The sequence below is a fragment of the Vibrio sp. OY15 genome, from assembly GCF_000742455.1.
In the GTDB taxonomy this organism is placed as follows: domain Bacteria; phylum Pseudomonadota; class Gammaproteobacteria; order Enterobacterales; family Vibrionaceae; genus Vibrio; species Vibrio alginolyticus.
In genome coordinates this window covers 55809-113123 of the sequence record NZ_JPIL01000022.1, presented here as the reverse complement: position 1 = coordinate 113123, position 57315 = coordinate 55809, and the positions used below count along the sequence as shown (strand labels likewise).

Genomic DNA, 57315 nt, shown 5'->3' with positions numbered 1-57315 from the left:
AAGCTGCACCGACAATATGTCTTCAAGCTGTTTAAGTTGCCGACTTACATGCGCATTCGAACAATTCAGGCGCTTTGCTGCGCCAGCAATACTTCGTTCCTCACACAAAGCTACGTAAAGTGGTACGTAGCTGAGCCATTTTATTTTCATACAGTAATTCTGAATCTCTAAAATCAAACTATTGGAAATAATAGAAAGCCTCTAAACTCTGTACAACCTAAATTTGAAAGGATAAGTTATGAGTGTTTTCGACACGTGGTTAAAAGGTCAAGTCATTAAAGATCACATCACTAATCCCAATATCATCGTTGGCGATTACAGCTATTACTCGGGCTTCTATCATCAAAAAAGCTTCGAAGAGCAAGCAGTACGCTACTTGTTGGGTGACCCCGTCACACTTCAAGAATGGCAAAGTAGAGAACCCGATAGCATCGACAAATTAATCATTGGCAAGTTTTGTTCCATCGCTTCTGGAGCCACCTTTATGATGGCAGGAAACCAAGGTCATCGCATTGACTGGATTTCGACCTTCCCCTTCTCTCCTGAAGAATTTGGAGAAGGCGTACAAGACGGTTTCGAGCGTGCCGGAGACACAGTGGTGGGAAATGATGTTTGGATTGGCAGTGAGGCGATGATCATGCCCGGAGTAAACATCGGCGATGGAGCCGTCATCGGAGCACGCGCCGTAGTGACGAAAGACGTGCAACCTTATTCTGTGGTGGTTGGAAACAACCAAGTCGTACGTCAACGATTCAGCGATAAAGAGATTGAAACTCTACTCAATATCCAATGGTGGAACTGGCCAATAGAACACATTAAACAAGCAATGAAAGTAATGTGTAGCAGCCAAGTGGGTGCGCTTGCGGACTACTATCAAGAGCACATTGTCGATTTGTAGATAAGAAAGCCCACACATCTTGTTGCGACGTGTGGGCTCAGTGAGTAAGAAAGCTTAAACCGCAGCGACGTCCTCTTCTTCCAAGTTCGCCGAGACTTTAATTTCGTATTGATTGAAACGGAACGAACAACCGCCATGAGTGCGCTTTGTCGTTACTTGTTCGTCGCCAAACTGCACCGTCACGCGAGTGAAGACACGCTCTTTGGCTTCGACAATATTTTCTTCTAACGCGACTTCAAAGTCGTGTTCCGTTTGTTCTAGCTTTTGCTTTATCGCTTCAAGCTGCTCGTTGTTTTGTGTTTTCATCACGTCAATCTGAGCTTGTTCTTCGTCGGTACGTTCGGCTTTAGCACGTTTCTTAAATTCGAGCTCTTTACGAATCACATCCATCGTGCCTTCTTGAGCGCGTTTGTATTGTTCTTTAAGCTCTGCTAATCGTTCCTTAAATGCAGAATAGCGTGCGAACGCTTCTACCTTAGTGGCGGTGTCGCCTTCTACGCCCAATTGTAAGCACACCACTTTGCCACCGACTTTTGCATCTCCGCCGCTGAGCGTGCCGTTCCTACCGTTCGCGTCTAGCACCGTCAGATTGCGCCCACAAACAATATCGTTATTCATGCTGTGCACCGCCAACTCAATATCTTCGCCGGCTTGCAAATCACAATATTGGGCGTAGCTGGCACGAATCGAACCTTTGGCTTTGACGTGACAACTCTTTGGCTGGCCATCACTCACGGTGTGGCCAATGATCCCTTTACCAACTTGAATGTCGTCTTGCGCTTGTACTTCAGCCGATTCAATGAAGCCGCCTACAGTAATAGAGCCCGTCGCTTTAACAATCATTCCGGATTCGATGTTGCCACCGATAATCACATTCCCTTTGAATTTCACGTGGCCTGTATTCACGCCAACGCTATTGAGGCAGAGTGCGTTATCAACTTCAATGGTTTTGTCTTTAATCAGAGGCGTACCGGATACCGATGCAATCAATAGGTTTGGGTCTTGCTTGCTTATCTCAGTGCCTTTGCCCGGCTTCATTGGGCTGTCTTTTCCGGCTTGCGGAGGAATCACTCGCCCTTGAACAGTAAAGCCAGGCGTGCCTTTGGTCGCAGGCGTGCGGCGCATCACCTCATCGCCTACGTCAACCGCGATAGTTTCACCGAGGTTACGTAAATCAATTTTGTCGCTAGCAGATTGGCCGTCTTTGGGTTTGAGGATGCGTTTGGTGATGTCTTTAACAAGAGGAGTAAAAAGAGCGTCTTTGCCTTTGATAGGTTGCTTACCAACCGCTACAGGTTGAGAAAAAGTTTCGCCGGGTTTGAGCTGAGTGCTGACAACCAACACTTTCTTCAAAGCCAGTTTGTTGATGCCTTTCGAAACTCGCGCTTGAGCAAGGGCTTGAACAATCTCGGGGCCACGTAAACCTCGGCCTCCGTACGCGCCGACAACGTTCATGCTGGCGAGCATGTCATTATTCGACAATTCGACCTCAACTTGTGCGTTGCGTTTTTCTGCAATGACGATGCCTTCGTAAGCTTCAGCTTTACGTTCTTTGGCGCAGTTAATGAACCTAACGACTTCCCCCTCTACAACAAACATCTTTTCGGCGTTCATTACGACGAGCTGCTCGTTTAATTCATTTTGATTTAGCTCACCACCGAGATCCACTTCACCCGGAAGACGGGCTATCACCTTGGTCTTATCTTCAGATAACTCAAGACACAGCTTCCACATACCCTTACCACTTTGCTTCCCATCAACACTCTCAGTCTAACCAAATCCGTTTTCTGAACAAACCTCGCATTTCTTATTATAGGGCTCACGTCACTAAAGAAAGTAATCCATCAATAACGGTTAAACAGGATATTAAGAGAAAACTCGATTTAGCCTAAAGCTCAATCAAAATACACGCCGAAACAAAAAGGAGCTGGATTTACAGTGTAAAATCAGCTCCCAATAATTTCATTTACAGTGTAAATTTCCCTTTATTGTTTACAGTGTAAATCGCTCCAAATGTGTCTTACTTCGTCCCTTAACTGCTGCTCAACTTGCCTTCTTCCAGGTAAACCAAATTGCTGAGCACATTCAGTCCAACTACGGTTAAGAAAAAGCTTACTGATCATCAAGTCGGAAGCGGAGTTCAAACCTAAGTTAAGTAACCACTGCTGAAGCCACACAGACACAGACTCATAACTGTTACCACCATCAGCATAACATTCAATTAGTAATAACTTAGCGGGATGAAGTGGACTCATTCCCAAAGGTTGCGGCAATAGAGCTCGAAAAATAGGGGCTTCTAATTTTGGATAGACGTCAGCCACATTGTTAGACAACATTTCTTCAAATAGCGCCTGAGATTGGTCGACCCAAACCGTCTGTTGGGAATCACAAGGTTTGACCATCAAGACTGAATAACAACCGCTAGCAGCATCGCGCATTGACCCTAAGCGAATTGTACGGAAGTTCGATTGTCGCCAGAAATAGAGCAACTCTTCCGTCGCACCAAAACTCGTGCATAAGTAGGCAATGTGTTTAGCAGCCATTTGCTCAAGTTGCTGCAGAATTTTTTGACCAATGCCTTTGCCTTGCAATGCTGGATGAACCGCAATTCTCATGACTCGCAGCGTCGATAGATTCGCGACATTCGGAAATCCTAGGTGGTTTGCAATCGTAATTGGGGCTAAGTGTCCTTTAGGACGACGCTTACCAAACTGGATTTCTTCAACCAATTCATCGTCAAGGCCCCCCTCTTCGACCGCTAATATCACCCCCACAACCGCATTATCTTGCTTAGCAAAATAGAGCTGACTGTTGTCGTCTTGCAAAAGGTGAATCAAATCATTCGGCGAGGTCTGATAATGAGCATTCACCAAAAGAGCGAAGCACTCACGCAGCAAACTAGGCTGCGATATCAAATTGTTCTTATCGGCTTTAGAAAGGGAAATTGAGTCGACCTGTTTAAGTTGATGGTGCGTTAACTCCGCATCCAACAAAAACGCGTCATAGAGCCATGATTCAAGCGCATCATTCATGCTCCAGCGGATGGGCTGTGTCATGTGCCATGTTTTCATTCCCGAACGCTGTTTCTGAAGCCAATCAACAAATTTAATCGTAAAGCCCCGGCCACAACCTTCATAACCATGAACAGTCGTAGAAAAAACGAGTCTATGATAATGTTCGGTAATGCTTTTGAGCATAGGAACTGGAATTGCAGCCGCTTCATCGACAAGTAACAAATCACATTCAGGTCTGCTCGATAGAAGTTCGTCAGGAGCAATGAATTGAATGGCTCCCTGCCCTGATTCTAATCTGTCCTTCCTAATACGCTGCGCATTAGGAAGTAGCCGCAAAGCATGTTGGTAAACAGGCTCAACGGCTTTTATAGATGGTGCCGTAATTAAGATTCTAAGTGGCTTCTGCTGTAATAAGCTCGCACACGCAATGCCGAGGGCACTTGTTTTTCCGCGCCCACGATCAGCGGTCAAAATTAATGGTCGCTTTCGATGTCCTGTCACCACCTTTTCAATTAGAGAAATGGCATGTTCTTGTTCCCTGTAGTGGCTTTCTTTTTCTGCTTGCTTGATGTCTGGAGCCGTTGGCGATGGTTTGTCTTGCTCAATAACAACGAGCTTCTCCCATTGTTTGTGCATCCATTGCTGAGAAAAATTCGCAGTTTGTCGCGGCTCAGTAATGACAATAAGAAAACCGCCGCCAACCAATGAGCCAAGCGCAGCGGTAAAACTATTTGCGTCAAAGCCATTTCGAGCATCAAACAATAGAACGTCACACTCTCTGCCTAGCAACATGTGCCCTTGTTTAGACGAAACACTGGATACGTTTTTCAAACCAAAATCACCAACAGAAAACCAACGTTGATGGCGCTGCGTTTTATGGAACTCTGACATCAACGCATTTTGCCAAGAAGCCTCGCCTTGAATGACTACACCAATCCTTTGGAAAGATCGGTGAGCTTGATGTTGAAGTGATGAAAGGAAATCAGATTGTGTCTGCATTTTGTCTATCCAACGTTGAACTGACACAATGGTATCACATCTTTAATTTGACGCTTCTCAGATATAAAAAAACCGCCCGGAGGCGGTTGATTCAATCATCATTTGTTATTGCAGTTTGGTTTGTACAAACGCAAGAATCTCTTCCATTAAGCTGTCGTCAACTTTCTTCAAGTTCAACGCCAGGCTGCTACCTTTTCGGCTATAGCTTGCTCGACCTTTTACTAAGTCGACTTTTTCCGTCTTCTTGCCAGGTTTTGCTGGTGCAAGTTCAGTAATCCAATTTTCGATGCTTTCCGTGACTTCTTTTGTCAGACGAGCAACGCCTTGAGCTGTGCTTCGCTGCCATAAAAACCCTTCGCTAGAGCGACATTTATCTAACAGCTCTTGCTGCTGCTCTGGCGTCAGCGTTGAAAACTGTTTGTGCAGTTTCACGATTGTTGGACGACCGAGATCGCCAACATTCGGATACGCTTGAAGCAGTTCTAACGGTAATGCTGCGGCTTTTAAAGCGCCACTTACCAACGCTTCACTGCACTGGAACATTTTTGCCAATGCTTTCTGATCTTCAGCTTCACCACTATCAAGCTTAGCCTGCATCTCTTTCCCTTTTTCATATAAAGAGAGCGGCTTGTGAGCATTTGCCACATCAGACAAAAACTTAGCATGGTCAGTATTGATGTTGTCAGCAACATAAACCAAAAAATCTTGTTCAGCGAGGATACAAGACATGCGACGACGGCTACCATCTAAAACTTCGATCTTGCCATCTTCAGTTCTACGACCTACAGCTGGATATTGTTGGCCACGCTCTTTGAGTGTGACTAAAACATCAGATAAAGCATGTTCATTTAAGAACGATTGCTCACGAGCGTTATCAACAAATACTGTTGTTTCTGTCGCAACTTTATTTGCAGGAATACGCACAAGTTCAAACTGAACAATATTTTCACCTGCAACTGCTAGTTCAATCGTTTGAGCTTTCTCTTTTGCCGCAGTTTGCGCCTCTTGCGGAGTCACAACACGACGCTTATTCGTTTTGCCAAATAATTTCGCGTTTAATTCAGACGTTTTCAAAGCCATTTACTTATTACCCCTGATTCAATGACGGCCAATTAGAGTGCAGGACACGCTCTAATTCCAGTGCGCTTTTATGAACAGCGTCCTGCGCGGTAGCTAGTGTCTTCTTACCGCCTTCAAAATCGCTTACTGTCAGATCAAATACTGTGCTGTAGGTATCGGCACAGGTTTCAAACGCACGGCTACGAGGAATAGTAGCCATCATAACTTGGTCACCTAGAAGATAGTTCATTTCAGTTAAAACAGAAACTTGCTTCTTATTGTCGTCCTCAAACATGGTTGGCATCAAGCGAACAAACTCAAGACCATTCCAGTCCTCCGGGAACATTTCATATACCGTAGGCAAATGCTGGAAGAAGTTTACTGTTGAAGCCCAGTCCAGACGCTTAGCCGCACAAGGAATTAGCAAGGCATTTGATGCATACATTGCATTCCATACTAATGGGTCAACGTGTGGACCGGTATCAATCATAATGATATCGAAGTCATCAGCAATTTTATCAATCAGTTGCTCTTTCAGCAGACGGACGATATCGAGTGATGGGTCTTCAGATAGCGTTTGCCATGCTTCCGCATTAAACATCGCGTCTTCTGGAAACGCTGAAATCGACTTTAAGTTCGGATATTGCGTTGGCAGCAATACGTTTTTACGTAAAAATTCACTGTCAATTTCCACACCATCAGGCACGTTACCCAACATAATGTCTACCGCAGAATAGATATTATCATGCTCTGCCATGCTGATTTGCGGGTTGAGGAATAAACGTAGCGAGCCTTGTGGGTCTAAGTCGATTAAACAAATACGGTATCGTTTATCCAAATTTAGCGCTAAACATGCCGCTAAATGAACCGCGGTCATTGATTTACCTGTACCGCCCTTTTGGTTCTGCACATTAATAATCCAAGGTTTGTTACCTGAATTCTTTTTACGCTCATGAAATTTAGGCACTTCAGCCGCATCCATGAGCATGTGTGCTTCTTCTAACGTAATTGAATAATGATTCGCGTTGTTTTTGGTAAATTGATGCCCAGCGGCTTCCATTTTACCAATCGCGTCGTCGAGCTTACGGCGAGTTAGACCAGAACGGGTTTCCATCATCGCTTTCGACATTGGTGGGAAGTAGTTATCGCTTCGCTCTTCTAAAACAATTTCAATACGGTCAGCTTGAACCTGCTGAGTCAGCTCCGCTAACTCAAGAAGGTTTTCAATCGTTTTTTCTCTTTTCATGCCAAATTCCGTTGGAAGGATTTATAATTGCAATTGTACAGCAGTAAAGACCAAAAACAACAAAAAGGTGCACGAACATTTTGAATAACCATCACATAAAAAAACACCCAAATCGACGCTTTTATGATTTATGGTCAAAAAGATAACTATTTTTAATCAAATAATCTTCTCATAAGTGGACACCTAAACTTAAAAATAAAAAGTGTTACAGTGTCACTCATTTACAATGTAAATCAATTTTCTACCGGAACGATTATAATCTTAAGCTAAATTACGGATTATGTTAGACCAACCTAATTTAAACGAAAAATAGTAAGTAATATCGGAACAATAAAGAGCTGAACACCTTGATCATGTCTCCGAGCAAAATAGGGCAGTTCCAGCGAAACATCTATGGAAGTATGATCAAGGTATACTTATGATCATGCTTCCGTGTTAATAAACAAATCCGAAAGCATGATCATGGAAAAATTGAGCAGAGTACGGTGTAAACAAGCAAATAAAATAAGATCCATTAATCGGAAATATGATCAAGCCTTAGAATCTGTCGGAAGCATGAGTTTTCTTCTCTGATTTACGGTTGAGTGCAGATAGAATGGGGGATTGAGCAGAAATTGACGGTATAGAAGCCGGAACAATGAAATTGCTCAAGTTGCTATGATAAATCACGCTCTCATGATCATGCTTCCTGTAAATAAGCAGAGACTAGGATTTACTTCTAAATATGAGCGACTTGAATGTATTTTAATCAGATGAGTGATATCTCATCAATATGGGCGCCAGAACGATAGATATATTGGCTCTTGATCATCGATCCGAGTATAAATAACATCACCAATGCACAATATAATCATCGTGAAGATCATTATTAAATACTGCATCTGTGGATAACCTGTAAAAACATCATGATCATCGTTTCAAGACTCTTTTGATCATCTTTTCATAACCTTAATGATCATACTTACGAATAAATATGATCATGCTTTCAGGTTATTGTTGATCATACTTTCAGACTTCTTATGATCATAGTTCCGAAATACATGGAAATAATAGTCTTATAGAACAAAAGCTTAGCGAGAAATTTCAAGCCAGATCATTAGATCATATAATCAATTAAGATCAGATTAATCAAAAAGATCAGTTATTTAAAAAACAATCTTTTTTCTTTATTTATGATCTGTTTTTCTTTATTCTTCGGAACCATAGCACAACTACGGCTAGTGTGATCTGGATCTAAAATGACGGCTGATGAAAAAATTCTGATTAAAGCACCGAGAAGCCACAAAGATGGCCATCTTTTTGAGGTACATGAATCCTCTGCGGATTGGGTAGAGCAGTACCAACATTTCAAAGGGGTGACCAAAAGCATCTTAGAGTTGCTTAATCTGATCTCATTACGAGGCTTCAGCAGCAAGGATGGTTTGGTTTCAACCACAGAGATTGTGGAAGCAACAGATGGGCAACTCACACGTGCAGCTCTGCAACAACGTTTGCGCGCGGCAGTAAATATTGGTTTATTTACTCAAACTCCAGTGCGTTTTGAAGAGGGACTTGCTGGTAAAACGATGCTACATAAATTTGTGAATCCCAATCAGCTTATATCTGTGTTGGGAGCAACAAGTCTTGTTACCGACAAAGTTCGCCAGAACGAGAAACAAAAACGTTCGAAAGCATTGGCTCAGACTCAAGTAAACAAACGTTTGTTGAATGAGCACGGGTTAAACACACCTCCCACGATGAAAGATGAAGCCGATCAATTTGTTGTATCTCCAACAAATTGGGCTGGGATAATTGACCAAGCACTTGCGCCACCAAGAACTCGAAAAAGTTATCAGAAATCCATGGTGTCGATCTCTGGCACTAAAGCCGTTATTGAGACGCGATCATCCAAAAATATCATGACTGTGGATGATCTCATGACCCTGTTCGCTCTCTTCACGTTAACGGTTCAGTATCATGAGCATCACAAAGATCAGTATCAGCTTGATGCTGCTCACGTACCAAACAAAACGCCGCTATACATCACTGATATTTTGTCGCTCAGAGGCAAAAAAGACAGTGGCCCAGCTCGTGATTCCATTCGCGATAGCATTGATCGCATTGAATTCACTGATTTTCAGCTCCATGAACTTACTGGACGTTGGCTAAGTGAAAACATGCCAGAGGGCTTCAAAAGTGATCGTTTTCGTTTTCTTGCTCGAACCATCACGGCCTCTGAAGAGGCACCTGTGGAGGGAAGCGATGGTGAAATTCGTATCAAGCCAAACTTATATATTTTAGTTTGGGAACCTTCGTTTTATGAAGAGCTGTTAACGCGCGATTATTTCTTCTTGTTTCCGCCAGAGATCTTGAAACAACATACTTTAGTGTTTCAACTGTACTCTTTCTTCCGTAGTCGCATGGTTCGTCGTCACGCGGATTGCATGCTACTGAGTGAATTAAACCAGAAACTTGCACGCAACATTGAATGGCGACGTTTCTCCATGGATTTGATCCGAGAACTAAAGCGTTTGTCTGATGGAAAAGGGAATGATGATCTATTCGTCGTTAATTTGTGGGGTTATCACCTGACGATCGAAACCATGATCGAAAATGACAAAGTGATGGACTACCAGATCGACATCAAATGTGATGTAGAAGAGGTCTTACGTTATTCGCGAGCGCGAACGACCAACGCAGGAAAGCGTAACATGGCGCCTACGCTGCCAAATCCACTTCGTAATGAGATGGTAACCCGACAACAGCTTGAGGAGCTCTCAGGTATCATAGACGGCGAATTTGAGCCCATTCAACGCAAAGCACCGTCTCCAAGAGGAAATTTAGGGCGACGCGTGAAGCAAAGAAAACATTTGGTAGAGATCAATGCTGATGAGATCACCATTACTCTATCTAAATATACCTCACCAGAGGCTCTAGAACGCAGTATAACGGCTTTGTCTGCGATGACAGGGCACTCCTATGCCTCAATCAAAGAAGAGTGCTCAGATTACATAGAGAAGCTCGATTGGCTAAGGGTAGGGGATGAGCCGATTCCTTATGAGACATTAAGTAAAACCGTCGAGCTGTTTAACACCCAGAACGATGTTAAGCATCTTACCATCGAGCGCTTGATTGCGGGGTTAGCGGTGCGTCGGAAAGTTTGTCGTCAAATCTTCGATGGTCACATGGATGAAATGGTATTTCGTGCCTTGGATGAAATGGCGATTTAAAAGTGTCGCTTGATGTGTATCAAGCTATAGGTGTGATGTATCGGTTTGAAATGTAACAATGTCTTTCGATGATAAAAAACAGACTTAACTCTTACAAACCACTGACATTAGAAGCCAAGCCTAATACTACTATTTATCCCGAATAGACAACCTTTTGTCCTTTCTGATGATTAATAGATTGGCTCATATTGTTACATTCATTCTGAATAGACTTCGCGAGTTTCTCCTCAGGAAACTCGCTTTTTTTTACCTAAAATTCCGCTAATTAAGCCTTGATCATTTTTCCGGACTAATGAGGCAAACCTTGATCATGCTTCTTAGGTTCATTCCAATGTAATGAACGCATCAACGCAACATGTGATTCGATTAAGCTATGGGCTTGTTCCTGCCACTTGTTTTGATCACACTGCTGATTACAAAACTCTAACGCCACAACGGTGAGATGCTGAAGTCGTCTCAAACACCAATCTTTGATCAGAATATCAGTCGAGACTTGGCATGCTGCTTGTTCAAGCTTTGCACTCGTATAAAGCAAAGTTTGATATGCTTTCTGAGGGTCTTGGTACCTTGCATGTTGAAACACGCGTAAACATCCATCCAACCAGCAAGCAATCGCTTTACTTTGAAGATCACTCAATTCGGGTCCAAACACGTCATCAGGCACCTGATATAAGATCGTTTCCAATTTTTCTACTTGATCATGTTTCCGCTGTTCGTACCACATGGCGATTTGATCTTGCCAAGTACTCAAATCCATTACGCTGCCTCAGTCCATTGTTTTACATAGTGATTTGGTCCTATTTGATCAAATTCGTCGACAATTATGCTGCTACGTTGACGAATTTCATCGGCATCTATCGAATAGTTTGGTTCATTTTTCACTAAGTTACCAAAAGGTAAGTCAGGATCAGGAACGGCAGAAATCAACAGCTTAGTATAAGGATGCTGCGGATTCTTAAGTATTGAATGAGTGTCGCCCCATTCAACGATTTGCCCTTTGTACATTACTGCGGTTTCTTCCGCGATGTAGTGCGCAGTCGCCAGATCATGAGTGATGTATAAAAAACCAATTCCCAGTTCTTGCTTCATTCGTTGCATTAAATTCAACACTCCCAAGCGAATAGAAACATCCAGCATAGACGTAGGCTCATCCGCAAGAATGATTTGCGAACCTACCGCTAAAGCCCTTGCTAAGTTTACTCGCTGACGTTGCCCACCACTGAGTTCGTGAGGGAACTTATTCAGTGTCTCTTCAGGTAGTTCCACCAGCTTTAGGAGCTTTTCCAAGCGGGCTGGGATGTCGCGCTCGTTTTTGACTTGTTTATGAATTTTTAAAGGACGTGTTAGGTGATGGCGAATGGTATGAGTTGGATTGAGAGAGCCAAACGGATCTTGAAACACCATTTGTACTTTACTGCGATATTCTTGTAGAGCCGATCGTGACGTGATCTCATTTATGTCAGTGCCATTGAAAAGGATCTCGCCTTGCGTTGCTGGATAGACTTTGGTTATTAAGCGAGCGCAAGTACTCTTACCGCAGCCTGATTCTCCAACCAAAGCCAAGGTTTTTCCTGCGTACAGATCAAAAGTCACTCCTTGAAGCGCACGAAAGGTTTCCTCTTTCGCTAAACCACCGCCTACTTTGAATTCTTTAATCACATTTTTCATTTGGATGATAGGCTGGCTCATGGTTACGCTCCTTGTAACTCTGGTTGTTTGTGGACGTCATGGATGTTTGGGAAAGAAGCCCAAAGCTTTTGCGTGTAGGGGTGTTGAGGATGATTGCGTATATCGTATGCTCGATTGACTTCGACGATTTCTCCGTGACGCATGATTGCAATTCGATCACATAGTTGGCTCATGAGTGCCAGGTCATGAGTGATAAAGAGGACTGAAAAACCGAACTCATCTCTAAGCTGATAAATTTGCTGTAAAATTTCTCTCTGTACCACTACATCTAATGCTGTTGTGGGTTCATCCATAATGATCAGTTTTGGATTTAGAGACAAAGCAATGGCTATCACCAACCGCTGACGCATTCCTCCTGAAAATTGATGAGGATATTCTGCTAAGCGTTCTCGAGGAATATTGACCAAGTCCAACAACTTTTCTGCTCTATCTTTTGCTTGAGCGTTAGTGAGGCCTTGATGGTGTCGTAACACATCTGCAAATTGCTCTTGTATCGTTAAGACAGGGTTGAGTGAGTTCATCGCGCTCTGGAACACCATGGCGATTTCACTCCACCTTAGAGCGGTCAGTTCAGAGTCTGAGATACTAAGGATATCTTTGCCATCAAACCATATTTTACCGCCAGAAATGAACGCTGGCGGCTTATGAAGACGATTTATTGAGAATGCGATTGTGCTTTTACCACATCCAGATTCACCGGCAAGACCAAATACTTCGCCTTTGCCGATATCAAAGCTGACGGACTTTACCGCATTAAAATCACCATTATCAGTGATGTAATCGACGCACAAATCTCGGATCTGGATGACCGGGTCATTGTGGTATGCATGACTTAAGTTAATACCATCCATATAAACACCTTACCAATCTAAAAGATAATTATTATCATTATCAGGTGTGGCGGTTTTTAGAAAGTATCAAACTATGAATCAGTGAAGTGACTCGAAAGTTAGGTGAAACAGGAAGTGGTGTAATGCGTCGTTGATAAAACTAAAGAAGAGCAGAATTGAGAGCTAGATCAGCACACTTTTCGTAGGGGGAATTACTCAAATTTAATCGTAAATTTGTCCCTTGGCAAAACTTAAATGATGAATCTATTAAGGAGTTAGCGAAAGGGCGGGAGGGGTCACATTTCCCTACAGTTTTTCTTACCACCTTGTTCCGGTTTTGCTATAGATTACGCATCGAAAACATGGTGTGTTCGGAGGAAATATGTCCATTAATTCTATCGACCATGACGAGATGACCAACATCGCTCACAAATGGGAATTACCTGATGAGGAAACCGTTGTGAAGCCAGAGAAAACAGTGAAATCAGCAGAAGCCAGAAGACGCATTGAAGCGTTACGTGAGATCCGTGAAAGTGGGTTGACCATTGAAGAAGCAAGGGAGCTTGGCTTGATACACTGATCGCCTCAGGTTGGTTTAGCAACCCATAGGGTAGTCGACGGACTGCCCTTTTTATTTTTTCACTCTATTACTCTCTTATTCAAACCCTCCATTTATCTGTCTTGCGCCTCAAAAGCACGAGTTTCACACTCCCGTCCCGAAGAAGTTTCACACTCCCGTCCCGAAGAAGTTTGACAATCTGACCTTGTGTTACTAGATATATCAGTAGCGATATGCTTTTTGTTGATTATCGCAACCACAAAGCAAGGAGCGCAAGTATGGTTGATCAAATCCTTTTTTATGAGCCCGATGAGCCCCACGGTTTTCTCTCAAATTTTTGCCATGCCCCAGTCAATATCTCCTCCCAAACTTGGCCCACCAGCGAACATTATTACCAAGCCCAAAAGTTTCTCGATGCTCAGTTGCAAAGTAAAATTCAGCACGCAAGCACCCCTGATGAAGCGTTTGCTTTAAGCCGTAAATACGAACACTTTGTCAGAAGCGATTGGGACGATATAAAGTTGGCTGTTATGGCTTTCATCGTTAGGGAAAAGTTTCTACAAAATCCACCATTAGCGCAGCAATTAATGAGAACGGGTAACGCTTGCCTAACAGAGCATTCTCATAAAGATGCCTTTTGGGGAGACGGGGGAGATGGTAAAGGAGAAAATCATCTAGGAGAGATTCTGATGAATGTGCGGGCAGAGCTGAGACATGTTGAGCCTTACAATCTCGTGAAGTTTATCGATAAAGCCAAACTGCCCACCCAGTGGGGCACATTTATGATGTACGGCTTTATTGAAGCCGCGACAAATAAAGAGCATCTTGCTCTGGTCTATGGCGAGCCAACAAAAAGTGCAGCACCACTTATTCGGTTGCATTCGGAGTGTCTTACCGGAGATGCTCTATTTAGCACGCGTTGTGACTGTGGTTTTCAGCTTAATAGAGCGCTACAAAACATCGTCAAAGAGGGATGTGGTGTGCTGCTTTATTTACGTCAAGAAGGGCGTGGAATCGGCTTGATTAATAAAATTCGTGCCTATCACTTACAAGATGATGGCGCAGATACCGTGGAAGCAAATGAGCGTTTAGGTTTTGCCGCTGATATGCGTGATTACGCGTTCTGTAAAGGAATGCTAGAGCATTTGGGGATTGACGCTGTGCGTCTAATGACGAATAACCCACGCAAGCTCGCCGCCTTAAAAGCGGTTGATATTAACGTCATTGAACGAGTGCCATTACAAGAAGGGAATAACCCAAGTAATCAACATTACCTGAAAACCAAGGCGAGTAAATTGGGGCACATGTTTGATCCTAAGTTTGTTAACCACATTAAGTAAGTGCTACAGATTTCCCAGAAACAAAAACGCCAACGTATCATCGTTGGCGTTTTTGTTAATGAGTTGATTCATTGATACTTTTGAATGATTTCATCAATTTCCCCTGAGGCTTTTAATTCAACGAGTCGTGTATTGATGTAATTTTGAGTTTCTGGTTGCATTTGAGGTGAAAAAGCTAGGTAGATTGAGTAGTCAGGAATAACCGAGCTGAAAGGCTGTATCTGAAAATTCTCTAACTGCAAATTGAGTCGCTTTAAGTTGTAAAGGACTCGGGATTCCATCTCGACAAAAGCTGTATCTCCAGGGGTTCGGCTTATCACTCGGTATGCGGCGTTGTAGTCTTTCACGCGCATTTCATTGACACTGCCATTTTCAAAGAACGGTGTTAAATTTGGATAATCAAACCCCAGCAGTAATACAATAGAACGACCATGCATGGTATCCATATTTTTGAATTCTAAAGGCTTCTCGCTACTCGACACCAGTACATGTTTTACAGTGTAAATGGGCTCCTCAGATAAATTTTCCGATTGCACCTTGCCCCAGTTCGGGCTGCCATAAGTTAACCAGTTTGGCTCAGCGCCTTCTTCCAATATGGAAATCATACGTTTAAATGGATAAGTATGATAATTCACTTGGTAATCCGACTCCGCGAAGATAGCGCTGACGATATCGGTCACAATTCCGGAGTGCATTTGTCCCTGTTGTTCAATTTGAAATGGTCGAGCTTGTTCAGCAATGACGTAATAGTTCACTTGATTTGCGGTCACATGAGAACTTACAACAATTAAGCTAAAAGCCAATCTAAGTAGAAGTCTTTTCATCGTATCCTCGATTATTATTTGTGCGTAGCTATATTTAGAGTAGCGCAAGTTTATCGGAGCGGTTTCATATGGATGAAAAAGAGCGATCTCAACGTCGTTTTAGTATCGGCAACCAACTTATGTTGGCGGTATTAACGTTGAGTTTAATCTTTACGGTCATCATTTCTACAGTGAGCTTATATCGAGTTTTTCACGAAGATTTAGCCCATTTAGATGTTGAATTAAAGCAGGTTGAGTCTAGCTATTTATCGAGCTTTTCTGCGAGTTTGTGGGTAGAGGATAGGGAGCTGTTGCTGACACAAGCTCAAGGTGCAATGCGTATGCCCTCGGTGGACTACTTGCGTATTGCTAGTGAAGACGAAGTTATCATTGAATTAGGTTCGGCGCTTTCTGAGGATGTTGTCGAGAGAAGCTGGCCGATGCAGTATCGGGTCGGCGATAAAACGTATGATCTCGCGATATTAACGGTTCAATCGGATCTTAGCGCGATATATGAAGATCTTTGGCAGCAGTTCTTTTTTCTACTTACGACAGAAGCGATCAAAATTCTTGTCCTCATCATTGGTGTTCTTTGGGTGGCGTTTCGCTTGTTGGTCAATCCGTTACAATTGCTGTCTGGTGCGGTGAGCGATTTTCGTGGCGGTACAGTGCCGAGTAAAGTGACTCTCCCTAAACGATGGTGCTTTGATGAAGTGAGTGTTTTGGCAGAGAAATACAACCGAAGTGTTGAGAAAGTGAAAGAGCACCAGACTGAGTTAGAGGCTGAACGCGATAGGGCAGAAGTCGCTAATCGTAAAAAAAGTGAGTTTCTCGCCACTATGAGTCATGAGATCCGCACACCGATGAATGGCATTATTGGTGTGTCGTCGTTGCTCAATGACACCGACCTCGATCCCCAGCAAAAAGAGTTTGTAGAGATCATTGACAGTTCTTCTCACTCACTAATGACGATCATCGACGACATTTTGGACTTCTCTAAAGTTGAAGCTGGCAAAGTAGAGCTGGAATACACGAGCTATGATCTTCGCGAGCTACTTGACGATGTCATCAGTTTACATAGTGTCAAAGCCAAGCAGAAAAACTTACAGCTGCTCAGCGATATTGATCCTCACTTGCCAATGGAAGTGCAAGGTGATGCCACACGATTGAAACAAGTTCTGAACAATTTGTTGAGCAACGCGATTAAATTTACCGAGCGCGGCCATGTGAAGCTTCTTGTAGCGTTATCTCGACTTGATGGAGAGACCGCTCATATCCGGTTTCGAGTTGTGGATTCTGGTATTGGTATTGCGAAAGAGCACCAACAAGCAATCTTCGAACGCTTCCAACAAGCTGATGGTAGTACCACCAGAAAGTATGGTGGGACAGGGCTTGGTTTGGCGATAGCTGCACAGTTGGTTAACTTGATGGGAGGGGAAATACAACTAACAAGTGAGCTTGGGCTGGGAAGCTGTTTTGAATTTTCGATTCCTGTTGCTGTAATAAATGCGCAACCGACCTATACCGACCAACTTAATGTATTAGATTTCCGGAAAGCGGAAGACAACGAAATCAGCCCTCAAGATAATGATAAACCTTGGGTATTGGTTGTTGAAGATACCATCGTCAATCAGAAGGTAGTTCGCATCATGTTAGAAAAACTGGGTGTGCGAGTGAGTGTCGCCAACCATGGCGAAGAAGCATTGCAGCTGTGTGATCAGCAGCCTTTCGATTTGATTTTTATGGACTGCCAAATGCCTGTGATGGATGGGTTTATTGCTACGGAGCGAATTCGAAAAATGGGAGAGTGGGGGAAACACGTTCCAATTATTGCGCTAAGTGCCAATGTCATTAAAGAGGATCAGCAACATTGCTTCGATGTCGGGATGAACGAGTTCGTGGCTAAACCCGTTACCAAGACTCGATTACAACAAATATTCGAACAGCATTTACCAAAAGCACTGAAAATCAGCGCTGTGCCTAAATAGTTAACTTGAAATCGATCAAGTTAAGTGCGTTTCTATTCTGTAATTGTAACTCTGTGTGATATAGTGCCCGGCTAGTATTTAAAGTACCTTGAGGCTGTGAATGTCGTTTAATCTATCCCTATTGCCGCCTGACGAAAAAAACAAAATCGAACTGGATAAGCAGGCGTCGTTTTTGGTTTGGAAGCTCAGAGAGGCCAAATCTGGTCCTGAAGCAATAGAAGAACAGTTGTCCAAGATTAACGATGCTGATGAAAAGGCGTTTTTCCAGCAATCGGTCGAAAAGTACAAACGAGTAATGGGTGTCGCTTAACGCGAACCGTGGCAATGGTTCAATCCAATGCGACGAATGAGGTAACCTCCCTATTCCTTTGCTAAGCGAAATTGAAAAGGTTTCGCTTTTTGCTAAAATCCTTCGCATTAAATTTGAATTTAGAGAGACATCCCGATGGGAAGAAGTTTTGAAGTGCGCAAAGCCTCTATGGCGAAAACTGCAGGCGCGAAAATTAAAGTTTATTCCAAATACGGTAAAGAAATTTACATGTGCGCGAAAAACGGTGGTGGTGATCCAGACATGAACTTGTCTTTGAAACACCTGATCGCAAAAGCGAAAAAAGACCAAGTTCCTGCGCACGTTATCGATAAAGCGATCGACAAAGCGAACGGTGGCGGTGGTGAAGACTACACTCCAGCACGTTACGAAGGCTTCGGCCCTGGCGGTACTAGCGTTATCGTTGACTGTCTAACAGACAACGGCAACCGTACTTTCCAAGATGTACGCCAATGCTTTGTGAAAGTCGGTGCGAAAATTGGTGTTGAGGGCTCGGTTTCTCACATGTTCGATCACCAAGCGGTATTCCAGTTCAAAGGCGACGATGATGAAATCATCCTAGAAACGCTAATGATGGAAGACGTAGACGTTACTGACGTTGAGCTAGAAGACGGTGTTATCACTGTATTCGCACCTCACACAGAATTCTTCAAAACAAAAACTGCGCTTAACGGTGCATTCCCAGATCTAACGATCGATGTTGAAGAAATCACATTCGTTCCGCAAACTCATACGCCTGTATCGGGTGAAGATGCTGAGAAGTTCCAGAAATTCCTAGATCTTCTAGATGACTGTGATGATGTTCAGCAGGTTTACCACAACGCAGAGCTGTAATTAATTCGCTCATATCGTTGTAAAAAGGCTTCTTTAGGGAAGCCTTTTTTGATCGCTTTTTCTCAAGCAACGCTATGCGTTACGATATTTGGAATAACACAGCGACATGATTACACCAAAACAGATACCTTGAGTTAGCATCGCCGTGCCGCCATAGCTAAAGAAGGGAAGTGGGCTACCCATTACTGGCAACAAGCCACTCACCATGCCCGTATTGATAAAAGCATACAGAAAAAAGCTCATCGCTAATGCGCCACTTACCAGCCGACTAAAAAAGTGGTCAGACTGACATGCAAGCAACATAACGCGTGCAGTAATAAACAAGTACAATGCGAGTAAGACTAAACTGCCAACAAAGCCCCACTCTTCTGCATAGGTCGAAAAAATAAAGTCCGTATGACTTTCTGGAATAAAGCCAAGTGTTCCCTGCGTTGCATTCATCCAACCTTTGCCTTTCATACCGCCTGAGCCAATCGCAATCAAAGATTGGATGATTTGGTAACCCGAACCCAGTGGATCGGACTCAGGGTGCAAGAACTGTGTTACACGGCTCTTTTGATAGGTTTCCATAACGAAGAACCATAAAATAGGTGCTAACGTTAAAATGCTCGCAATAAACCCGCAGATTATTTTCCAGCTCATGCCAGCCAAAAACAAAACGAACAATGCATAAATGATGGTAAAAACTGCACCGTCTAAATCCGGTTGTAGCGCGATTAACCCGGCAGGAATCATTGTAATAAGTAAGCAAAACGCAATTTTCCGAATGTTTGGTCGACCTCCTTCAATATGAAGCATCCAGGCGATCATGATTGGAATGGAAAGTTTGATTAGTTCGGACGGTTGAAAGCGGAAGAAGCCGATATCGAGCCAACGTTTAGAGCCATTGGTGCTATCACCAAATAAAGCGACAGCAAGTAGCTGAGCAACCGCAATAATGTAGAGATATGGAGCTGAGCGCTGATAGCTGGACGCTGGAATCGAGGACATGACCAAGATGCAAACTAATGTCAGTCCGCAGCGCGCCAAATGTTTGAAGAGCATCGCCTCATTAAAGCTACTGGCACTCCAGAGAGTGAGCGAACTTAACAGCATGATCGGAATGATCGCCATGAGCAGTGGTAAATCAACTCTTGGGAAATAACGCTTATTCATTTTCAACGACCTAATAACGCACCTATTTTGAGTGCGAAAACAACTAAAACTCGAAGAGTTCAAACTATTCCGATGCTAAGAATCTCGATTTCGAAACAACAGACACCATGCAAAGGTGTGTAAGAAAGGAGAGTGCGCACTGTCTGTTATGGGTAGTTGTGGGATGGATAAATACACTAGCCTCAGATTTTAAGCCAGTGTTTTTATTGTGACTGCCGTAAAAATGTAGCGTTACGAATGAACGGAATTGTATTTTCTGTTTAAGTGAATGTCATTCATCCTCTCTCAATACCATTCACTCCGCATAATTGCCATTGGTCGCATGCAAAAGCAGCGTGCGATCTTCTCCCTTAATCTGAAACCATCAAATCACGTTCAACTAAGGACAGTACATGATGGTTTCTCAATCTCGCTTAATCAAAGCTCTTAAACTGGCAAGTACCTTTATCGCCACATTTGCACTTAGCAGCAATCTGGCTCTGGCTAACCCAAGCGAGCGCACACTCAGTCAATTCAACCAAGCGGCGCAGGGTGACTCTGGCTTAGTTGATACTGTTTATGGCGAACTATCCAAACAACTCGAAGAGCAGGGCGCAACGCCGGTGACCTTGGTTTACTTGGGCAGTGCTGAGACGTTGCAAGGTCGTGAGGCGTTTATGCCTTGGAACAAGATGAAGTTCACCGAGCGCGGTCTTGCTACTATCCAAAAAGGTTTGGATCTAATGGCGAATCAGCCAGTACCACTGCAAGAGCAACAACGCTTACAAGGTTTGCCGGAATACCAACTAGCCACCGCTATGGCAGCTACCACATTTACTTCTCTACCTGACATGTTCAATCACTTTGAGCGTGGCTACGAGCTGTACCTTTCTCTGCTCGATGAACCGAGTTTTAGCCAGCAACCTTTCGCCGCAACGTCTTGGATTTATCGCTACGCCATTGAAGCGGCACTGCGCGCTGAAGATGTTCAACAAGCCAAAACATGGTTAGCACAAATGGAGCAGTTGGGTGACAGCAATTTAGAAACGCAAACCGCGAAAGCGCTGCTAGCGAAATATTAGAGAGGCGTCATGATCGTTTTTAATCAACTTAGCCGCGATTACGCCCTTGGCAGCCAAACGGTGCGTGCATTGCGAGATGTGTCTGGTGAAGTGTTTGCCGGCGAAATGGTGGCATTGTGTGGACCGTCGGGCTCAGGCAAAAGCACCTTACTTAACGTGCTTGGCATGCTGGATACTCAATACCAAGGTCAGGTGACATTTGCAGGCAGCCCATACCCAACCGGACAAATGCATGCGGCGAAAATGCGCCGAGAAAAGCTTGGTTTTGTGTTCCAAAAATTCAATCTTGTCCCCGTGATGACGGCGCTAGAGAACGTGGCTTATCCGCTGCATCTCAACGGCTTTTCAAAAGCAGAACAAACCGAGCTCGCCACACAAATGCTAGAACACGTTGGGTTGGGTGAGTTTATTCATCACATGCCCGATAACTTGTCGGGCGGTCAGCAGCAGCGTGTGGCAATTGCTCGTGCGTTAGTGCACAAACCAGCGTTGGTGATTGCTGATGAGCCAACCGCAAGTCTTGATAGCCAAACTGCCAACAAGGTCATCGACATTATGAAAGGGCTCGGACACGAGCTAGGCACCACTTTTGTCGTCGCTACACACGACCCTCGTATGGCATCCCGCTGCGATCGCACCATTGAATTGGTGGACGGCAAAATTACCCAAACGCACGCAAGTGTGGAGGAGGTTTCATGGGCAAGCTAATTCCAGTTTCAGTTCGCCTTGCTTGGTTGAACCTGCAACGCAATCGCCGTCGCAGTTTATTGTCGATGTTGATCATTGCCATTGCCGTGTTTGCCTTAACCAGTGCGGGCGGTTTTGGTCTATACACCTACGACAGTTTGAAAGAATCGACAGCGCGTGACACGGGGCATCTGACGTTAACCACACCGGGTTACTTCGCCAAAGAAGAAGAGATGCCACTGAGTAACGGTTTAACTCATGCAGACGACATTACCAAGCAATTGATTGGGTTGAATGAAGTGCGAGGTGTGCAACCACGAGTTGAGTTCAGTGGTTTGATTTCCAACGGTAACAAATCATCGATCTTTATCGGCATTGGCGTGAACGAACGTGAATTCGATATGAAAGGACCGTTTTTGGATGTGCGCGAAGGGCAAACGCTGTCCGACATTCATGCATCGCGTTATGACCCTACAGAGCCAGAAGTGATGCTTGGCGTTGATTTGGCGAACAACCTAAGTGTGCACGTTGGCGATTGGATTACCTTGCTGGCGACCACTACCGACGGCGCATTGAACGCGTATGACTTCAAAGTTCGTGGTATCTATTCAACTGGCGTGCCTGAGCTTGATAAACGCCAACTGTACGTGCATATCAACAGCGCGCAATCGCTGCTCGGTTCAGACAAAGTCAGTGCGTTATCTGTCTTCCTGTTCGACACCAGTTTAACTAACCAAGTCGAGCAACAAGTGGCTTCGGTTCTGAGTAAGCAAAAACAGAACTTTGGTGATCAAGATATTGAGATTACGCCTTGGCAAGAGCGCGCGTTCTTCTATCTCAAAGTGAAAGATTTGTACGATCGTATCTTCGGCATCATGGGTGCAGTAATGGCGCTGGTGGTCTTTGTTGCGCTGTTCAACACCATGACTATGTCGGTGACTGAGCGCACCCGTGAAATCGGCACCTTATCGGCTCTTGGTAGCTACCCTCGCGAAATTATTGCTGGGTTCTTGCGCGAAGCAGGGTTACTTGCGGTGATTGGTAGCTTAATCGGCGCTTTGTTTACGGCGCTAGTCACCGTCTTACTGATGGTCGTAGATGTGCAAATGCCGCCACCGCCAGGACGCACAGAAGGTTACCCATTAACGATTTACTTCTCTTGGGAGCTGGTAGCTATAGCAGGATTTGCAGTATTGATGATTTGTTTGGTTGCGGCGTTTTTCTCGGCACGCAAAGGGGTGAACAAGCCAATTACGGAGGCACTGATTTATGTTTAATTTCAAATCACTATTACCAATTGCATTGCTGATGGTAACTGGCGTTGCAAGCATCAATACCAGTGCGAATGAAACAGCGTTAGATGCACAGCAAGTCGCGCAATTGATTGAAAAAGCCGACAGCTACCGCTTGCAAGATGATTCCTCCAAAGTGGTGTCATTGGTGCGCTTATATCAAGACCAAGAACTAGATAAAACCCGCCTTTACCACGTGTACACGCGCCCAAATCGTGAATCGCTGGTGGTGTTCAAATCGGCAGTCGAAGCCGGGCAAAAGATGTTGATGATGGGCGACAACTATTGGCTACAAATGCCAAAGAGCCGCCGTCCGATTCGCATTACGCCAATGCAGAAGCTGCTTGGTGAAGCGTCTATCGGCGACATCTCAACTTTGACGTGGAGCCAAGATTATCAAGGTGAATGGAAAGCGACAGAAACTGTCTCGGTAAACGGGGAAAGTGTCGCGGCTTATCACCTTGCGTTAACCGCGAAAACCAAAGGGGCGAGCTATCAGAAGATCGACTTGTGGTTGTCTGAGCAAGATGCGTTTCCAATCAAAGCTGATCTTTACTTGCGCTCTGGCAAACTCGCCAAGCAAGCGCAATACGGACGTGCAACTGACAACGGTGAAGACTACGTCAGTGAGATGACCTTGCTTGATAGCATTCAGCCGAGCAAAAAGACCGTTATCGAGTACCAAGAAATCGTGCCTTGGCAGTTGGACAACAAGTTCTACAACCCAAGCTATTTGCCGAAAGCCAATACGACTCAGCTTTAGCCTGAACTCCGTAAAGAGAACCATGAAAACGAGCAAGGAAGACACATGAAATTGCGCCAGCCTAACCTTAACAAAAGCACCAGTCTATTGATTGCTGCGTCGTTGTATGTGGGCGCGGCAGCCCCAGTTTTTGCCAATGACGAACTGAGTTTTGAGTGGGATTGGGCTGTCAGTTACGAAACTGTCAAGCAGCGTGACAGCGCATTTATGCAGGCGCAGGGCAGTTCTCGTGATTCACTTAATGCACTGTTGGATGTGCAAGTGAACTATCAAAACTTCAGTGGCTTGTTCGCTCTGTACAGCCAAGGTTTGTACCTCAATCAACAAGGTGAGAGTGACTGGTGGAGTGAAGCTGATAGCCAGTTGCTGATTCGTGAGCTGGCTTGGGTAGGGGAGTGGCAAGTCGGTGACACCACTCTTGATGTGAGTTTGGGTAAGTTACGCGTGGATTGGGGCGTGGGTTATGGCTACCGACCATTGGATCTGTTTAAGCCTTATCGACAAAATCCTGTTGGCTTAGTAGCAGAAGAGGGTGCGGGTGTGTTTTCACTCTCACACTACGATATGGCAGGCGAGTGGACGGTGATTGCAACGGATTCAAGCTGGGGGCAACAAGACCAAAGTGCACTTGATCAAGCCGCAGAGCAACAAGGTATTGGTATTCGTCGATACGCGCTGGTGGGTGACACTGAGTATCAACTTATTGGTTATTACGATGATGTGCGCCGAGGTTTACTCGGAGCCAGTGCCATTGCTGTGTGGGATGAATCCATCGCCATGCACGGTTCTATGCTGTGGCAAAAGCAAAGTGTCGGCTATCAGTTTCAGCAAGATGACCTTTACCAACCCGTTTCGGTTGAGGACCAGGGCAGCGCATTCCAAGCCTTAATTGGGTTGAATTGGGCAAACCAAGCCGGACACAACGTGATTGCTGAATATTGGTACGACAGCCGTGCATGGTCGAAAAGCGAATGGCAACAAGCAATAGAGCGTGGTGAATTACTCTCTCAGATCCCTGATCCTAACAACTCTTTGTTGGCTAGCAGCGCTCTACTTGCGACAAGCTACGCCCAAGGGTTTCAGCACGCCAATATCGTTCAGCATAACGTAATGCTGCACTGGAGTTGGGATGTGGAAGCGTGGGCTGCATGGAATGGTAAAGCGGATATGGGCTGGCTAAGTGATGTAACCCCTACGTTGGATGTGATGCTGTCGCCACAAGATGGTGGTGTGATTGTCACGCAATGGCTTAATTACCAATGGATTGATACCGGCGATCAAAGTGTAGAAGTGGAAGTTGCCGCACGCTTTTTAACCGGAGACGACCAATCTGCTTACGCACAAATCAATGATAAGCATATGATTGTATTTAACATCAAAGGGAAATTCTAAATGTGTTCAGCAAAATCAGTGGTGAAAAGTGGATGGCCGCGTAGCTTATTAGTGACCACGGCATTTTGTCTCTTTATCGCAGCAATGACGCTCTCGGTTTGGGGCGGTCCATTCTACATTCATGTGGCGGTTAGCTTTGGATTTGGCTATTCGGCTATCTTCTTCTCATGGCTTGTCGACCGCCTGTTTCCAACCATTCCTCGTTTGGCGGAAGTGGCTATCTCGCTGACGGCTTGCCTATTGTTTGGTGTGGTGAACGCTCAGCTTTGGCTTGGGGAATACTTCGGTATCTCAAGTATGCTGTCAGTTGGTCTCATGGGGTTGTTATTCAGTGCCATGTGCTTTTTCTATTTCTACTCACGCGAGCAACATGCTATCGCTCAAAGAGAGTTAGAGGCCATCAAACGCGAGAAAGCAGAGCAAGACCGTGCGCTGCTGCTGAGTCAACTTAAGCAGATGCAAAGCCAGATTGAACCGCATTTCCTATTTAATACCTTGGCAAATATCAGCGCGCTTATGTCGCAAGATGTCGATAAAGCTAAGCTGATGCTAGAACAGTTAACCGCGCTACTGCGTGCAACGCTCAAAAGCTCACGCGAAGAACGCACCACCATAGACGATGAAACTGCGTTACTTGAGGCTTACTTAGGCATCCAACAAACCCGTTTAGGTGATCGACTGAGTTATAAGATTGAGGTGGAAGAGGGGTTAGCCAGAACCGAATTACCGCCGATGATGCTCCAACCTTTAATCGAAAACGCCATCATCCATGGTATTGAACCGAAGCGAGAGGGTGGCGAAGTCAGCTTGCTCATCAAGCGCGAACAACAGAACTTGAGGATTGAAGTCAGAGACACGGGTGTTGGCTTGAATCACGTTAGTGGGCACATGGGCTCTGGAGTGGGTCTAAGTAATCTCAAGCAGCGAGTTGAAGCTTTGTTCGCAGGGCAAGGAGAGGTTTCTATCAGTGAGTCTGCTCAGGGTGGCGTTTGTGTTCGCCTGAGTTGGCCAATGGAATCGTAATCAAGGAAGAAAGGAATGAATACAGGGTTTACTGCCATTATTGCTGATGATGAACCGCTATTGAGGCGTCATCTTGATAAAAGCCTAGCTGAAGTGTGGCCAGAGCTAGAGGTGATAGCCAAAGTCGCCGATGGTGAACAAGCGTTGCAAGCCATTGAGCAAAGCCAACCTGACATTGCGTTTCTTGATATTCGTATGCCAGTTTTGGATGGCATGACATTAGCGCAAAAACTCAATCAACTCGCCAACCCGCCTTTGATTGTGTTTGTTACTGCGTACGATGATTACGCCATAAAAGCCTTTGAACAAAATGCCGCCGATTATTTGCTCAAGCCTATCTCGGATGAGCGTCTCCTGACGACGTGTGAAAGAGTGAAAACACGCCTTGCTAAGCGAGAGCAAGAGAGCAGTAATGTGCAGATGAGCAGCCTGTTAGAGCAACTGCAGCAATTATCCGCGCCACAAACGCCGCAATATCTTCAGTGGATTAAGGCGACGCAAGGGGAAGATATTCATCTGATTGCTACGTCTGATGTGTTGTATTTCAAAGCGGAAGAAAAATACGTTTCTGTGTATGCCCAACAAGGACAAGGCAAAGTGCAGGAGTATTTGATTCGTACATCGTTGAAAGAGTTGATAGGGCAGCTTAACCCAGAACAGTTCTGGCAAGTGCACCGTTCAAGCGTGGTACAAGTGTGCAAAATTAGCAAAGTAAACAAAGACTTTGCTGGCAGAATGTTTGTTCACGTTGGAGAAAGTAAGCTCCCTGTGAGCCGTGCATCTCAAAGTTTGTTCAAAGGGATGTAATCGCTAGAACTGCTCACTCTTTACACTGTAAACTCGCTGCTCATTTGTTTCAGCAACAAAAACAAAAAGCGCCTAAGTCATCTGACATTAGGCGCTTTCTTCGTTTTATAGCGACGATTTCTCCGAATAGATGAATGGGCTTATTCGCTGATCGTCACTTTCTCGATAATGATTGGATCGCATGGCACATCATCGTGACCAAGCTTAGAGGTCGTTTTTACTTTCGCGATGCGATTTACGACATCCATACCCGCGGTCACTTTACCAAACACTGCGTAGCCCCAACCTAGATTGGTAGTTGCGGTGTGGTCTAGGAAATCATTGTCTTCCAAGTTAATGAAGAACTGTGCCGTTGCAGAGTGCGGTGCATCGGTACGCGCCATTGCGATAGTGCCAACAAGGTTCTTTAGACCACGGTTTGCTTCGTTCGCGATCGGGGCACGTGTTGGCTTTTCTGCCATGTCTTCGGTATGACCGCCACCTTGGATCATAAAGCCGTCGATAACGCGGTGGAAAATGGTGCCGTTGTAGAAGCCATCTTCACAGTATTTTTTGAAGTTCTTTGAGCTAACTGGCGCTCGTTCTAGGTTCAGTTCAATCTCGATGTCACCGAAATTGGTGGTCATAATAATCATCTGGTTTTGCCCTTATGGGTGCTAAGTTGGCGGCATTATAGCTAAGTCGTATGAGGATAGCAGAAATAAAAACAGCGACGTTTTGGCGCCGCTGTTTGCATGGTGAATGGGTGAGGAAAGCGTTAAACCGTAAAGCGACCGACCAAGTCGTACAGCTCGTTAGCTTTGTGGTTAAGGTTGCCACTGCCTGCACGGTTTTGGTTGGCAAGGTGTGCCGATTGGCTGCTTTGTTGAGAGATCACTTCAATACGTTGTGAAATCTCTTGCCCAACTTGGCTTTGCTCTTCGGTTGCCGTTGCGATCAAGGTGTTCATGTCCATGATGTTAGCAATTGCGGCTTGGATTTCTTGCAGTGCGGCAGAGGCAGCTCGTGCTTCCTCAACGGTTGCTTCACCACGCGCTTGGCTTGAACCCATGGCTTTCACTGCTGCATCCGAGCCAGACTTCAACTGCTCAATCATTTGGTGAATTTCGCCTGTGCTGTCTTGAGTGCGACTCGCCAGTTTACGAACTTCATCGGCAACGACTGCGAAGCCGCGACCTTGTTCGCCTGCACGGGCTGCTTCAATGGCTGCGTTTAGTGCCAATAGGTTGGTTTGCTCGGCGATGTCTTGAATCACTTCTAGCGAAGAAGAAATGTTTTGTACATCGCTCTCTAAACGAGAAATCACCGTGCAGGCTTCCGACACCTCTAGCGCGAGCGCTTCAACAGAGTTTGCTGCGGAATCAACAATGTGTTTCGCTTGCTGTGAATTTTCGTCGGCGTCCTTGGCGGATTGCGCCGCTTGGTTAGCGTTGCTGGATATCTCGTGCGCCGTTGCTGTCATCTCGGTCATTGCTGCGGCGACTTGTTCGGTTTCTTCACGTTGACCTGAAGCCAATTCATCCACTTGCGATGCTCGCTGTGACATGTCGTTGGTTTCTGAAACCACTTCTTGCCCTACGTGGCTAACGCTCTTGATGATGCCTTGCAGGCTTTCAACAAAGATATTGAAGTTACGGCTCAACTGAGTGAATTCCGGTACGCTCGATTCTTCCATGCGTGCGGTTAAGTCTGCATCGCCTTGCGCGAAAGAGTGAATTGAAGCATCAAACTGCTCAATAGGCTTCATGATGCTGCGGTTAACAAACACCGCGAAGACCGCAACGATAGCTGCAATCGAAACACAGAACAGAGCAATTGCCGTCAGAGTGGTGTTGAGGGCCTGATGCGCGGCTTCTTCCATGTTTGCCACAATCGCGTCGATATCGTCAGTGTAGAAGCCCGTACCTAACATCAAGTCCCATTCAGGAATAAAGACTGAGTAGCTCAATTTCGGTAGCGCTTCGTTCTGACCGAGTTTCGGGAAGTAATAAGTCGTGAACTCACCTGTTTTGGAATTTTTGATCAAATCCTGAATCAGGTAATTGCCTTTCTTGTCCTGCAAGTTATAGAAGTTTTCTCCGATGCCTTTGGTGTTTTTACCCACCACGACACGCACGCCTTTTGAATCGTAACCGAAGATGTAGCCGGATTGACCGAACTCCAACTGTTTCAAGATAGGCAGTGCTTCTTCAAGTGGGGCATTTTGAGCGAGTAGTGGCTCGACGGCGGAGCGCGCCATTTGGACGTAGTTTTTGAGCTCGGCTTTTTTCATCTCCATCATTTGACTTCGAGTCTGCTCAATCTCGTGTTCGTTGTAGGCTGTGGTTTGTAGGTAGGTGAACCACATCATGCCTATTGCCATGGTTAGAATTGGAATTATTGAAAGGATATATAGTCGTTTTCTGATCGTCAGATTCATAGAGACGTCCTTCTCTCGGCGCAGCGTTACAAGTGACAAGCCGAATAAGCTTGCCTGATAAAATTATTAATACTTATTGTTGTAATGCTTAGAGATTAACCGAGTTAATCAATCAGAAGTACTGGAAGTTTATAAATTTAGACTAAGGTCGTAGCATTTTTAAGCAGGATCACAATTAACGTGAACACGAACCGTTATTGCAGCGAGAAGTGCCCGTTAACCAGTAGGAGACGCGGTAGCGGTTTTTGGCAAATTTGAGGTAAAGCCAATCCGCAACAGGTTTGACAGCGCGCCAACGTAGCGGTGCATACAACCAACCGCGACCGACCAGCTGCCATGCACGATGAGTCACGTCCAACCCAAGCAGCAGCTCACCCTTATCGTTGAGGGCGTGCAAAATGGTGTTGGCTTGCTCCGGATCGATCTGCGGATAAGCGGCGAACGCCTCGCTGTAGATATCGACGGTTTTAATCTGCTGCTTGGAATCGCGTTGTTTTAGCGCCTTCATCTCTTTGGCGCACAAGGGACAAGTGCCATCGTAAAATACGGTCAGTTTGGTCATGATTGAGCTCATTATTGGCGGTTCTTATCCCTTTTACGCGATTATTTTTCTTTTAGTTCATTGTCTTGCAAGTAATGCAGCCAATTATCACGGATGTTGCCGTAATTGAATTGGCAGAACTCTTTACGATCGCGTAAGTAATCTTTTTCTACTTCATCTAACAAGGCTTTGTATTGCTCTGGATCGCTGCCGTAGACCAGACACAGGGTAGAGAAGTAACGCTGTAGATCGAAACTGTGCTCGTCAATGTACTCGCCAAAATCGTAGTAGTCCGGTCTGTCGTCGGATTCGAATGCGAACATGTCTGCAGCACTGATCGCCACATCGGCACCGTCATCGACGTAATCAATCAACAAAATGGTCGCGAAGTTGTCGACCGCATCTTCCTCTTTACCCAGTACCGGAATGTTTTGATCGGCAATGTAAGCGTGTCCAGCTTCATGAAGTAAAGTGTGCAATAACGTATCTAGCGCCCCTGTTTTTGGGGATTTTCCGAAGCGTTCTTCATACTGATTATTGGAGAAGTAATTGAGCGACTCCAAATAAAAAGTGTAAGGAACGTATATTGTGTGTGTATCAGGATCATACATTGGACCATCTTCTCCGCCGTAAACCAGCGTGAGAGCTTTATCAAATGGAAAGTAGGCCTGAGACAGCTCAACAAAGATGGTGTTTACATCGCTGCTTTGAATCGATTGTTGGGCGATTTTTTCATGAGTTGTCTCTATGGGAGAATATTGAATACGAATGTTTTCAGCTGCTGTAGCTGATGAGACGATGCTGAGTAATAGCGCAGCGCAAAGCGAATGAATGTTCATGTGGGACTCTTGTTATTGAATAACTTGTATAAAAAATTATACATGTTTTTGTCTGATGCATAGTTGGGGGTGTACTCATTAGCCAAAGTCGGGACGTCGGTCTCGAAAAGCAATCATGATAACATCGCATATTTCGGCTGCTTGGTTCTCTAGGGCGTTTATCAAGACCTCTTGGATAAGAACGGCGGTGAAGTTATTAGCTATGCATCGTATTCTAAGAAGCTTACTGAGTAACTGCGCTTCGATTTTTATCTGTGAAAATGATAATAGGCAGTTAATCATTGCAAGGTTTAACTATGGGGTTGGTGAATGTCACTGAATTGAAGAAAATTATCAGCGATATGTTATAATCCTGCTCCGTTGTGACGAAAACGTTTGTTGCAGCCTGAGAGTTTCCTTGGATTCGGCTCGTTTATACACCATGAGCCAGAGTTGAAAAGCTACGACAGGAACAGGCAAACCCAATTGTTTTGAACGCGCTCTCGGCGTTTAGCGGTTACAACGGGAAGGAACTTTGTTTGATAGTAATTGACACATTCTGTTTAAGTAAGGGAGCCCGAAGTGGTTCAGAAAGTGTCACCCAGAATTTACTCACAACACGACAGCCCAAGCGATAACGCACAGGTATTGCGAGGGGCCATTTGAAGGAGCTGTATCAGCTCCTTTCACATTTAAGGGCTTGCTAACAGCGTAAAAACTGACACATCGCTTAAGGAGCGCCCCTTAAACTAGCCTAAGGCGCATCTACACCAACTTTTTGAGTATTTTCGAAACAATAAAGCGAGAAAATTTGCTATTGAACGAAGGTTAAACTAACACTCATTCATTACGGAGAATGAAGAGAACAATAATAAGAGGCGATATGAATCATTTAATATCTGTAGGTGCACTGGAGTCCTTCTTGGTCGCAATCAGTGTGCTTTTCCTGGGGCATTTTATTAATGCTAAGCTACCGATTTTAAAGAAATTCAACATACCTGAGCCGATTGTAGGTGGTCTTATTGTAGCCTGCATGATTACTGCTCTTCATTTCAACGGCATCGATTTAGAGTTCGACTTGCCATTACAAAATACGTTTATGTTAATGTTTTTTGCGACAGTTGGTTTGGCCGCAAATTACACTCAGTTGATGAAAGGAGGTGCGAAGGTTTTTATCTTCTTAGCTGTCGCATCGTTTTACATCATCATACAAAACGGCGTTGGCGTTTCACTTGCGGCGGCGCTCGGTTTAGATCCTTTGATGGGGTTAATTGCTGGCTCGATTACTCTGTCAGGTGGTCATGGTACAGGTGCTGCGTGGTCACAAACCTTTCAAGACGTGTATGGATTGGATAACGTCTTAGAAATTGCAATGGCATCAGCGACTTTTGGTTTGATCATCGGCGGTATCATTGGTAGCCCTGTAGCGCAGCGTCTGGTGGAAAAGAACAGCATAGAGTCTGAGTATGGTCGTGGTGGTCGAGATGCCAAAACTCACGAGAAATTCCCGGAGTTGGTGACTTACAATGAATACGAAGAAGATAAAGTAACGGCGAAAAAAGTGGTGGAGAAACTCTTCTTCCTACTGATCTGTGTTACTGGGGCCAAGTATGTCGAGCAATGGGTAAGCACGTATGAAATCTCATGGCTGATGATTCCAGACTTCGTATATGCGCTATTCATTGGTGTGATCATTACGAATTTCTTGGAAGTGACCAAGATTCGTAAGTTAGATGCCGAAACGGTCGATATGTTAGGTACGGTATCGCTATCTCTGTTCCTAGCGATGGCTCTGATGAGCTTGAAGTTATGGAATATCTTTGATCTAGCGATTCCATTCTTGGTTATTTTAGCTGTGCAGTCTGTCGTCTTAGCTATCTTTACGTACTATGTTACGTTCAAAGTGATGGGAAGCAACTACGATGCTGCGGTTATTGCAGGGGGGCACTGCGGTTTTGGCTTGGGTGCAACCCCAACAGCCGTAATGAACATGGGTTCAATCGTTAACCGATTTGGCCCGTCGCCACAAGCATTTATGGTGGTGCCAATTGTGGGCGCTTTCTTTATCGACATCGTCAACTTAATTATCTTGCAAGGCTACATTTCATTCCTTGGTTAAAGTTAAGTGGATGAGCTCCTAGAGGCGAAATAAAAACGGTCACAACACTGGTTGTGACCGTTTTTTTATGACTTGGTTTGGTCGTTTATTGAACGAAGCATTATTGGATAGTTCGGCTGAACTTGAGGCTAGCTGTCCAACCAAGAATACCAATGAAGGCGTAAATGCCAACGTTTAACCAACCCGCTTGAGGAATGGCATTGAATGGGTTTGGTGTAATAATGGCGTGCAGCGGAAGGTAAAGCACTTCGGAGAAAAACTGATCTAGCCCGTAGAAACCAAAAAGTGCGATAGGCATCCAACGCAGCGCATAAATGGCGATAAACAAAATGACCAGTGGTGAGTTCACTTTTTGTGAAATAGCCATCGCAGTTAATGCCAGCGGTAACAGCAGAATACCGGCGAAAAACATTCTGATTAAAAACTCTCCCCAATGCAGCAGCACGTAACCTAACGAGGCTTGGCGGTACAATAAAGCCAATTGGTGATCAGTAGAGATGTTCAGCAACCACAACATTAAATTTGCAGCGAGTACGAGCACCGAGCAGACGAGCGGAATCACCAATAAGCCAAATCCTAGCCTCACTAAATGGGTTTTTATGTCACTGACAGGCATACTGCGCCAAAACATAATGCAGCCTTCCGCCCGTTCTTTGCGTAGCGTTCTTGGGAAGTACTGAACGGCTAACAAGATAGACAGCAGCCCTGCTCCTCCGGTTATCAACGTATTGACATCATCACCAAGCTCTTTGTGAATGTCACTGACATCGCCACCAAAGCTCATTTGGAAAAACATATTGTGTTGTAGAGTGTCGTTACTCATTAAACTCACAAAGAGAATAACTCCACACGCCAACACAAACAGTGGAATACGTAAAACAAGAGGGTTTTCTAACCACTCTTTTTGCAACATCGCGACAACTGAGCGCATTACGCTGCCTCCTTCTGCAATGCTAAAAATAAATCCGCTAACTTCACCCCATGGATGGAGCCCATTGTTTCTGCTTGTTGGGCATACTGGGCTTTGAGTAACCATTTCGTTGAACCGAGGCCTTTTTGTGACGAGAGTGGGTTCATCGCTTCAATTTGTGTGCGGTGCTCGTTGTTGGCTTCAAGAATGAAATAGTCTTCACTGATACTGTCCATCGAGGTTTGCAGAACGGGGCGACCATGCTTAAGAATCAGAACATCTGTCAGCAAGTGCTCAATCTCTGATACTTCATGACTGGCGATGATCAACACGCGCTCGCCGTCGTGAAACCATTCCAATAAGTGACGATAAAACGTCTCGCGATACACGAGATCTAACCCGAGTGTCGGTTCATCCAATATGAGGATTTGGGTGTTGGTCGCGATCACAATCGCGAGGTGTAATTGCACCTTCATCCCTTTGGATAAAGATTTGATACGCGCACGAGGTTTGATGTCCGTTTGACGAAGTAGCGTATCTGCTTGGGCGCGATTGAACCCTGAGTGCACGCCCTCGGTATAGTTAAGCAGTTGAGCAACGGTCATCCAATCTGGCAGAACGTTGACATCCGAGATGTAGGATAAGCTCTGCATTATCTTGTCGCGTTGCATAATGGGTTCAAATCCGTTGATACGAATAGTGCCCTGATATTCATGTGCACCGAGTAGGGCATTAATAAGCGTTGATTTACCTGCGCCATTATGGCCGAGTAAGCCAAGTACTTGTCCTGCATGTAGGTCGAAACTCACTTCATGCAGTGCTTCTCCTTGTTGCTGATATTGCTTGGAGACGTTGTTTACACTGACTAATGCGCTCATTGGTCACCTTTCAAGTGTGGTTTTAGTTGTTGAATGAATTCGTCGAGTGACATATCCAGACGCTGTATTGTGTCGGCTATCTGTGGAATTTGTTGCTGAAGAAAACGTGCCTTCTCGTCTGCGAGTAATTTGAGCTTTGCTCCTGAAGCGACAAACATACCTTGACCGCGTTTTTTCTCCACTAGCCCGTCATCAACAAGCAATTGATAGCCTTTCATAACTGTGAGGTGGTTAATTTTCATATCTGCAGAGATGCTACGGACGGAGGGCAGAGCATCGCCTTCTTGCCAGACACCTTGCAGTATTTGCTGCGTGATCTGGTCTGCCAACTGTCGAAATATCGGTTGGCGATCATGCCAATTAGTCATGAGTGAATCTCTTGGTTGAGATGGTGTTATATATATGTATAACACCTAGTGCGTTAGAGAGAAAGTAATAATTTAAAACCTAGTGTATCCGCCTGTCTCATTCGCTCTAAATATCCACCTATGTGGTCGTTGTTTTGAGGTTTTGTTTTATATGGAAATTAATTACTTCTCATAAGTTGAGAAGTGTTGTTTTTCTCTTCCCATCAATACACTTATCGCCTGTTCTAAATGAATATTCTCACTGAATGATAATTAGCATAATTTTAGGTCTGCCTATTTCTTACTTGATGAGAATCAATGGTCAAAGAGGCCTAGAAAACAAAAGTTTCGAGAGGCAATCTGACTGGCTTAGGCACCTATCTCACGTTGAGCGCGTGCTCAATGAATGAGAAAGAGTAGAGTAAAGAGGTCTCATGAATCAGGTAATATCTATCGGCCCACAGGAGTCGTTCCTCGTCGCAATTTGCGTGTTGTTTTTAGGGCAGTTCATCAATACCAAGTTACCAACCTTAAAAAAATTTAATATTCCAGAGCCAATTGTTGGTGGTCTAGTGGTCGCTTGCGTAATCACGACGATGCACTTAAACGGTGTGGATGTTTCCTTTGATTTACCACTGCAAAACGTCTTTATGCTGATGTTTTTTGCAACCGTTGGCTTAGCGGCAAATTACACCCAACTGATTAAAGGCGGTGCGAAGGTTTTCATCTTCCTAGTTGTGGCATCGGTCTACATTCTTATCCAAAATGCGGTCGGCGTGTCCTTAGCAACAGCGTTGGGGTTAGATCCACTCATGGGGTTGATCGCCGGATCCATTACGCTTTCTGGCGGACATGGAACTGGAGCTGCGTGGTCGCAAACTTTTCAAGAAATGTATGGTTTGCATAATGTTCTAGAGGTGGCAATGGCTTCTGCTACATTTGGCTTGGTGATGGGCGGGATTATTGGCAGCCCTGTTGCACAAAAGCTACTAAACAAACACAACTTGGAATCGGAATACGGACGCACCAATCAAAGTCATCAGAGTTTCCCTGAACTGGTGACGTACAACGAACATGAGGAAGATCGTGTCACAGCGAAAAGAGTCGTTGAAAGCTTGTCCATCATTTTACTTTGCGTGACAGGCGCGAAGTATCTGGAGAGTTGGGTAAGCAGTTTTGACATCAAGTGGCTAATGATTCCCGATTTTGTGTATGCGCTGTTTATTGGTGTTGTTATCACTAACATCATGGAAGTGACGAAGGCGCGCAAGGTTGATTTAGAAACCGTTGATATTCTTGGCACAGTTGCACTATCTCTATTTCTTGCCATGGCCTTGATGAGTTTGAAATTGTGGAATATTTTCGATCTTGCGATCCCATTCCTTATTATTCTTGCTATTCAGTCGGCAGTGTTGGCGATGTTCACTTACTACGTAACATTCCGCATGATGGGAGGCAACTACGATGCGGCGGTGATCGCTAGCGGACACTGCGGTTTTGGGTTAGGTGCTACACCGACTGCGGTCATGAATATGGGCTCCATCGTGAGTCGATATGGTCCATCACCACAAGCATTTATGGTGGTTCCAATTGTCGGTGCATTCTTCATCGACATTGTGAATTTAGTGATTTTGCAAGGATGCATCGCTTTTATTAAATAACATTCGCTTTTTTACCGAAATAACAAAGCCAGCACCTATACGCTGGCTTTGCTATTTGTAACACGAAATCTTGTTTGCCTGACTTCAAGCCGTGAAATCAATACGTTACTATGACGACATAGTGTTCAATTTTGCAGCAGCATGAGGTACCCACATGTCTGAAAAAATATCGACGTCGGCATTAGCGAAAATGCGCAAGGTAGAAGCTAAGCTGCTGTTTGCCGATCTCAAACGTGCAGGCTACATCGTTCGCCAAGATGAAAAGTGGATTTTGACCGAAGAAGGGGCAAAGTTTGGCGGTGAGTATGTGGATCACCCTAAATTTGGCCAGTTCATCGTCTGGCCGACTAACTTACATATTGAGCTGACTCCCAGCTCAGGGAAAACATTGAGCGCGACACAACTGGGTGAAAAGCTGAAATTGAATGCGAAGCGCATGAACCAGCTTTTGAGTGAACTGGGTTGGTTGACCAAATCCGAAGAGGGGTGGAGTGTCACAGAAGCTGGTGTGCGCGCTGGTGGGCAGCAAAGAACCGATAAAGAAACACAAAATACCTTTGTCGTATGGCACGATGTGGTGCTGCGTAACAAGCGTCTTAAGCAGTCTGTCATTGAGTTTTTAGGGCAAGACGCGGAGTCACATTCTACGGATAAATCGTACTCAAGCTTTCGCCAAAAATTTGAAGCCAAGCACCGAACATTAGATGGGCATTACGTGCGCTCTAAGGGGGAGTTGCTCATCGACAACTGGCTGTACTTGGCTGGTGTTGTGCACGCTTATGAGCGTCAGTTGCCGATTGACCAAGATGTCACTAGCGATTTTTACTTGCCAGGTGGCAAAGTCTATTTGCAATTTTGGGGAAGTGACGATGGGGAGATGGCTCAGGCCGACCGTGAGACCATTCGTACTGTTTATGAGCAGCATCATTTCAATCTTATCGAAGTCGAACCGAGTGAACTAGACAAGTTGGATGAAGTGCTTCCTAAGCGTCTTCGTCAGTTTGGTATTAAAGCTTATTGACGACTTAAGCCCGCTGTTCAGATAAGAAAAAACCCGTGTTCAACACGGGTTTTGTATTTTTAGTGTGTTTCTAGGCTGCCATCCTATGGGTTAAAAGCCTTTGATGTTTTCTGCTTCTAGCTCAGAGAAGTACTTCACTGTCTTCACTTTCAGTTCTTGTTGAGCTGGTTCGTCGCATACGATCACCGCTTTAGGGTGAAGTTGAAGAGCAGAAACTGTCCATAGGTGGTTTACACAACCTTCCACGGCTGCTTCAAGTGCCTGAGCTTTGTTATGGCCAGTGACCAAGATCATCACTTCTTCTGAGTCTAGAAGCGTACCAACACCGATAGTCAGCGCGTATTTAGGCACTTGGTTGATATCGCCGTCAAAGAAGCGAGAGTTCGCAATGCGAGTGTCTTCAGTGAGGGTCTTGATGCGAGTACGAGAAGAAAGAGATGACGCTGGCTCGTTGAACGCGATGTGACCGTCGTTACCCACGCCGCCCATGAACAGGTTGATCTTGCCGTAAGACTTAATTTTGTCTTCGTAACGCTTACATTCTGCGTCGTGATCGTCTGTGTTACCGTTCAGTAGGTTGATATTTTCTTCTTGAATATCAATGTGATTAAAGAAGTTGTTGTACATGAACGAGCGGTAAGATTCTGGGTGATCCGCAGGGATGCCAATGTACTCATCCATGTTAAAAGTCACGACGTTTTTGAAGCTGACTTCGCCGGCTTGGTAAAGCTCGATTAGGGCTTTGTAGGTTGCTAGAGGAGTGCCACCAGTTGGTAGACCCAGAACGAATGGACGCTCAGCGGTAGGTTTAAAGTCGTTGATACGCTTAGCGATATGCGCAGCTGCCCACTTACCTACTTGTGCTGCTCGAGTTAACGGGATAAGTCTCATTTTGTGCCCCTAGTTATTGGAATTGACGATGTACTGAAACATTAATTCGCATTATAAAATAAGTAATGGCGAACTGCTATTGTTTTAGGTCAAAATTTTGCTTTTTCTTTAACCAATGTTGGTTTTGTCGACGATTTTTATATCTAAATGCTTTTATAAGACGATTTTTTACAAAGAAATTGCATTATGAAACTGACGAATCAATAGATAAAATTTATGATCTAAATTAAGTTCTGCCTTCGCACTTAACCTTGTTTTTTAACAACCTACAGAGTGCGAAATCGCACACGAACTTCAAATATTATGGGTTAGATATGGCATGGCGCTCATTCTTTAACCATAATTGAAATGTGTAAACCAGTGAGGAATTCGGTATGAAAAATGAGTTAGATCCGAGCAAAGTACTACAGGCTTACGAATGTGTGATGAACAACGGTACGCCAACCGAATTTGGTAAAATGTATGAAGGTGTAGAAGCGTTTTCTGACTACGATGGGTACAACGTTTTCTTGAGAGGGAATGGTGTTGAGCTAAAAATTGGCTTCCACAACACCTATCACTTGGAATATGACCAAGAGCATTTGAAAGAGAGCTTTCTGAAAAAGATTGCGACGCTCGCCAAGTAAACGGTCATCACCCAAATATTAAAAAAGCCCTTGGGAGAATGCCCCCTTGGGCTTTAGGAGAAGAAATGAGCTTGTCTTGCTCGCTCAGTAAAGTCAAACGAGCTTTCGCCTACTGCTAGAAAAAGGCGAGAACTAGGTTATTGGTTATTAATCGTCTTCAACCAAACTCTCTTCAATGTATTCTTCTGTGGCGTCAGGCTTGTTACGACCATTTAGCGTATGGAAGCGCTTGCGACCACGAGCAAGTTGGGTGTACTTTAGCCACGTACGCTCAAGTTTTGTTTTTGCTTTGCCCGGGTTTTCTAACACCTTGATGAAGTGTTTCTCTTCGCTGTTTTCAGGTGTTAATTCGCCTGACTCTAAGCCAAGCATTGTATCCCCATAAATTGTTAGGATTTCCTCTTCTGAAAGAGTAAAATCGCCAGACTTTGCAAAGCCGCGTGGGAATTTTACGTTATCGTAAAAACGTTTTTTGCCATGACGGAATTCAGTGTCAGACATGTCAACAGCCTCTGTAACCGTTATTGATGAATGTAGTGAACTTACGGCGAAAATTAGGCTTAAATCTAACAAAAGAAAAACAAAACTTTTTTGTCGTCATGATTTTAATTAGTTGTTAATCTGGTTTTATATTAACCAGGAGATGGTTTATGGATGTAAAAGTCTTTCGAACATTTTTAGAGCTGGCAAGAGTTCGTCACTTCGGACGTGCTGCTGAGAACCTTTATATTACCCAAGCCGCTGTGAGCGCACGTATCAAACAATTGGAAAGTTACTTCGATACGCAATTGTTTATTCGTGATCGAAATAACATAAAGTTGACCTCTGCAGGTGAGCGCTTAATCAGCTATGCCGAGGTAATGGTCACTACATTGCAACAAGCGAAGCTAGAATTATCGCTTGAAGATGGCAAAGCGCTGCAACTAACGTTAGGTGGCACGCCAAACATTTGGGACGCTTATTTACAGAATTGTTTAAGTGTCGTCACAGATTCGTTTGGTGGTTATGGCTTCATGGCAGAAGTGATGGGACGTGAGATGCTCAGTCGTAGCTTGCTAGAGCGCACGTTAGATATGGCATTTGCGTTCGATCAGATCAAAGCTGATGAGCTTAACTGTAAAAAAGTGGCGGATGTTGTTCTCGTTCTGGTATCAACTGAGAAAGATTCTTTAGACACCGTTTTCGAAAACAAATATGTGTACGTTGACTGGGGGACGCGTTTCTCCTCAGAGCATTCTGAGCGTCACCCTAAGATTCCGGCTCCATATTTACGCACTTCAACAGCGCGTATCGCATTGGACTTTATTTTAGAGAAGGGTGGAGCCGCGTACTTACCAATCTCTCTCGTGGAGCCATTTATCGCTAATGGGCAGCTTCACAAGGTGTCTGGAGTAGAAGATTGGTGTCGCCCTATCTATTTGAGCTATCGTAAAGCTAGCTCGTCTGTAGACGCGATTAAGCAAGTGGAAGAAATTGTCAAAGAGATCGATCCACTGACCGCTTACAGTTTTCAGCAAATTGGTTCTGGCACTTCCGACGAATAGCGTTGAATGAAAAGTCAGAAAAACGAAAAAGCCGCCTTGAGAAATCAAGGCGGCTTTGTTTTTATCTCGATGAATCGATAGTTATGGTAAGTCAAACAACAGGGCTGTTGTGCTTTCGTTTGATGTATTGCGCAAAACAACCTTACTCTGGTGTTCAATCTTCGCGCCGTCGCCAGCCGTCAAAGTGGTATTGTCGACACTAAGGCTCCCAGTCACTTGATGGATGAATAGATTTCGGCCCGACTCAATCTCAAAGTTTAGTTCGCTACTTGGCTCAAGAATTAACTGATGCAAAGTCGCATCTTGCTTAATAAGTAGCGTGCCGTTTTCTCCAGTTGGAGTTGCTATAGTCGTTAACCCAGGATTGCGACCAAAATCTTTTTGCTGATAACCTGGTTTGGTTCCAAATGTGTTCGGTTGAATCCAAATCTGTAGAAACCGCAGCGTATCTTGGTTCGATGCATTGTACTCACTGTGGTAAATCCCTTTCCCTGCCGACATGAGTTGGAATTCACCTGCAGGTAGTGTTTTGACGTTACCTTCACTGTCTTTGTGTGCGATAACACCTTCCAACACATAGCTGATGATCTCCATATCACGGTGGCCATGTGTATCAAAACCCGCGCCAGGCTTGACTACATCGTCATTAATGACTCTCAGCTCGGAAAAGCCCATATGTTGAGGATCGTAGTAGCTACCAAAAGAAAACGTATGTTTGCTATCAAGCCAGCCAAAGTTTGCTCGACCTCGGTCTGCTGCATGTCTTACCGTAATCATAAGGCCTCCTTAAGAGAGCTTTTTGTTTAAAAAGTTATCTAACGCTGCTTTACCTGCGCCAGAGAACGCCAGAGAAACGCTCGCTGCCAGTAATGCCAAGCCAAACTCGTAACCGTTGTTTGCCATGAACAGGCCATTCTCAAAGTGGACAGAGAATATCGCTACCACCATCGTGAACGCCAAAGCAACCGCTGCTGGTCGAGTTAGCAGACCAAGTAAAATGAACAAGCCGCCAAAGAACTCTGCGCTGCCCGCAAGTAACGCCATGAGTACGCCAGGACCTAAACCGATAGATGCCATCCACTGACCTGTGCCTTCTAGGCCGTAGCCACCAAACCAGCCAAATAGTTTTTGTGCGCCGTGCGCCATAAAGATAATGCCGATTGGAACGCGAAGTGATAGTGCGCTGTAACCTGCGTTTGATGTGGTAATTTTCTGTAATAGTGCTTTCATGATTCTGTCCTCTGACTCTTTTCAATGAGTGGGAAGCGTGTGCTCCCGTGCTGTTGAGAACAGTTTAGGTAGAGGCGAACATAAAAATAACGGGAGGATTTTGATAAACTCGTTCTAAAAAATTGAATGATTGGTTTTTATTTATTTAAATCAATTTCTTGGTTTTTACATTCGGGTGTTTATTTGCCGATTATTGTCTGTTTTAAATCAAGGTCTGTCATTATTTTCGATAAACATTTTTGCTGTTAAACAAAAAAAAAGAGCACATGTACTGTGCTCTATTGCTTTCGCTTTTAACAAGGGAGAAAGGTGTGTTAAAGAAAACCGTCAGAGGTTCATTAAGCTCTCTAATGACTCCTCTACATTGTTGTAGTGATAAGTTCGAATATTACGTCCATCCGTCGCATTAATCTGAATTTCTGAGATCTCGTTATCTGAGTCTCGTTCGATAATTCCAATAGAATGATCTACGGATTTACTGGTAATAACCTTTTGGTTTCTTAATACAATTACGCAAGTATGTAAGTCCATGCCAATTCCCTTTAGCCGACGTTGTTGTGATGTTCTGGATCTAACTTTAGTGTACAAAAGCGCTAATGCCAATAAATCTCAATATTGAGTTCCGAAAATGGCTAATTATGGGCGCTTAAGCAAGCTACAATAACACTATATTGAACGATGCCTATGAACAATAAATGACAAAAGGCATGAGCAAGGAAAGCACTATGTTTATTCACCCCCATACCTCACTGACCTTTGAGCAGTGTCACAAGGCGCGAGTCGCGCGAGACAGTCGTTTTGATGGGCGATTTTATGTGGCGGTAAAAACAACGGGAATCTTTTGTCGTCCGATTTGCCCGGCAAATTTGCCTAAAGAAGAAAATGTTGAGTATTTCGCTGATAAGACGCAAGCCCTTCAAGCAGGGTACCGTCCGTGTTTACGCTGTCGACCTGATAGCGCTCCTGGATCTTGGGCATGGAAAGGTGTCGAGACGACCTTTCAACGAGCGATTTCGTTAATTGATAGAGGGGAGTTGCATCACCATTCGGTGTCTGAGTTGGCTGAGCGTGTTGGGATTTCTGACCGTTACTTACGTATGTTATTTGAGCAGTATCTAGGAATGTCACCCAAGCAGTATGCGCAATATCAGCAACTAATGTTCGCCAAACAGTTGCTTCACTCCAGCTCTATGTCGGTCACCGACGTGGGGTTTGCGTCAGGTTTTAACAGTACGCGCCGCTTTAACGATGCTTTTCAAAAGTTTCTCAAACTAACGCCTTCTCAAGTACGCCGTAAAGAGTTTGATGGTGCGGGTTGCAATCGAATTGCCTTACCTTATCGAGGTGAGTTGAATTGGTCGCACATGTTGGACTTCTATCGTTTGCGAGCGGTTGAGGGGGTTGAGCTGGTGAGGGATGAGAGTTATCAGCGCAACGTTTTTTTGGATAACAGCAAAGCCTGGTTTAAAGCGACAAAAGGTGAAGGATACTTAGAACTGGCGTTTGAAATTGAAGACGTAACGAAGCTGCAAAACTTGGTGTCTGACATTCGTCGTATGTTCGATCTTGACGCTGATATTTGTACTGTTGAGCAGCATTTGGAGTATGTCGCGCCTGGGCTCGTGTCGAGTAAAGGTATTCGTATTCCAGGTGTATGGAATGCATGGGAAGCAGGGGTTAGAGCTATTTTAGGCCAGCAAGTGTCGGTTAAAGCTGCGATTGGTCAACTTAACTTATTGGTGGCCACACTTAGTGGTGAGTCAGAAAAACGTTTTTTCCCGACTCCCTGTGATATTGCGAACGCCGACGTGAGCTTTTTGCGCATGCCGCAAAGCCGTAAAGAGACGCTAGTGCGCTTCGCCCAGTTTATGCAGGACAACTCAGAAGCTGACCCCCAGCAGTGGCTAGCTTTGAAAGGCATTGGACCTTGGACCGTCAGTTATGCTCAACTGCGAGGGCAATCTCAACCCGATTGCTTTCTAGATAAAGACTTAGTGGTGAAAAAGGCGATGCAGCGTTACCCATCACTGAATACGCACACTGCGACCCCTTGGGGAAGCTACGCGACGTTTCACTTATGGAATCAATCATGAAAACATTTTATACCGAAATGCCGAGTCCACTAGGAACGGTGACTATCCAATCGAACGCTGAGGGCTTACTTGGCATTTGGTTTGAAACATGCACCACTAAGCCGAGTGAGCTGGGGGTGCGAGACGAGCAGCATCCGGTCTTGCGCCAAGCTGTCACCCAACTGGATGAATACTTTGCTGGTCTGCGCAACGAATTCGACTTGCCCCTTGCAGCGACAGGCACTGATTTTCAAAATCAAGTTTGGCAGGCACTAACGACCATTCCATATGGGGAAACGTGGAGCTATCAAGATCTCGCGAATGCGATAGGTAACCCTAAAGCTGTGCGTGCTGTTGGGTTAGCAAACGGGAAGAATCCGATTTCTATCGTGGTACCTTGTCATCGCGTTATTGGCAAAAGCGGAAAACTGACTGGGTATGCAGGTGGAGTGGAGCGCAAGCAACGTTTGCTCGCGCTGGAGCAAGGTACACCGCTTTAAGTGAGGCGATTCTCGTATTGGGATTAAGCGTGCTACACAGGGGTAACGATAGTGTAGAGTTTCATAATCGTTATACGAATAGAAGAAGGACAATAAGGACATGCCTTTCAAAACGGATTTTGATGCCTTCATGAGTGAGTGTTGGCAGCATCACGAGGAAAATCCCGAACAAGTTTATGCTAAGCTAGAAACGGCTCTGAGCGAGGTGGAAGACGTTACCCAAATCGAGCGAATATTCGCATTGATGCTGCATACCGCTATTGGGCATCTCCAGTGCCCAGAACAGTTTCTTACTTGTTTAGAGCACTTTGATGAACGCAAGGTTGCCGAGAGTTTGGCATTTCAACGCAGTATTGCCGTTGCGCGCTATTTCGTAGATGGCACTGACAATATGGAATTATTGGAAGAGCAAGAACAACGCCGAGTTTACGCTTTGATTTCGAATGAACTTTCTGCACTTGTTCAGCTTGAACTGGCGAGTCAATGGTTGGTGAAGGCAGCGTTAGGAATGACGCCGAACGATGCAGAAGGGCCATTAGCGCGCGCTATCGCGATCACTGCGAACAACTTAGCATGTCAGTACGAAGCGCTGGCTGAGCGCACGTGCATGGAAAAATCGAAGATGCTAGAAGCAGCGACACTCGCGCTAGACTATTGGAAAGTGGCAGGGGGTTGGATGCAAGAAGAGCGCGCAGAGTATCGCTTAGCGATGAGCTTGCTTAAAGCAGATAAACCGCAAGAAGCCAAAGTGCATGCTGAGCGCTGTGAGGTTATTTGTCAGCAAAATGGTAGCGACGCGTTTGAGCTGTTCCACGCACATGACTTGTTGATGCAAGTACACTTCCATCTTAGTCAGAAATATAAAGCTAAATTGGATGAAGAGATGCAGCAGCACTGCAAAACGAGTTCGTTGACGTGATCTTAGCGTTGAATGAAAAAAGCCCCGAGCGACTGGCTGGGGGCTTTAGGGTTGTTGACTATGCAGCGATGATTATGCTGCTTGCGCTTTTGCTTGGTATCGTCCTGGTTTATGGTTCATCGCCAAAATCAAGTTCGTAGCGATGGCACCTAGAACAGATAGAGCGATAAGGTGCACATCTACAATCAACAGTGACATCACCACGATGGCACAATCTAACGCCATTTGAACTTTACCCGCTCGAACTCCAAAACGTTCCTGAAGGTACAACGCTAGAATGTTAAAGCCACCCAAACTCATTTTGTGACGGAAAATTACCAACATACCGATTCCAATCAGCCCACCACCCAAAAGTGCCGCATAGAAAGGTTCGATTCGTGAAATCTCAATCACATGATGCAGATGATCGACCGCAAAAGAGACAATCGAAACCGCAATAAAGGTATTGATAGTGAAGCGCCAACCCATGCGCATCACAGATAAAATATAAAAAGGGAGGTTAAGAGCGAAAAATATCTGACCAAAACTGAAGTCACTCACTTTGGTTAGGAAGATCGCCAAACCAGCCGTACCGCCAGTGAGCAATCCTACTTTGCTAAAAAATATCACCCCAAGTGACACCAACGCACTGCCGAGCGTCAGAGCCAAGAGGTTCTCTCTTAGGCTATGATCTTTGTCCATAAATTAATTTCCTTGGTTTAAAAACCGCGCCGGAGATAACACGTCTCACGGACGCGATAGACAATCGCCAAAATAGCAACTAACAAATCGGCCAATAAAATGTCGCGAAAAGTGATGGATGTCGAGTTTTTGGACGAGATTATGATGATATTAACCTGTTTAACATAATGTACACAGATAGAAAAACAACAAGGAAAAGTTATGATTAAGAAAGTTGGCAACACCCAAATCAGCACATTACATCGACTGAGTTGTCACTGTGGAAAAGTTGAGCTGGAACTGGCGTTACCCAATGGTATTGAGAAGCCGAGACGGTGTGACTGTTCTATGTGTCGACGTCGTGGCGCGATTGTCGCGTCTGTACCTTTGAACGGTATTCGTATTGTGCAAGGCGAAGAAGTCTTGAAGCAGTATCAATTTAATACACACACTGCGAAGCACTTTTTCTGTGGCGAGTGCGGTATTTATACGCACCATCAGCGTCGTTCTGACCCGAGTGAGTATGGCTATAATGTCGGCTGCTTAGAGGGCGTCAACCCATATGAGTTGGGAGCGATTGAAGTGATGGATGGCGTTAACCATCCATCCGACCGTTAGGTTACATTGCAAGTTAAGTGACTAATTCTAGGTGTTTTTAAGTAAATAAACCGCTATTCATCCACAAGTGTACCGCAATACTGGCGGCATAACCCAAGGCGATGACGGGAGCCCACTTTAGGTGGCCAAAGAAGGTGTATTGTCCACGCGCGGCTCCCATTAAAGCGACGCCTGCCGCGGAGCCAATGGAAAGCAAACTGCCCCCGACACCTGCGGTTAATGTGACGAGTAGCCAGTTGCCCATCGACATGCTTGGTTCCATGGTCAGTACAGCAAACATAACCGGAATGTTATCGACAATTGCAGATAGGACACCAACCATTACGTTTGCCCAGACTGGGTTCCATTGCGTGTACATGACGTTTGAAACCAGTTCGAGGTAGCCAAGTAAACTTAAACCGCCTACACACATCACAACACCGTAGAAGAACAACAAGGTGTCCCATTCGGCTCGAGACACACGATGAAACACATCAAACGGAACCACTGAGCCTAAGCGCTTCAATGCCTGATCATCGCCATTGGCAATTGCCATAGCTGCTTTTTTTGCGAGTGAGTGTTTAAGAGTTTGACGCAAAAAATATCCGAAAAACTGTAAGTAGGCCAAGCCCATCATCATGCCCATAACGGGTGGGAAGTGCAGCAAGGCGTGGAAAGAGACTGCGGTGGCAATCGTCAGAATGAACAACGCGACAATACGCCTTGCCCCGCGTTTTAGCTCAACGTGTTGGTGAATCGTATTCGGTTTTGTGTTTGGAACAAAAAGTGACATCAAAAATGCGGGAACCAAGTAGTTCACCAATGACGGTACAAACAACGGAATGAACTCAGCAAAGCTGACATGACCGGCCTGCCACACCATCAGGGTTGTAATATCACCAAATGGGCTGAATGCACCGCCAGCGTTGGCTGCGATAACAATGTTGATACAAGCAAGATTGACGAACTTAGGATTATCACCAGAGACTTTCATCACTACAGCGCACATCAAAAGGGCCGTAGTTAAGTTATCGGCAATCGGTGAAATGACAAAAGCGAGAAACCCCGTCAGCCAGAACAACTTTTTGAATCCAAAACCTTTACCAACCATCCACGCCTGTAAGGCATCGAAGAGTTTGCGTTCTTCCATTGCGTTGATGTAAGTCATCGCCACGAGCAAAAACAGCAGCAACTCGGCATATTCCAACAAGTTGTGTTCTAGTGCGGATTTGGCGATTTCAGGCTGGTTGTGTTGAGCAAAGGTGTAGCCAATCAGAATCCAAATTAATCCTGCAGCGAGCAGCACTGGCTTGGATTTTCTCATTTTCAGATACTCTTCCAACATAACCAGTATGTAAGCGATCGAAAAGATAATCAGAGCCGCGTAACCGACACCAGAATTAACAAGATTCAGTTCATTGGTTGATGCAGCAAAGGTGGCGCTAGAGAACAACAAACAGCAGAAAGCCACAATTGGATAGATTGGCATAGACATTTCTCCTTTGTCTGGTTGGAGAAATATTAGCCACAAATGAATGAGTTAGTTGTGAGAGAGCTCGAATTAACAGTAGGAGTTAGGAAATGATAGTGTGCGCCACTATTTTCTGAGTGACGCAATGCTTGCTGCGCCGAATAAAACCGCAGCGGCATATAAACCGTAAGTTAACCAGTGACTAATCTCTAAAAAAGGAACGAGTCCTTGACCTGCCCACATACAGCCTCCGTTTAATGAGCAATGTTGTAATAGTCGAGCCAATTTAAAGGAAATGAACAATGTTTTTTGTGAGTGAAAGCAAATTCTGAAGGATTAGAAAGTCAAAAATTGGTCAGTGAGAGAGAAATCTCATTTTTAACTGGCTAGCTCTAACCCTTTTGAGTTAAAGCTAGCTATATCTAGAGCTGAATGCATTTAGCGTAGGAGCCATTTTTTCAACGGTGAAGTGTCAATTGCTTTCACAAGCAGTATGGTTGCAACAATCGTTGCAGGATAAATAAACACATCTTTCGCGAGGTGTTGCAGCCCGATAAATCCAGCGACATTCATCATGACAATTATGATAAGCAGATGGCTAACATATATCCCTAACACGCTAGGAGATAGTTTGAAGACCCAAGGCATGTCGCCAAAATGAGGGTGAGCCAAAAGCCACATAAAGACACCTACAGCCCAGATAACGGTACCGAATAGGAAGTCGTGCGAGTTGAAAGCGATGTCATGTTGCATCAGCCAGTAAGCTTCACCAAAATGCAGTGCCATGCCAAGAATAATGCATCGAACCGTATTGTTTCGCGACCACCGCCACTGCGCTTCTCGTGCGGAATAACCTAGAGCAACTAGCAACGTGCTGAAAAAAGGCCCGTTACGAGTAAAGAAAGGCGCTGGCAGGTCGGTAATGGTCGCGTAACTGCCAGCAAAGACCCCGTATATGTATAGCAATACTGCGGTTGGCAGTATCAGTTGCACCATATTGATATGCACGAGAAAGGCAATTAACGCTACGGCAATGACCAGAGCCGGAATAAACCACAGATGAACGAGTCCGCCTTCGATGAGTGAATTGATCGGGGTTGACATTAAGTACCCCCAATAACCTTGCCTTTCGGCGAGATACCCAGCCTCAGCGACCGTCTGCCATTGGAATGGCATCAGTAAACTGATCATGCTCCAAATGAGCCAAACCTTCATTAACGGTTTGGCGTAGTTCTTAAGAGTATCGATAGGTGAATGACTCAACTTCGGCTGGATTAGATAACCCGAGATGAGAAAGAATAGCGGAACAGCAAAACGAGCCAGTTGGTTGAGCATATAGCCAACCCATGGTATCCCATCCCACTGCCAGTACGTCAGTGCCATCTGGCAATGCAAACCCACAATCGCAAGCATTGCAATGATACGTGCAAACTCTAAGCTGGCTATTTTTTGTTTCTTTGCCATTACATTGTTTACCTAAATAAAAAACTTAGGTGAAAATAGCAGGTTGTTACTGAAGTAATACGTGAAAAAGTCAACAGACTTGCGCTTACATTGAAGCTGTTTTGAAAATTAAGACTTACTTCAAACTTCTTAATTATTAACCTATTAACGCAATCAATACCTGATTCGTGAGTCGAAAATAGCACTGAATAATGGTTAGACCAGTTAACTCGAGATTGCAAAAAAGAACGATCGTGCTAAAAATAAGACTATGCAAAAAGGAAAAGTGACAAAAGAGTTTATTCTGCAGCGGGCTTTCGAGATCGCCAGCGAAGACGGATTAGAAAGTCTTACGATTGGAGAGTTAGCCAAGCAATGCGGTATGTCGAAAAGTGGTCTGTTTGCCCACTTTAATTCGAAGTTGAATTTACAGCTATCGGTGCTTGATCACGCCAATAAAGTGTTCGCTGATCGGGTTATTGAGCCTGCTCGAGAACTCGGGGATGGCAATATCGAGCGTAAAATTCGAGGGTTGCTCGACTCTTGGATGACTTGGAATCACGCATTCCAAGGAAGTTGTATGTTTCTTGACGCTTGGAATGATACGGCAGATAAAGATTGCCCGCTTCAGGCCGGACTGCGTAAATCCATAGACACTTGGCTGAGTTATTTGGAGATCCAAATAGCGAAAGGCAAAGAGAAGCAAGAATTTGCAGCAGACTTAGATACACGCCAAGCAACGTTTGATTTGTACGGTCTCTATTTGAGTGCGCATGTTTTTTACTCAATTAAAGGTGAGCAAGAAAGCTTGCGTCTGTTTTGGCAAGGGATCGACAACTTATTTTCTCGCTGGAAAGGCTAATATCGGTTATTCGCTTCCCAGATTCGTAGACATAAAATCACAAAGAGCGGCTGACTTCGCTCTTTCTTATCAGTATAAAAAGCACGACCGTTCTATTTTGTGCAAAGCTGATAGTTAAGGACATGATTATGAGTGAAAAAATTTACTTTAATACATCGCAACGTTTCAGTATTAAGCGCAGTTTGGTGAACATTAGTACTCGGTTACACCATACACTGGCCCCGTCACATGCAAAGAAGACCGCGCGCAAGCTTCTTCTGACACCTGCTCGTACGCAACCTAAAAATATTGAACCTCAAGGGCTTATCAAAGGTGAAATTAAAGGGCATGCAGGCATCATCAAAACCTATACTTTGGGCTCTGGACCTATTTGGGTGCTAACTCATGGTTGGTCTGGAACGGCAAGTCAGTTTTATCCACTGATGGAACATATTGCGTCGAAAGGGTTTACTGCTTTGGCGTACGATCATCCGGCACATGGTGAGAGTGAGGGGCAGTATGGGCACATTCCGGGGTTTGTCAGAGGATTAGAAGATGTGTTGGATACGGTCGAGGATATTGTTGGCCTAGTTGGGCACAGCATGGGCACCGCTTCTGCTCTTGAGTGTAGGCACAGTAAATTAGAAAACAAGCCTTTGCTGCTTATTGCTCCGGTATTAAATTACGTAGAGAACTTATTCGGTAGCATTGCACGTTCCGGTTACTCGATGAAGCTTTTTAATGCTGTGGTTTCAGAAGTTGAAGACCAATTTGGTTATCCGTTACAGTCCATTGATCCGATGAAGCGTTTGTCTGAGCGTCCGTCTCACACCATTATTATTCATGATGAGCAAGACAAGTTCACCAAATACAGTGTCTCGGCAAAAGCGGCTGAAGAGATTAAAAACGTTGAGTTAGTGACAACACAAGGTCAGGGGCATGGTCGAGTGATGAAGTGTGAGCAAGTCTTCAGTAGTTTTGACCGTTTGCTCGATAGTGCTTGGTAACCCTTACTTTTACTGATTGACTCGCTCCGTTTTGCGCTAATTCGATTTGAAAGTAACACCTCAGATTTTTTCGTCTCTGGTGTTGCTCTTCTCGTTAAGAGGTTAAATCCAAAAAGGACAGCCGAAGCTGTCCTTTGTTTATTTAGCAGAAAGTCTGCAAGGCTGAAATTAGTTACAGTTAGCTACGCCAACTTCTTTCCAAACGCCCCATTCGCCAGATTGGCTAGGATCGTCACCCTGAGTCCACCATTTCGCTTCCCACGTTTTACCTGCGTGAGTCACTTGGTTACCACCTGTGTACACTGCGCTCGCATCCCATGCGTTGTCACAAGTACCAGGGTTCGGATCGGTTGCGTGCTGTGCAACAACCACTGTCGCGCTTGCCGATGAAGACGCTTTACCGTCGCTCACACTTACAGTGAAGCTTAAGCTTGTGTCTTGCGGGTATTCCGCAGCAGTGAACGTGACTTTAGAGCCTTCAACCGTTGCATTCAGACCTTGAGGTAGAGTCCAGTTGAATGTCAGGGTATCGTTGTCTGCATCGCTAGACGCAGATGCATCTACAACCACAACGTCACCAGCGTTTGCTGTTGCTGGAGCAACAACTTGCGCTACTGGCGCGTTGTTCACTGGGTCAACCACACCTGCTGGCTTCACAGTTACTACAACAAGGTCAGATGCCGTTGCACCTTCATTGTCAGACACCGTCAGCTTGAAAGTTAATTGCTCTTCAACAGTAACTTCTGCTGCATCAAAGCTTGCTTTCGCTGAGTTTGCACCTGTTAGTACCACTGCCGTGCCAGATACTTGTTCCCAAGCGTAGCTTGCGATGGTGCCGTCAGAGTCGTTTGACAGGCTGCCATCTAGAACCACACTTGCAGGACCTGTTACCGATTGATCTGCGCCAGCGGCTGCGGTTGGTTTACGGTTTGGTTGAGGTACCACACCACCAGCCATACCTTCGTGCATCGCGTTTAAAATGTCGCCGTTATCCGCGTCAATTTCCCAAGAGAATAGACCAGCAAGACCAAGAGACTTCGCGTAGCTACCTTTTGCTAGCACTGAACGGTGGTCATCAAATGTGATCAACTCGCCCGTAGTACGGTTCCATACCCATGGTGCTTCTGCTTGTGCATCGTAGCCGTATTCGAAGCCGTTAATGCCAGTGTTGTTTGCACCTAACATGAATGACTTAATGCCTTTGTAGTCAATTACGCCATCTTCCCAAACACCTTGTGCTGTGCTGCCCTTCAGTTTACCTGTAGCAGTACCTGTCATTGGGTCGTTTGGATCTGTGAGTGTATCTGGAGTTACGCCTTCCCAGCCACGACCGTACATTGCTGTACCAAGTACTAGCTTGTTCGCAGGAACGCCTTGAGCAAGAAGAAGTTGGATGCCGTTATCTGCTGTGTAAGCAGGACCTTTGTACGGTTCGCCGTTCTCATCAACGCCACTACCGTCACACTGACCAGGACGCATGAATGAACCACAGTAAAGCGCAGTCTGGTGACCAGGAACGTTGTTCCAGCCGCCGTAGAAGTCGTAAGTCATTGCGAAGATGTAATCCATGTACTGAACCGCATCTGCGTAGTCTACGTCTTCAATCTTGTCGTAACCGACACCGATAGCGGACGTTAGCTCGTAAGTACGGCCTGTCTCAGCTTCTAATTCATCAAGCATTACGCGCAGTTCACGCATCAGTGCGATGTATGCTGGGCCATCGTTTACAGGGTCGCCCTTATCGGCTGCTGCACCGCCGCCGCCAGGGAATTCCCAGTCGATATCAACACCATCGTAGAATTTCCAAGTTTTCAGGAACTTCTTAACTGATGCGACGAATGTGTCTCGGTTTTTCTTGTCCACGAAATCGAAGAATGGGTCAGACAGTGTCCAACCACCGATCGATGGGATGATTTTTAGATCAGGGTTACGTTGTTTCAATGCCATTAGCATTGCGTAGTTACCCTTGATAGGCGTGCTGTATTCATGACCAGCTTGTGGGAAGCTCTTCTGATAAGCAGCCCAAGGGTCATGGATAACGACTTCATAATCAGGCACACCTGTACAAGCAGTTTGTAGCGCGTTGAAACTGTTGCCGCCAACAGACTTCACAGACTCATTTGGGCCACAAATTGGGATAAAACCGTAAAGGATGTGAGTCAAGTTGTCGACCGGCATATTATCGACTGTGTAGTCACGGCCATAGATGCCCCATTCAACAAAATACGTACCCATCACGACGCTTGGATCGGTATTGTAGGTTTTGTTGTTTGGATCAACATTCATCGTTAGTGGCTTCAGGTGAGAACCATCGGTATCTGCAATTGTGATTTCAGCTGGTGCGCTTTTCGCACAACCTGTCGCATCACATGCTTCGATTTCCATTTGGTATAAGCCACCTTGGCCGTATTCAAACGAAGCTGTTGTTTGGCTACCAGTGATAGGGCCGCTTGCTACTTTTACACCATCAAAATAGACGTTGTAAGTGTCACCAGGTGTGCCACTCCACTGGTTAAATTTAACAGTGATCTTCGCTTGCTCATGGTATTTCACCATGTCGTAGTAGCCTGACGTGGTTTCCATCGCGAGTTCAATTTTAGAAAACTGAAGGTTGTTGGAACCGTACATATCGATACTTGGTGCGGTTGGAGCCGCAACTGCAGCACCTGATAGCGCTAAAGCAACTCCAGCTGCACATAGGTTAAATCGAATCATAACTTCTCTCTCAATCCTTGGATTCATGTTCTACCTAGAACATAGGCTGCTCTTGCACCAGATAAGATGATTGGATTTACTCCACGTGCAAAAGCATCACACTCAGCATTTCAGAGAGTTTTTTTTCGTCAAAAAAAATTAAGACGGTTTTCGAGGCACTTGAGAGAACTTAACTAAAACTCGCACTCTGTTACACAGAAAGTGTCAGACTGAGTCAATAATTTATAAAATCTCAGCAGAAACTAAAATTATTGTTTACTCAGTAACGAGTTAGTTAAATGCGATGAAGGCCTTATTTTGTTGTTTATTAAGGTTTTGTTTCATTGATATAGAAAGAGAATTGAAAGGAAAAATAGCCGTGAAGACGTACTAGTCACGGCTGAAGTGTTCACTCAACGCGGCACGACGTTTAGAGGCTGCGCCGGTTTCTGAGCCCTGAACGGTATGCTCAAATCCTTTACGAATGAATCGCTGATCTGGAATAAGAGGTTCAATACGGCGTATTTGAGGTGAAAGATGAGAGCCTGAGATCTGATACGCTGTCTTTCCTAATCCGGTATTCAACGTGATGACCTTGCCATCGAATTCAAATTCCGTCGTAATGAGTCGATGGTTTCGGTATACCCCATCTTCAGTGAAAACGAGACGTTCTGTTTGGTAGGGTGGCGCGCCAATCTCAATCCATTCGCCGTACACCTTTTCCGGATCAATGTGGTCTTGATAGGAAAGGTGGATTTGATAGCCAAAAAACGTCAACAGACCCATCCCGAAGCAGACAAATGTACTCTTGAGGATTTTGGATTGGTGGCGAGCCAAAAATGAAAGTTTTGGTTCTTGTCGTGCTTTTCGCCTTCGGCGAGTCGAGTCCGTCATAGATCTAATTTTCTCCACTTTTTTAACATGGTGGAAACCTTCCTTTTTAAAAACAAACAATCCCGCCATTGAGACGACGAAACTATGATCTAATGTCCACTTTTACATTCAGATACACATCTTATTGATGGTTTTGTTGTTTGCTCACATTCATTACTTCGCAGGTTTTCTTGCTCGGTTTAGGTCGCCTGATTAATCCTCGCGAAAAAAGGTTCTCGCTCAGTAGCAAAGGATGTGCGTTATTACGTTGAGTTTAATGGCTTTCAAAGCTTGAGTAACGGAAAGAAACAAGGTAAAAAAGAGCGGACTTTTGATAAGGAAACCAATAATGAATATTAAGGAAAATAGCTATTTTGCTGGTAGTGTAAAATCACTAGGCTTTAACCAGAAAGATCAGGATGTTAGCGTTGGTGTGATGCTTCCTGGTGAGTACACGTTTGGTACTCAAGCACCAGAGCGTATGACGGTTGTAAAAGGTGCGCTTGTGGTCAAGCGTGTTGGCGAGAGCGATTGGACGACTTATCAAAGTGGTGAGTTTTTTGAAGTGGAAGGTAATTCTTCATTTGAGCTTCAAGTGAAAGAAGCGACTGCGTATTTATGTGAGTACTTCTAGCGTTCATTTGTTGCTCGTCATAAAACCACCTTCGGGTGGTTTTTTCGTCTATGTGCTTCACTTATAACGCATCTTTTTGGTTATTTGGGTATATACTTAATAAAAATGTACCCATCGACCAGGGAGGAAGTGATGGCAGTACAACGCAAGCATTCTGATCTCCCTCCTCGTTACGAGGATAAAGATCTCACCAATGAGCAAAGACAGCGCTTTACCGAAGTTGCCAACGCCGCTCATAAGAGACGTGAATTTTATCGACGTGCTCTAGGAAAGAGCTTAATGGGCAAAATGAAGGGCCGTGCGTTTAAAGATCACCCCACTCGTCAGCAAGGCAAGCCGAACAGAACGTTGCAAGTAGTGTGGTTAATCGTATTTCTCGTTGTGGGGCTTTGGGTGATGCATGTGTTCGCTTAGTCATTAGCAAGCTTCTGGTACCGCTGGTGCATCAGATGTTGACTGTTCTTCCGTATTGCAGTGCTCATAAAAGGCGTACTGGTTTTTACCAGTATGTTTAGCTGCGTACATTGCTTTATCTGCACATCGAGTCAATTCAGACAAATCCTTTGCATCTTGCTTATAGATAGCAGCACCTACACTCATTGTTAACTCGTTAATCATATCGTAGCTTCGGTAACCTGTCGGAAACAGATGCACGATCCGTTTTAGGATGCTGTCGAGGTCACCTTTACTTTTTACATCGTAAAGCATGATTACAAATTCATCGCCCGCAAATCGAGCGATGGAGTAGTCGTGTTTATCGGTTTTTCTGTCTTTGTTGCGAATGTTATTTTTTAATCGAGTTGCGAAGGCTTGAAGTACTTGGTCACCAATATCGTGCCCGTAGGTGTCGTTGATGTGCTTGAAGTTATCGATATCGAGAAAAACCAATGCGGTGATGCTGTCATCAGATGAGTGCTTGATTTCATCGAGCTTTGCGCGCGCCCAAGTCTCAAAGCTCCAGCGATTGGCAAGCCCAGTGAGCTGGTCAAAATATGCTAACTCCTCAATCCCCTCACGATACAGTGTTTGAATGTAATTGAGGACTTTCGTGTAGTAATACGAGAACGTGTGACACACAAACGCGGTCGCTATCAGGGTCAGCATCAATCTCCGCTCTATGATTTCTGTGGCTGTTGGCAGTCGATCTAAAAAAGCGACCCCAAAAAAGATCAGTAAAATGTAGGTGCCACTGAACAACAGACCGACCTTAAACTCATTAATTAACACCAGAGTGGCGACAATAGGATATAGCCATAACATTTTGCCTGACGGAGCGTCGTTATACAGAAGTAACAATAACCCTTCGAACATTAAGACAGCACTTAGCCATAAGTCGGCGTATTGATGGTGCCGCTGGACTTTTATTACATAACTGATTGCTAAGCATGCCAAGGCACACAAAGCATGGAAAAAGCTTAAACCCCAGTTATTCTCAAGTGATTGAGCAATGGAACCATAAGTTAAACAGGCAGCGGCGATACTGGAGCATAAAAAGACAATTTTCTTTTTTCTTGTTGAGCGGATGTCCGCCATTTCTTCTAAGCGCGCCCCAGCCAATGTCGACATTATGTATCCTTGCTTAATTAACGTGTACGCTTATTCTAGGCGGTATTTTCGCGATAA

General features: G+C 44.8%; 55 protein-coding genes (1 of these 55 cut by a window edge). 27 read left to right on the top strand and 28 right to left on the bottom strand.

Annotated features, from left to right (window positions below; translation table 11 throughout):
• A protein-coding gene (locus IJ23_RS20760) for a LysR family transcriptional regulator (protein WP_033907246.1) crosses the window boundary here: on the bottom strand, positions 1–150 show its 5' portion. 762 nt of this gene lie to the left of the window's left edge; 150 of the gene's 912 nt are visible here — the first part of the coding sequence; its start codon is at positions 148–150; its stop codon lies off the left edge, out of view.
• Between the two features lie 88 nt (positions 151–238).
• Here IJ23_RS20760 and catC point away from each other — a divergent pair, with 88 nt between their 5' ends.
• Positions 239–898, top strand: coding sequence for a type C chloramphenicol O-acetyltransferase (gene catC, locus IJ23_RS20755; RefSeq protein ID WP_021821184.1), 660 nt, complete (start codon positions 239–241; stop codon positions 896–898).
• Positions 899–952: 54 nt separating this feature from the next.
• Here the strand turns inward: catC and IJ23_RS20750 are convergent, their stop codons facing one another.
• The 4 genes from IJ23_RS20750 to IJ23_RS20735 form a co-directional block, all read right to left on the bottom strand.
• Positions 953–2632 carry a DUF342 domain-containing protein gene (locus IJ23_RS20750; RefSeq protein ID WP_033907245.1) on the bottom strand — a complete coding sequence of 560 codons (1680 nt, stop codon included), beginning with the start codon at positions 2630–2632 and terminating at the stop codon, positions 953–955.
• Between the two features lie 251 nt (positions 2633–2883).
• Entirely contained in the window at positions 2884–4911 is a 2028-nt protein-coding gene (locus tag IJ23_RS20745; RefSeq protein ID WP_033907244.1) for a tRNA(Met) cytidine acetyltransferase TmcA, read from the bottom strand.
• Positions 4912–5016: 105 nt separating this feature from the next.
• A complete protein-coding gene (locus tag IJ23_RS20740; protein ID WP_005374504.1) occupies positions 5017–5991 on the bottom strand; it encodes a ParB/RepB/Spo0J family partition protein in 975 nt (324 codons plus the stop codon).
• A gap of 7 nt (positions 5992–5998) precedes the next feature.
• On the bottom strand, positions 5999–7216 hold the full coding sequence (locus IJ23_RS20735; RefSeq protein ID WP_005374503.1) for an AAA family ATPase: 1218 nt from the start codon (positions 7214–7216) through the stop codon (positions 5999–6001).
• 1238 nt (positions 7217–8454) lie between these two features.
• Here IJ23_RS20735 and IJ23_RS20730 point away from each other — a divergent pair.
• Positions 8455–10425, top strand: a complete 1971-nt coding sequence (locus IJ23_RS20730) for a replication initiator protein RctB domain-containing protein (protein WP_033907243.1) — start codon at positions 8455–8457, stop codon at positions 10423–10425.
• A gap of 289 nt (positions 10426–10714) precedes the next feature.
• Here IJ23_RS20730 and IJ23_RS20725 read toward each other — a convergent pair whose 3' ends face one another.
• Genes IJ23_RS20725 through IJ23_RS20715 form a run of 3 tightly spaced genes read right to left on the bottom strand, consistent with a single transcriptional unit; the run spans position 10715 to position 12965 of the window.
• Entirely contained in the window at positions 10715–11182 is a 468-nt protein-coding gene (locus IJ23_RS20725; protein ID WP_005374501.1) for a hypothetical protein, read from the bottom strand.
• Positions 11182–12114: an ATP-binding cassette domain-containing protein gene (locus tag IJ23_RS20720; protein ID WP_033907242.1), complete on the bottom strand. Its 933-nt coding sequence runs from the start codon at positions 12112–12114 to the stop codon at positions 11182–11184. The genes IJ23_RS20725 and IJ23_RS20720 overlap by 1 nt, the downstream gene beginning before the upstream one ends.
• A 2-nt stretch (positions 12115–12116) precedes the next feature.
• Positions 12117–12965 (bottom strand): ABC transporter ATP-binding protein, encoded by an 849-nt coding sequence (locus IJ23_RS20715; protein ID WP_005374497.1) that lies wholly within the window; start codon positions 12963–12965, stop codon positions 12117–12119.
• A gap of 361 nt (positions 12966–13326) precedes the next feature.
• Here IJ23_RS20715 and IJ23_RS20710 point away from each other — a divergent pair, with 361 nt between their 5' ends.
• On the top strand, positions 13327–13524 hold the full coding sequence (locus tag IJ23_RS20710; RefSeq protein ID WP_005374493.1) for a PA3496 family putative envelope integrity protein: 198 nt from the start codon (positions 13327–13329) through the stop codon (positions 13522–13524).
• Between the two features lie 257 nt (positions 13525–13781).
• Positions 13782–14843, top strand: coding sequence for a GTP cyclohydrolase II (ribA, locus tag IJ23_RS24440; protein WP_081107475.1), 1062 nt, complete (start codon positions 13782–13784; stop codon positions 14841–14843).
• Between the two features lie 68 nt (positions 14844–14911).
• On the opposite strand, the gene IJ23_RS20695 is transcribed toward ribA, so the two are convergent.
• Positions 14912–15667 (bottom strand): substrate-binding periplasmic protein, encoded by a 756-nt coding sequence (locus IJ23_RS20695; RefSeq protein ID WP_033907241.1) that lies wholly within the window; start codon positions 15665–15667, stop codon positions 14912–14914.
• A 68-nt stretch (positions 15668–15735) separates the two neighbouring features.
• Between IJ23_RS20695 and IJ23_RS20690 the strand changes: the two genes are divergently transcribed.
• The 3 genes from IJ23_RS20690 to IJ23_RS20680 all read left to right on the top strand — a co-directional run bounded on the left by IJ23_RS20690 (position 15736) and on the right by IJ23_RS20680 (position 18796).
• Positions 15736–17634: an ATP-binding protein gene (locus IJ23_RS20690; RefSeq protein WP_033907240.1), complete on the top strand. Its 1899-nt coding sequence runs from the start codon at positions 15736–15738 to the stop codon at positions 17632–17634.
• Between the two features lie 100 nt (positions 17635–17734).
• Positions 17735–17944, top strand: a complete 210-nt coding sequence (locus tag IJ23_RS20685; RefSeq protein WP_005374484.1) for a DUF3283 family protein — start codon at positions 17735–17737, stop codon at positions 17942–17944.
• A gap of 135 nt (positions 17945–18079) precedes the next feature.
• Positions 18080–18796 (top strand): YebC/PmpR family DNA-binding transcriptional regulator, encoded by a 717-nt coding sequence (locus IJ23_RS20680; RefSeq protein WP_005374482.1) that lies wholly within the window; start codon positions 18080–18082, stop codon positions 18794–18796.
• Between the two features lie 72 nt (positions 18797–18868).
• On the opposite strand, the gene rodA is transcribed toward IJ23_RS20680, so the two are convergent.
• The gene (gene rodA / locus IJ23_RS20675) at positions 18869–19951 is read right to left on the bottom strand and encodes a rod shape-determining protein RodA (RefSeq protein WP_033907238.1); all 1083 of its coding nucleotides are present in this window, start codon (positions 19949–19951) and stop codon (positions 18869–18871) included.
• Between the two features lie 392 nt (positions 19952–20343).
• Between rodA and IJ23_RS20670 the strand changes: the two genes are divergently transcribed.
• The 7 genes from IJ23_RS20670 to IJ23_RS20640 are packed head-to-tail and all read left to right on the top strand — an operon-like array spanning position 20344 to position 26976.
• Complete coding sequence (locus tag IJ23_RS20670) at positions 20344–21012, top strand: hypothetical protein (protein ID WP_033907237.1); 669 nt, start codon at positions 20344–20346, stop codon at positions 21010–21012.
• Between the two features lie 9 nt (positions 21013–21021).
• Positions 21022–21720: an ABC transporter ATP-binding protein gene (locus IJ23_RS20665; RefSeq protein ID WP_033907236.1), complete on the top strand. Its 699-nt coding sequence runs from the start codon at positions 21022–21024 to the stop codon at positions 21718–21720.
• Positions 21708–22976 carry an ABC transporter permease gene (locus IJ23_RS20660; protein ID WP_033907234.1) on the top strand — a complete coding sequence of 423 codons (1269 nt, stop codon included), beginning with the start codon at positions 21708–21710 and terminating at the stop codon, positions 22974–22976. The genes IJ23_RS20665 and IJ23_RS20660 overlap by 13 nt, the downstream gene beginning before the upstream one ends.
• Positions 22969–23754 carry an outer membrane lipoprotein-sorting protein gene (locus IJ23_RS20655; RefSeq protein ID WP_033907233.1) on the top strand — a complete coding sequence of 262 codons (786 nt, stop codon included), beginning with the start codon at positions 22969–22971 and terminating at the stop codon, positions 23752–23754. The genes IJ23_RS20660 and IJ23_RS20655 overlap by 8 nt, the downstream gene beginning before the upstream one ends.
• A 45-nt stretch (positions 23755–23799) precedes the next feature.
• Positions 23800–25146 (top strand): hypothetical protein, encoded by a 1347-nt coding sequence (locus tag IJ23_RS20650; protein WP_033907232.1) that lies wholly within the window; start codon positions 23800–23802, stop codon positions 25144–25146.
• The gene (locus IJ23_RS20645; protein WP_033907231.1) at positions 25147–26169 is read left to right on the top strand and encodes a sensor histidine kinase; all 1023 of its coding nucleotides are present in this window, start codon (positions 25147–25149) and stop codon (positions 26167–26169) included.
• A 15-nt stretch (positions 26170–26184) separates the two neighbouring features.
• Positions 26185–26976 (top strand): LytR/AlgR family response regulator transcription factor, encoded by a 792-nt coding sequence (locus IJ23_RS20640; RefSeq protein ID WP_033907230.1) that lies wholly within the window; start codon positions 26185–26187, stop codon positions 26974–26976.
• A gap of 140 nt (positions 26977–27116) precedes the next feature.
• Here IJ23_RS20640 and IJ23_RS20635 read toward each other — a convergent pair whose 3' ends face one another.
• From IJ23_RS20635 to IJ23_RS20620, 4 genes are all read right to left on the bottom strand, one after another.
• Entirely contained in the window at positions 27117–27611 is a 495-nt protein-coding gene (locus tag IJ23_RS20635; protein WP_020195057.1) for a peptidylprolyl isomerase, read from the bottom strand.
• 122 nt (positions 27612–27733) lie between these two features.
• Complete coding sequence (locus IJ23_RS20630) at positions 27734–29395, bottom strand: methyl-accepting chemotaxis protein (protein ID WP_033907228.1); 1662 nt, start codon at positions 29393–29395, stop codon at positions 27734–27736.
• Positions 29396–29570: 175 nt separating this feature from the next.
• Positions 29571–29957, bottom strand: a complete 387-nt coding sequence (locus IJ23_RS20625) for a thiol-disulfide oxidoreductase DCC family protein (RefSeq protein ID WP_033907227.1) — start codon at positions 29955–29957, stop codon at positions 29571–29573.
• A gap of 41 nt (positions 29958–29998) precedes the next feature.
• Entirely contained in the window at positions 29999–30775 is a 777-nt protein-coding gene (locus IJ23_RS20620) for a DUF4344 domain-containing metallopeptidase (RefSeq protein ID WP_033907226.1), read from the bottom strand.
• An 862-nt stretch (positions 30776–31637) separates the two neighbouring features.
• Here IJ23_RS20620 and gltS (IJ23_RS20615) point away from each other — a divergent pair.
• A complete protein-coding gene (gene gltS / locus IJ23_RS20615; RefSeq protein ID WP_005374448.1) occupies positions 31638–32873 on the top strand; it encodes a sodium/glutamate symporter in 1236 nt (411 codons plus the stop codon).
• A 100-nt stretch (positions 32874–32973) separates the two neighbouring features.
• Here gltS (IJ23_RS20615) and IJ23_RS20610 read toward each other — a convergent pair whose 3' ends face one another.
• From IJ23_RS20610 to IJ23_RS20600, 3 genes are read right to left on the bottom strand one after another with little or no spacing between them, the layout of a single operon-like run.
• Positions 32974–33804: a hypothetical protein gene (locus IJ23_RS20610; protein ID WP_033907225.1), complete on the bottom strand. Its 831-nt coding sequence runs from the start codon at positions 33802–33804 to the stop codon at positions 32974–32976.
• Complete coding sequence (locus tag IJ23_RS20605; RefSeq protein ID WP_033907224.1) at positions 33804–34661, bottom strand: ABC transporter ATP-binding protein; 858 nt, start codon at positions 34659–34661, stop codon at positions 33804–33806. Before IJ23_RS20605 ends, IJ23_RS20610 begins: the two co-directional genes overlap by 1 nt.
• Entirely contained in the window at positions 34658–35029 is a 372-nt protein-coding gene (locus tag IJ23_RS20600) for a GntR family transcriptional regulator (RefSeq protein ID WP_005374444.1), read from the bottom strand. Before IJ23_RS20600 ends, IJ23_RS20605 begins: the two co-directional genes overlap by 4 nt.
• A gap of 413 nt (positions 35030–35442) precedes the next feature.
• Between IJ23_RS20600 and gltS (IJ23_RS20595) the strand changes: the two genes are divergently transcribed.
• Positions 35443–36669 carry a sodium/glutamate symporter gene (gene gltS / locus IJ23_RS20595; protein ID WP_025768732.1) on the top strand — a complete coding sequence of 409 codons (1227 nt, stop codon included), beginning with the start codon at positions 35443–35445 and terminating at the stop codon, positions 36667–36669.
• A gap of 154 nt (positions 36670–36823) precedes the next feature.
• A complete protein-coding gene (locus IJ23_RS20590) occupies positions 36824–37690 on the top strand; it encodes a hypothetical protein (RefSeq protein WP_005374442.1) in 867 nt (288 codons plus the stop codon).
• A 90-nt stretch (positions 37691–37780) separates the two neighbouring features.
• Here IJ23_RS20590 and nagB read toward each other — a convergent pair whose 3' ends face one another.
• Positions 37781–38581 carry a glucosamine-6-phosphate deaminase gene (gene nagB / locus IJ23_RS20585; protein WP_005374441.1) on the bottom strand — a complete coding sequence of 267 codons (801 nt, stop codon included), beginning with the start codon at positions 38579–38581 and terminating at the stop codon, positions 37781–37783.
• A 374-nt stretch (positions 38582–38955) separates the two neighbouring features.
• Between nagB and IJ23_RS20580 the strand changes: the two genes are divergently transcribed.
• Positions 38956–39207, top strand: a complete 252-nt coding sequence (locus IJ23_RS20580; protein WP_005374440.1) for a DUF3081 domain-containing protein — start codon at positions 38956–38958, stop codon at positions 39205–39207.
• Positions 39208–39354: 147 nt separating this feature from the next.
• Here the strand turns inward: IJ23_RS20580 and IJ23_RS20575 are convergent, their stop codons facing one another.
• Complete coding sequence (locus tag IJ23_RS20575; RefSeq protein ID WP_005374439.1) at positions 39355–39708, bottom strand: DUF413 domain-containing protein; 354 nt, start codon at positions 39706–39708, stop codon at positions 39355–39357.
• A 149-nt stretch (positions 39709–39857) separates the two neighbouring features.
• On the opposite strand from IJ23_RS20575, the gene IJ23_RS20570 reads away from it, so the two are divergent.
• Positions 39858–40751, top strand: a complete 894-nt coding sequence (locus IJ23_RS20570) for a LysR family transcriptional regulator (protein WP_005374436.1) — start codon at positions 39858–39860, stop codon at positions 40749–40751.
• Between the two features lie 81 nt (positions 40752–40832).
• Here the strand turns inward: IJ23_RS20570 and IJ23_RS20565 are convergent, their stop codons facing one another.
• From IJ23_RS20565 to IJ23_RS20555, 3 genes are all read right to left on the bottom strand, one after another.
• Positions 40833–41528: a pirin family protein gene (locus tag IJ23_RS20565; RefSeq protein ID WP_005383228.1), complete on the bottom strand. Its 696-nt coding sequence runs from the start codon at positions 41526–41528 to the stop codon at positions 40833–40835.
• A gap of 9 nt (positions 41529–41537) precedes the next feature.
• Positions 41538–41981, bottom strand: coding sequence for a DoxX family protein (locus tag IJ23_RS20560; protein WP_005374434.1), 444 nt, complete (start codon positions 41979–41981; stop codon positions 41538–41540).
• A gap of 327 nt (positions 41982–42308) precedes the next feature.
• Positions 42309–42512, bottom strand: coding sequence for a hypothetical protein (locus tag IJ23_RS20555; protein WP_017633816.1), 204 nt, complete (start codon positions 42510–42512; stop codon positions 42309–42311).
• A 194-nt stretch (positions 42513–42706) separates the two neighbouring features.
• On the opposite strand from IJ23_RS20555, the gene IJ23_RS20550 reads away from it, so the two are divergent.
• From IJ23_RS20550 to IJ23_RS20540, 3 genes are all read left to right on the top strand, one after another.
• Positions 42707–44074, top strand: a complete 1368-nt coding sequence (locus IJ23_RS20550; RefSeq protein ID WP_033907222.1) for an AlkA N-terminal domain-containing protein — start codon at positions 42707–42709, stop codon at positions 44072–44074.
• Positions 44071–44553, top strand: coding sequence for a methylated-DNA--[protein]-cysteine S-methyltransferase (locus IJ23_RS20545; RefSeq protein WP_005374431.1), 483 nt, complete (start codon positions 44071–44073; stop codon positions 44551–44553). The genes IJ23_RS20550 and IJ23_RS20545 overlap by 4 nt, the downstream gene beginning before the upstream one ends.
• Before the next feature lie 100 nt (positions 44554–44653).
• A complete protein-coding gene (locus IJ23_RS20540; RefSeq protein ID WP_033907221.1) occupies positions 44654–45472 on the top strand; it encodes a hypothetical protein in 819 nt (272 codons plus the stop codon).
• 72 nt (positions 45473–45544) lie between these two features.
• Here the strand turns inward: IJ23_RS20540 and IJ23_RS20535 are convergent, their stop codons facing one another.
• Complete coding sequence (locus tag IJ23_RS20535; RefSeq protein WP_033907220.1) at positions 45545–46153, bottom strand: YitT family protein; 609 nt, start codon at positions 46151–46153, stop codon at positions 45545–45547.
• A gap of 201 nt (positions 46154–46354) precedes the next feature.
• Between IJ23_RS20535 and IJ23_RS20530 the strand changes: the two genes are divergently transcribed.
• The gene (locus IJ23_RS20530; protein ID WP_033907219.1) at positions 46355–46750 is read left to right on the top strand and encodes a GFA family protein; all 396 of its coding nucleotides are present in this window, start codon (positions 46355–46357) and stop codon (positions 46748–46750) included.
• 37 nt (positions 46751–46787) lie between these two features.
• On the opposite strand, the gene nhaD is transcribed toward IJ23_RS20530, so the two are convergent.
• Together nhaD and IJ23_RS20515 are read right to left on the bottom strand one after the other, a co-directional pair.
• Positions 46788–48218, bottom strand: coding sequence for a sodium:proton antiporter NhaD (gene nhaD, locus IJ23_RS20525; RefSeq protein WP_017633821.1), 1431 nt, complete (start codon positions 48216–48218; stop codon positions 46788–46790).
• Positions 48219–48638: 420 nt separating this feature from the next.
• On the bottom strand, positions 48639–49664 hold the full coding sequence (locus tag IJ23_RS20515) for an acyltransferase (protein WP_033907218.1): 1026 nt from the start codon (positions 49662–49664) through the stop codon (positions 48639–48641).
• Positions 49665–49914: 250 nt separating this feature from the next.
• On the opposite strand from IJ23_RS20515, the gene IJ23_RS20510 reads away from it, so the two are divergent.
• On the top strand, positions 49915–50505 hold the full coding sequence (locus IJ23_RS20510; RefSeq protein WP_005374416.1) for a TetR/AcrR family transcriptional regulator: 591 nt from the start codon (positions 49915–49917) through the stop codon (positions 50503–50505).
• Between the two features lie 128 nt (positions 50506–50633).
• Positions 50634–51491, top strand: coding sequence for an alpha/beta hydrolase (locus IJ23_RS20505; RefSeq protein WP_017633823.1), 858 nt, complete (start codon positions 50634–50636; stop codon positions 51489–51491).
• A 168-nt stretch (positions 51492–51659) separates the two neighbouring features.
• On the opposite strand, the gene IJ23_RS20500 is transcribed toward IJ23_RS20505, so the two are convergent.
• Together IJ23_RS20500 and IJ23_RS20495 are read right to left on the bottom strand one after the other, a co-directional pair.
• Positions 51660–54206: a glycosyl hydrolase family 18 protein gene (locus IJ23_RS20500; RefSeq protein ID WP_033907217.1), complete on the bottom strand. Its 2547-nt coding sequence runs from the start codon at positions 54204–54206 to the stop codon at positions 51660–51662.
• A gap of 369 nt (positions 54207–54575) precedes the next feature.
• Positions 54576–55079, bottom strand: coding sequence for a DUF2850 domain-containing protein (locus tag IJ23_RS20495; protein WP_005374408.1), 504 nt, complete (start codon positions 55077–55079; stop codon positions 54576–54578).
• A 328-nt stretch (positions 55080–55407) separates the two neighbouring features.
• On the opposite strand from IJ23_RS20495, the gene ppnP reads away from it, so the two are divergent.
• Positions 55408–55692, top strand: coding sequence for a pyrimidine/purine nucleoside phosphorylase (gene ppnP, locus IJ23_RS20490; RefSeq protein ID WP_005383244.1), 285 nt, complete (start codon positions 55408–55410; stop codon positions 55690–55692).
• Between the two features lie 132 nt (positions 55693–55824).
• Positions 55825–56106 carry a hypothetical protein gene (locus IJ23_RS20485; RefSeq protein ID WP_033907216.1) on the top strand — a complete coding sequence of 94 codons (282 nt, stop codon included), beginning with the start codon at positions 55825–55827 and terminating at the stop codon, positions 56104–56106.
• Positions 56107–56109: 3 nt separating this feature from the next.
• Here the strand turns inward: IJ23_RS20485 and IJ23_RS20480 are convergent, their stop codons facing one another.
• A complete protein-coding gene (locus tag IJ23_RS20480) occupies positions 56110–57258 on the bottom strand; it encodes a GGDEF domain-containing protein (RefSeq protein ID WP_033907215.1) in 1149 nt (382 codons plus the stop codon).
• Positions 57259–57315: the final 57 nt, after the last annotated feature.

Coding starts and splice junctions, on each gene's coding strand:
- IJ23_RS20485 (WP_033907216.1), top strand. CDS start 55,825: ATGGCAGTACAACGCAAGCATTCTGATCTCCCTCCTCGTTACGAGGAT.
- IJ23_RS20725 (WP_005374501.1), bottom strand. CDS start 11,182: ATGGATTTGAGTACTTGGCAAGATCAAATCGCCATGTGGTACGAACAG.
- IJ23_RS20750 (WP_033907245.1), bottom strand. CDS start 2,632: ATGTGGAAGCTGTGTCTTGAGTTATCTGAAGATAAGACCAAGGTGATA.
- IJ23_RS20515 (WP_033907218.1), bottom strand. CDS start 49,664: ATGGCAAAGAAACAAAAAATAGCCAGCTTAGAGTTTGCACGTATCATT.
- IJ23_RS20560 (WP_005374434.1), bottom strand. CDS start 41,981: ATGAAAGCACTATTACAGAAAATTACCACATCAAACGCAGGTTACAGC.
- IJ23_RS20665 (WP_033907236.1), top strand. CDS start 21,022: ATGATCGTTTTTAATCAACTTAGCCGCGATTACGCCCTTGGCAGCCAA.
- IJ23_RS20495 (WP_005374408.1), bottom strand. CDS start 55,079: ATGACGGACTCGACTCGCCGAAGGCGAAAAGCACGACAAGAACCAAAA.
- IJ23_RS20545 (WP_005374431.1), top strand. CDS start 44,071: ATGAAAACATTTTATACCGAAATGCCGAGTCCACTAGGAACGGTGACT.
- IJ23_RS20680 (WP_005374482.1), top strand. CDS start 18,080: ATGGGAAGAAGTTTTGAAGTGCGCAAAGCCTCTATGGCGAAAACTGCA.
- IJ23_RS20500 (WP_033907217.1), bottom strand. CDS start 54,206: ATGATTCGATTTAACCTATGTGCAGCTGGAGTTGCTTTAGCGCTATCA.
- IJ23_RS20660 (WP_033907234.1), top strand. CDS start 21,708: ATGGGCAAGCTAATTCCAGTTTCAGTTCGCCTTGCTTGGTTGAACCTG.
- IJ23_RS20555 (WP_017633816.1), bottom strand. CDS start 42,512: ATGGACTTACATACTTGCGTAATTGTATTAAGAAACCAAAAGGTTATT.
- IJ23_RS20540 (WP_033907221.1), top strand. CDS start 44,654: ATGCCTTTCAAAACGGATTTTGATGCCTTCATGAGTGAGTGTTGGCAG.
- IJ23_RS20650 (WP_033907232.1), top strand. CDS start 23,800: ATGAAATTGCGCCAGCCTAACCTTAACAAAAGCACCAGTCTATTGATT.
- IJ23_RS20740 (WP_005374504.1), bottom strand. CDS start 5,991: ATGGCTTTGAAAACGTCTGAATTAAACGCGAAATTATTTGGCAAAACG.
- IJ23_RS20720 (WP_033907242.1), bottom strand. CDS start 12,114: ATGAGCCAGCCTATCATCCAAATGAAAAATGTGATTAAAGAATTCAAA.
- IJ23_RS20620 (WP_033907226.1), bottom strand. CDS start 30,775: ATGAACATTCATTCGCTTTGCGCTGCGCTATTACTCAGCATCGTCTCA.
- IJ23_RS20695 (WP_033907241.1), bottom strand. CDS start 15,667: ATGAAAAGACTTCTACTTAGATTGGCTTTTAGCTTAATTGTTGTAAGT.
- IJ23_RS20635 (WP_020195057.1), bottom strand. CDS start 27,611: ATGATTATTATGACCACCAATTTCGGTGACATCGAGATTGAACTGAAC.
- gltS (WP_005374448.1), top strand. CDS start 31,638: ATGAATCATTTAATATCTGTAGGTGCACTGGAGTCCTTCTTGGTCGCA.
- IJ23_RS20605 (WP_033907224.1), bottom strand. CDS start 34,661: ATGAGCGCATTAGTCAGTGTAAACAACGTCTCCAAGCAATATCAGCAA.
- IJ23_RS20565 (WP_005383228.1), bottom strand. CDS start 41,528: ATGATTACGGTAAGACATGCAGCAGACCGAGGTCGAGCAAACTTTGGC.
- nhaD (WP_017633821.1), bottom strand. CDS start 48,218: ATGCCAATCTATCCAATTGTGGCTTTCTGCTGTTTGTTGTTCTCTAGC.
- IJ23_RS20745 (WP_033907244.1), bottom strand. CDS start 4,911: ATGCAGACACAATCTGATTTCCTTTCATCACTTCAACATCAAGCTCAC.
- IJ23_RS20535 (WP_033907220.1), bottom strand. CDS start 46,153: ATGGACAAAGATCATAGCCTAAGAGAGAACCTCTTGGCTCTGACGCTC.
- IJ23_RS20735 (WP_005374503.1), bottom strand. CDS start 7,216: ATGAAAAGAGAAAAAACGATTGAAAACCTTCTTGAGTTAGCGGAGCTG.
- nagB (WP_005374441.1), bottom strand. CDS start 38,581: ATGAGACTTATCCCGTTAACTCGAGCAGCACAAGTAGGTAAGTGGGCA.
- IJ23_RS20570 (WP_005374436.1), top strand. CDS start 39,858: ATGGATGTAAAAGTCTTTCGAACATTTTTAGAGCTGGCAAGAGTTCGT.
- IJ23_RS20710 (WP_005374493.1), top strand. CDS start 13,327: ATGTCCATTAATTCTATCGACCATGACGAGATGACCAACATCGCTCAC.
- IJ23_RS20715 (WP_005374497.1), bottom strand. CDS start 12,965: ATGGATGGTATTAACTTAAGTCATGCATACCACAATGACCCGGTCATC.
- gltS (WP_025768732.1), top strand. CDS start 35,443: ATGAATCAGGTAATATCTATCGGCCCACAGGAGTCGTTCCTCGTCGCA.
- IJ23_RS20630 (WP_033907228.1), bottom strand. CDS start 29,395: ATGAATCTGACGATCAGAAAACGACTATATATCCTTTCAATAATTCCA.
- IJ23_RS20610 (WP_033907225.1), bottom strand. CDS start 33,804: ATGCGCTCAGTTGTCGCGATGTTGCAAAAAGAGTGGTTAGAAAACCCT.
- IJ23_RS20685 (WP_005374484.1), top strand. CDS start 17,735: ATGTCGTTTAATCTATCCCTATTGCCGCCTGACGAAAAAAACAAAATC.
- IJ23_RS20600 (WP_005374444.1), bottom strand. CDS start 35,029: ATGACTAATTGGCATGATCGCCAACCGATATTTCGACAGTTGGCAGAC.
- IJ23_RS20590 (WP_005374442.1), top strand. CDS start 36,824: ATGTCTGAAAAAATATCGACGTCGGCATTAGCGAAAATGCGCAAGGTA.
- catC (WP_021821184.1), top strand. CDS start 239: ATGAGTGTTTTCGACACGTGGTTAAAAGGTCAAGTCATTAAAGATCAC.
- ppnP (WP_005383244.1), top strand. CDS start 55,408: ATGAATATTAAGGAAAATAGCTATTTTGCTGGTAGTGTAAAATCACTA.
- IJ23_RS20530 (WP_033907219.1), top strand. CDS start 46,355: ATGATTAAGAAAGTTGGCAACACCCAAATCAGCACATTACATCGACTG.
- IJ23_RS20625 (WP_033907227.1), bottom strand. CDS start 29,957: ATGACCAAACTGACCGTATTTTACGATGGCACTTGTCCCTTGTGCGCC.
- rodA (WP_033907238.1), bottom strand. CDS start 19,951: ATGAATAAGCGTTATTTCCCAAGAGTTGATTTACCACTGCTCATGGCG.
- IJ23_RS20730 (WP_033907243.1), top strand. CDS start 8,455: ATGACGGCTGATGAAAAAATTCTGATTAAAGCACCGAGAAGCCACAAA.
- IJ23_RS20670 (WP_033907237.1), top strand. CDS start 20,344: ATGATGGTTTCTCAATCTCGCTTAATCAAAGCTCTTAAACTGGCAAGT.
- IJ23_RS20640 (WP_033907230.1), top strand. CDS start 26,185: ATGAATACAGGGTTTACTGCCATTATTGCTGATGATGAACCGCTATTG.
- IJ23_RS20645 (WP_033907231.1), top strand. CDS start 25,147: ATGTGTTCAGCAAAATCAGTGGTGAAAAGTGGATGGCCGCGTAGCTTA.
- ribA (WP_081107475.1), top strand. CDS start 13,782: ATGGTTGATCAAATCCTTTTTTATGAGCCCGATGAGCCCCACGGTTTT.
- IJ23_RS20550 (WP_033907222.1), top strand. CDS start 42,707: ATGTTTATTCACCCCCATACCTCACTGACCTTTGAGCAGTGTCACAAG.
- IJ23_RS20480 (WP_033907215.1), bottom strand. CDS start 57,258: ATGTCGACATTGGCTGGGGCGCGCTTAGAAGAAATGGCGGACATCCGC.
- IJ23_RS20655 (WP_033907233.1), top strand. CDS start 22,969: ATGTTTAATTTCAAATCACTATTACCAATTGCATTGCTGATGGTAACT.
- IJ23_RS20575 (WP_005374439.1), bottom strand. CDS start 39,708: ATGTCTGACACTGAATTCCGTCATGGCAAAAAACGTTTTTACGATAAC.
- IJ23_RS20690 (WP_033907240.1), top strand. CDS start 15,736: ATGGATGAAAAAGAGCGATCTCAACGTCGTTTTAGTATCGGCAACCAA.
- IJ23_RS20510 (WP_005374416.1), top strand. CDS start 49,915: ATGCAAAAAGGAAAAGTGACAAAAGAGTTTATTCTGCAGCGGGCTTTC.
- IJ23_RS20505 (WP_017633823.1), top strand. CDS start 50,634: ATGAGTGAAAAAATTTACTTTAATACATCGCAACGTTTCAGTATTAAG.
- IJ23_RS20580 (WP_005374440.1), top strand. CDS start 38,956: ATGAAAAATGAGTTAGATCCGAGCAAAGTACTACAGGCTTACGAATGT.